The organism is Paenibacillus glycanilyticus (genome assembly GCF_051200795.1).
Lineage (GTDB): Bacteria > Bacillota > Bacilli > Paenibacillales > Paenibacillaceae > Pristimantibacillus > Pristimantibacillus glycanilyticus.
The window spans coordinates 6,510,680-6,567,615 of sequence record NZ_CP195155.1; the positions used below are offsets into that span (position 1 = coordinate 6,510,680).

The following is a 56,936-nucleotide window of genomic DNA, read 5'->3' on the forward strand; positions in this document are numbered from 1 at the left end:
TTTTTTTGTCTTGGCGACGGACGGCCGCCATTGTATGAGCTTCACCAGCTGCTCCTGCATGTAAGCCGGAGAGTAAGGCAGACCGTTTTCAATCCAGTAGAAAATCAGTCCCAGCAGCGCATGATTCGAGTAGACGGATAGCAGCTCGGCATTTATTCCTTCCAGAGTCGGGTGCTCCAGCTCATCCCTTGAGATCTGCTGAATCGCAATGAACATCTTCTCTCTCAAATGGGAATGCGCGTTGCTCTTCAAAAGCAGGGTGTAAAGCTCGGCATGCTGCTGAATATGCTCGAAAATTTTCACCGAATGGGCCGGCAGCTCATGAATGCGGAAATATTCCTCGTTCTCATAGGGATCGCGGAACGATTGCAGCAGCTCCCCGATCAGACCGTGAATGATGTCGTCCAGCAAGGCCTCCTTGCTCTCGTAATGCGAGTAGAAGGTCCCGCGGTTGTAATTGGCGAGCTCCACAATCTCCGTTATGGAAATGTCGTCGAAATCCTTTTGCTTCATAAGCGTAAGCAGCGCCTGCTTTAACGCCTCCCTGCTGCGGATCACCCGGCGGTCGACAGCTTTGCTATGATGAACAGGCATGCCATCCCTTCCTTTTTCCAAAAAGTTTTTTTCAACAAACGGCAGCCGTTTGTTCGTTAACGCACATTTCGCGAGGTTTTACTGATTGAGGCTTGCTCCACAGCTTTATTATACTAAAAACAAACAGTTGTACTTATAACCAACAGCTGTTGAAAAACATTTTCTAAGCCTTCGCAGGAAGGACAAGCATACAAGCCAATTGAAACCGGGAGGAATTAACAATGAGACTATCGGGTAAAGTTGCAGTTATTACGGGCGCCGCTTCGGGTATGGGCAAGGCGATTGCCGAGCTGTATGCCGCGGAAGGAGCAAAGGTGGTCGTATCCGACCTTCGCGTGGACACCGCCCAAACCGTCGTTGACGGAATCGGGGAAAAAGGCGGTACGGCGGTTGCCGTGGCAGCCAACGTCGCGAAGGAAGAAGACGTGCAGCAGCTCATCGACACGGCGGTAGAGAAATTCGGCACGGTAGATATTCTCGTCAACAACGCCGGCATTATGGACAACTTTGTTCCTGCCGCCGATCTGACGGACGAGCTGTGGGAACGCATCTTTGCGATCAACACAACCGGCCCAATGCGGACCATCCGCAAGGTGCTTCCACTCTTCCTGGAGAAAAAAGCAGGCGTTATCGTAAATATCGCTTCCGCCGGCGGTCTGTTTGGTTCCCGCGCAGGCGCAGCATACACAGCTTCGAAGCATGCCGTGGTTGGTCTGACGAAAAACGTTGGCTTCCAATACGCCACGCAGGGCATCCGCTGCAATGCCATCGCTCCCGGCGGCGTAAATACGAATATCGGCACCTCGATCAATGCTCCAAGTCCGTTCGGCATGGAACGCGCTATGGCTGGCATTCAGGTAAATCCGCGGGCGGGCGAACCGGAAGAGATCGCCAAGGTTGCCTTGTTCCTGGCATCGGATGATTCCAGCTTCGTGAACGGTACCGTTGTAACGGCCGACGCCGGCTGGACGGCTTATTAAAAATAATAGTCATCAAACAAGCGTCAGCCGCAGTGGGCTGGCGCTTGTTTGATTACACTTCAATATAATCGAGAAACTTCCGGGCGAGCCGCTGCTGGCTGCCTTTCTTGGAATAGATGCCGCCAAACGTACCGCTCGCATCCAGGCGGTAGCCGGCCAGCGGAACGGCCACAATCCTCCCGCTTTCCACATACGGATCATCCCTCAGCATAAGGCTGGACATCAGACTGATGCCAAGGCCCTCCGCAACGCTGCGCTTTATGACCTCGGGGTTCGTTGTCGTGAAAATAACGTTAATCCCGCCGCATACCTGCTTAATATCCTCCGTTACTCCGTCCCAGAAGCTGCTTGCCGACATAATAAACGCATGATTGGCCAAGTCTTTCAGCATAAGCTCCTTATTTAGCGCCAGCACCGAATCCCGGGGCACAATCGCCTGCAGCTCGCCTTTGTATTGAAAGGAATGGAAGGCAATCGGTTCCGGCAGTCCGTTGCTCGTATATTGGCTAAGCGAGATTAATCCCAGGTGGGCTTTATCGTGGACGATTCGGTCAATAACAATCCGGCTCTCCAGCTCGACAACCATCACCTTGATTTGGGGATAATCCTTCTTAAACCTCGCCAGCGCCTTAGGCAAAAAGGTCATGCTTAGGCTTGGGATCGTCGCGATGATTAGCTCGCCTTTATAAACAGAGGTAATGGCTTGCACCTCGTCCTTGATCTCGTCGACCTTCATCAGAATTTCGAGCACTTTCCTGATGATGGTTATGCCGTCCTCGGTTGGCACGGTACCGCTTCGGGAACGCTTGAAGAGCGGAATGCCGATTTCCTTCTCCAGGAGCGAGATGGATTGGCTGATCGCGGATTGGGATACATGAAGATTTTGCGCGGCCAGCGACATGGAATTCGTCTCGAATACTTCCTTCACATATTCCAATTGTTCGATATTCATGGACTTTTCTCCGCCCTTTATATTAGCGTTGCTTATATTACCATCAACAATAGATGGTATCTCATCTGAATTCATTATATTATAATCGACCTCACGTCAATAAGTGGAGTGTGAGGTTTTTTATGAATGCGAAGCAAGACGGCAGCCGGTTCTGGCTTGTTATACTCGCGATCTTTTTCGGCAACTTCTCTTCGATCTTGAATTCGGGAACGGTAACGGTTGCCCTGCCCTTCATGATGAAGGATCTTCATTCGGACCTGAACGATACGCAGTGGGTAACAACCGGCTTTATGCTCGCTATGGGGTCCATCGCCCCTATTGTTGGTTATCTGGGAGATAAAATCAGCTATAAGCGACTTTATATGTTCTCGTTAGTCGGCTTTTTAATTTGCTCTATCCTGTGCGGCTGCTCCTGGAACATCAGCTCCCTGATCGTCTTCCGGATTATGCAAGGCTTATTCTGTGGGGCGATTCTGCCGGCAACGTTAACGATCGTCTATCAGGCGGTTCCGGCGGAAAAGCAAGCGCTTGGCGTCAGTCTTTGGAGCGTAGCCAGCATGTTCGCTCCGGCTATCGGCCCAACCCTTGGCGGCTTGCTGACGGAGTATTACGGCTGGAAGGCCATCTTCTTCATGAACATCCCGCTTGCGCTATTGGCAATCGCGCTGGCTTCCCGTTACCTGCCGATGCAGCAGGCCAACAAAGGCAGCTCCCTGGATCTAGCCGGGCTGCTCACCGCCGTAACGGGCAGCACATCCCTGATGATGTATTTCACGCAAGGGAATAAAATCGGCTGGTTTTCCGGCTGGGGAATCCTATGGATGACGCTTGGCGTAGTCAGCATTGCCTTGTTCATCTGGCGGGAGCTGACGGCGAAGACGCCTCTCCTTAATCTCCGGGTTTTCCGGCACACGACCTTCGCCTTTGGCATAGTCGTCAACTGCATTTTGACCATTGGCTTGTACGCGGGGGCCTTCCTGCTGCCAATCTATATGGAAAATGCCCTTGGCTCCTCGTCCTTGACGGTAGGGCTTATGATGCTGCCAGGCGCTTTGCTCATGATAGGGGCATCTCTATTGTCGGGGCGGCTGCACGGGAAAATACGTCCGGAATATCCGCTGCTTGGCGGCGCCTTTCTGCTCATCATCGCGACATGGGCGTTCAGCCGTCTATCCCTGACAACGTCCTACGCGTTTATCATCGGCTGGATGATCTGTCGTTATGTCGGGCTAGGCTTCTCGTCCCCGAATATCATGACGCTCTCGATGAGCGCCATTCCGAAGGAGTCTACCGGTCATGCTTCCGCGATTACGAACTGGCTTCGCCAGGTCATTGCTTCCTTCGCGATCGGCATATTCAGCTCGGTTTATTCGGTCCGGACGCAGACTCATTACGCGGACCTTAACGCTAGCGCAAGCGGCACGGTGAAAACGTCCCTGCAAGCGACTGCCTCCGTGCTCGCCATGAACGATACGTTTATCGTGGCTTGCGTCGTTACGGTTGTTGCGATTCCGTTTATTGTTGTTCTGAGCTCCCGCTCCCGCATCAGCGGCAAAAAGGCAGCTGCGACCGTTTCCAAATGATATCCGAAAGCCCCTCTATATCGGTATAGAGGGGCTTTCGCCGTCTGAAAATGATATAATTTACCTTATACAAGCCCGCGTGGAGCAGGAGGTAAAGCCGTTGTTTCGGATTATGATCATTGAAGACGACGAGAAGATTCGGCGGATTGTCGCCGATGCGTTACGCAAATGGCAGTATGAAGTGATCGAGCTGACGTCCTTCGACAACGTGCTTGGGGAGTTCGAGGCCGCACAGCCCCATTTGGTGCTGCTTGACGTCAATTTGCCCGTGTTTGACGGGTTTTACTGGTGCCAGCAAATCCGCATGGCTTCGAAGGTGCCGATTATTTTTATTTCATCCCGCAATCAGAATATGGACGTCATTATGGCGATTAATATGGGCGGGGACGACTTCGTGCAGAAGCCGTTTGACCTTGGAGTGCTGGTGGCAAAGGTGAGCGCGCTGCTCCGCCGCAATTATACGTATCAGGACGACAACCTGCAGTTGTCGCACCGGCAGCTTTTTTTCCATCTGTCGAATTCCTCCGTGCAGTATGGGGACCAGACTGCCGAGCTGTCGCGCAACGAGTTTATTATTCTGCAGACGATGATGCGCAGCATCGGCAAGATCGTCTCGCGCGATGATCTGATGCAGGTGCTGTGGAACGACGAGCAGTTTATCGACGATAATACCTTGACGGTCAACGTTAACCGGCTGCGCCGCAAGATTACGATGCTTGGGCTGGAGGATTTTATCGCGACCCGCAAAGGAATGGGGTATATCATCGAATGAGCTTCTGGCGATTCCTGAAATACGAACGGCCTTATTTTCTATTATACGGCATCGCTTTTCTGCTGACGGTTGCGGTATTCGCCACGGATCCGCAGTCGTCCTGGCATTGGCCGACCTTCTTCTACGCGCTAACGCTGGTTGTGCTCTGGCTTGCTGCTTTTACCGCCTATCGCTATACGCGGAATCTTCAGGCGATCCGCCGGATGCAAAGCGAGGACGCCGAGCCTTTGTCGCTCGAGGCGGAGGCTTACCGGGATACGCTGGAGGAATCGGGCAACGCCCATATCCGGTCCTTGAACGAGGTGCAGGCGAAGCAAAAGGAATATTACGACTTCATCATATCCTGGTTCCATGAGATCAAGACGCCGATCTCCGTTCTTCGCTTGATGCAGCAGACCGAGGTGGACCCGCAAAGCCTGAACGAGGAGCTGTCAAGGATCGAGCATTATGTCGATCAGGCCTTGTATTATGCGAAGCTCGACAGCTTCAATCAAGACTATGAGATGGTGAACTGCGACCTGGAGCCGCTCGTCAAGGATGTCATCAAAGCCCACTCCAAGTCTTTTATCTCGAAAAGAATCCGCGTTCGGCTCGAACTCCCGTCCACCGTCGTCCAAAGCGATTCCAAATGGCTGCTGTTCATTATTAACCAGATCATAACGAACAGCCTGCAATATACAAGGGATCACGGGGAGATCAGTGTAAAGGCGGCCTCTACCCAGGAGGAGAAGCTGCTCATTCTGCGGGATAACGGCATCGGCATTGATGCCATGGATATGCCCCGAATCTTCAATAGGGGATTTACGGGATTAAACGGCCGCACGTTTGCCAAGTCGACGGGTATGGGGTTATATCTGGCCCAGGAGCTGTCGAGAAAGCTGGGGCATTTCATCACCTGCGAATCCGCGCCGGGCAGCGGCTCGGTGTTCACGATTCATTTTCCGAAGCATCATGATCCTTATTTGAATACGCTTCAGCGGCAAGAGTAGAGAAAACAAAGGGCTGTCCCACACGTCATGAATTGACGATGGGACAGCCCTTTGCGCAGGCTAAGGATTCTGATTGATAATCCGGTAATACAGGTTGGCCGATGAGACGTAGAACACCAGATAAATGAAGAAGAATACCCCGATAATGCTCCACACGATGCCCGGCAGCTCCGGGAAATCCGTTACCGAGTCCAGAATGTAATACTTGATAATCGTCCAGCTGTACAGCATCCCAAGCACGATAGGCGGCAGGAATACAAACAGCAGCTGCTTGCGGATGACGCTCCGGAACTGGCGGTTGTGAATGCCCATTTTGCGCAGGATGGCATATTGAAGCCTCTCGTCGGTGGCTTCGCGCAGCTGCTTGAAGTAGATGACGCTCGCCAGCGCGAAGGTCGCGATCAGAGCAAGGAAGCCGGCGGCAAACAGCAGCAGGGACGAGCTCTCGATTTGCTTCGAATAGATATCGGCGAACGAGGAGTAGTACGCTGCTTTGTTGTGGTCGACAACCATGCCATGAACCTGCTTGGATAATTCCTCCGCGTTTTTGGCGTCCGATAGCCCGTAAATCTCAAAGCCTTTTTTCTCCGTTCCGCCGCTTAGCTGCCCGTAAGCCTCATCCGAAATAACAAATACCGGAGGCTTCTTGTCCATGGACAGGACCGGGTCCGTTGCCCAGCCTAGATAGGCATAGTCCTTTTTCTCCACGATCGTAAAGGTCTTCCCGCCAACGGCTTTTACCTTGAAGTCAGGCGTCTCTCCAGCGGAGTATCGCTTCGGGAAATCCGAGCCTTGGGAGAGGGCAACGGCCTCCATTCCCTTCAGCTCTACCTTTTGCTTATCGCCCCGCAGACCGATTAACTCATTGTAGTCCTTCTGGGAGATCAGCCATAGGCCTGGAACATAATACTCCGGGTTATCGAATGCGATGCCGCGCTCCGTCACCGGTTCCACAACCAAAGCTTCCGGCTTCAGATGATAGTGGATGTCATGATCGGAGCCCTTGATCATCTCATCAATCTTCTGATTGGTTGCCGAATCAAGAGATTCGTACGCGATCGAATTCGGCACATTCCTGCCAACCGCTTCGAACTGCACCTTGTAGTTGATCGTCACAAAACAGAGCAGCATTACTATAACCGCGCTGAACAAGGAGATAAACGTCAGGTTCAGCGTGTTGCCCCGGATTTGAAAACGGAGCGAGGACGTCCACAGCACGGTATTGCCTTCATGGTACTTGCCGCCGCGGCTGATGAGCTGAAGCAGCCAGCCGGCAAACTGGCGGAAGAACAGATACGTCCCTCCAACGATGCCTATGGCGGTAGCAATCAAGCTGAAAACCCCGTAATCCTGCCAGACGGCCGAATATTGACCGCTGCAGATCAGAAACAAGGCGATGCCGATCAACAGAACGGCCAGAACCGCCATCACGGGGGATACGCGAACCGGCTTCTCGGCCTTTTGCTTGGCATGGAACAGCTCCGTCAGCTGCACGCGGTTAACCAGAATGTAGCTTTGCGCGCTGACGATCAACGCAATCAATAGGATAACCCCGGCAGCCGTCGCCATGGCTCCAATCGGGAAAGACAGCGAGATGACCTGATCGTATTGCATGAGATTCATAAGCAGCATGCCGAACAGCTTCGACAGCAGCCCGCCGAGCAGAATGCCGACAACCAGCGAAATCGCGCCCATGACAAGCGTCTCGTAAAAGATCATCCGCACAAGCTGCCGCTCGTTCAGGCCGTACAGGAGATACATGCCGAACTCTTTTTTCCGCTGCCGCATGAAGAACGAATTGGCATACAGAATAAAGAAAATAATGAACAGGAAGATAACGACGGACGCAATGGCTACCCCGGTCCGGAACAGCTCCCGATTCTGCAGCGCATCGATAATGTCTTTGTTGTACATAAGAGAAGAGAACGTATATTGAATAATAACGCCGATAATCATGGACATCAGATAAATGGAATACAGGCGGAAGTTGCGTTTGACATTGCGGATCGTCAGATCGAACAGGCTCATCGCAGCTTGCCCCCTATGAGGCTTTGCGTCTCCAGAATGCGCTCATAGAAAGTCTTCTGGCTCTGCTCACCCGCGTAAATCTCGCTTACGACTGCCCCGTCCCTTAGGAAAATAACCCGCTTGCAGTAGCTCGCCGCATAGCTGTCATGCGTAACCATCAGAATGGTTGTGTTAAAAGCCGCGTTAAGCGATACAAGCTGCTCGAGCAGCTGGGTCGCCGAGCGCGAGTCGAGTGCGCCCGTCGGCTCATCGGCGAATACGATCGCCGGCTCCGTAATAATCGCCCGCGCCGAGGCTACGCGCTGCTTCTGCCCGCCGGAAATTTCGTTCGGATATTTATCGAGCAGCCCTTCAATGTGGAGCGCTTCAACGATCGGCTTAAGCCGCGCCTCCATGTCCGCTGCCTTATATTGGCGCAGCGACAGGGGCAGCAGGATATTCTCCTTCACCGTCAGCGTGTCGAGCAGATTATAATCCTGAAAAATAAATCCCATCCGCTCCTGCCGGAATTGGCGTAGCGACTTCTTCTTCATATCAAGCAGCGACTTCCCCTCAATCCATACCTCGCCGCCGCTAAGCTGGTCAATCGTGGAAAGCACGTTCATCAGCGTTGACTTGCCCGATCCCGAAGGCCCCATGATCGCCGTAAGCTCGCCTGGCTGGACCGTCAGATCAATGTTTTTCAATACGGGAGTAGCCCCGTAGCTCTTTGATAAGTTTTTCGTCTGGATAACCGTCTCCATCCCAAAGCCCCTCTCCTCTTTCTATCTTTAATATAAACAGATCGGAGAGAGGCATCCATCGAAGTAAGATCGTTCCAGGTGACGTTTTTGTCACGATGCCGGTTATATCTTCACGCCGCCGGCAGTTCCGGCAGCCCGTCAGACGTTGCTTTATTGAATTCCTTTTTTCTTCAGATCATCCAGATGGCGTTGATACATCACCTTCTCTACTTTCTCAGCACCAACCTGATCCATTTGCTTCAGGAAGCCGTTGTAGACGGAATCGAACTCTTCATCCGTTTTGGACAAGACGAGCTTCGGAATCGTTTTGTTCCACAGATCCTTGATCTTGGAGTTAATGGTTCCTTCCGGCGTGGAGCCGTCCGGCTCCAGGTTTTCCATGCCAAGCGAATAGTTGTCGAAGTTATATTTCTCAAGCAGCTTGCTTGCTTCGTATTGCTCCGGCTGGCTTTCCTTCAGATCGCGTGCCGCAGCATCATCCCACAGCTTGCCCGCTCTGAAGAGAAGCGTGGAATCATTGAAGCCGTACTGCGCGTTAAAGGCGGCGTTGTCTTTAATCGACAGGTCGAGAATGTCCTGCTTGTATTTCGGAAGGCCGTCCACCATATCGTAGGTTTCGCCTTCTTTGCCGTAACGCATATCCAATTGGCCTTCCTCCGACCAAGCATACTCCGCCCAGCGGATAATCCGTTCAGGGTCCTTCGCTTTCTTCGTAATAAAGAAGCCCTGCCAGCCCATCAGACGGGAAGCCGGATAACGCGGATCTTGGCCGTTCGCCTTCAATCCGCCCAGGATCGTATACTTCTGATCCGCGCCGACCGTGCTTTCAATCTTCGGATTGTACATCGCATACATGTTGTTCATGAACTGGGAAGCTACCGCATATTGCGCGCCGTACAGCTTCTCCTCATATTGCTCCTGCTTGTAGATCAAGAGCTGCGGGTCAAACAGACCGTTGCGGCTGAGCTGGCTCATGTAACGGAAAGCATCAATAAAGCCTTTGTTGCGCATCGGGTACTCCACGATTTGCCGGTCATCCTTGACGCGTTCTTCAAGCAGGTGAGGAGAGAAGGAATCAATCAGGTAATCCATGGAATTGCTGCCGCCAAACCCATTCTTGGCAACATCGAAGAACTCAACGCCAACCGGACTCACTTCCGGGAATTTCTCCTTCGCAAGCTTAAGCGCATTCATCAGATCGTCCGTGGTCTCGATCTTTGGACTTCCGATGGCCTTGTAAATATCGGAACGGATGAACCAAGGACGTACCGCAACGATTGGAACCCCGCTTTTCAGACGGTCGCTTGTTTCATACAGATTCGGCAGGTACCAAAGCTTGCCGTCAATGGAGTGATAGTTCACCATATCCGGATCCAGCTGGTCTTTGAAATCCGGCGCGTATTTCTCAATCAGCTCGTCAATCGAATAGACCATGTCATTCTGAATCAGCTTGCTTACGGCAGGGTTGTTCCAGTCTAGCATAATCGTATCGGGCAGATCCCCGGATGCGATCATCGTGTTCAGATAGTCATCGTCGCTGCCGGTTGCCAGCTTGCGGTCTACCGTTACGCCGGTTTTCTCCGTGGCAAGCTTCATCGCGTATTGATCTTTCCATAAGTAGCTGGAAGCCCAGTTGCCATAGAAATATTGCGTGAACGTAAACGGCGACGTGTCTTTCTTCCACGATGGTCCCGTCTGCGTATCGCTGCTGTTTGCCGAGTTTGTAGCCGCCGCGTTATTGGATGCCGCCGCATTGTTCGCCGCGTTGTCCGCATTATTGTTCGAGCCGCAGCCCGCAAGCACGGTTAATACAAGAGCTGCCGTAGCTAATGCCTGAATGCCTTTCCCCTTCATCTTAAATGACCTCCTCTAGTTTATAGACTGCCCTCTTCAACTCCATATACTTTAAACGGCCGAAGCCCTTAAAGCCAAAGCCATCATTACCCTTTTACCGAACCGATTATAACGCCCTGTACAAAATATTTCTGGACGAACGGATACGTAAATACGATCGGCAGCGTCGTAATCACCATCGTCGCCAGCTTCAGAGAAGCCGCGGACACCGCGCCAAACCCGAGCTGACTGGCAAGCTGGCTGACGTTGCTGTTCGAGCTGATGATCTGCATCAGAATCTGCTGAAGGGTCGGGAGCTTATCTCCTCCAAACAGCATCGCATCGTACCAGGAGTTCCAATGGGATACGGCATTGTACAGGGCGATAGTCGCCAGAACCGGCTTCGATACAGGCAGCACCAGCTGGAAAAAGATCCGCAGGTCGTTCGCGCCGTCGATCTTCGCCGATTCTTCGATTTCCTTCGGAAGGGCTCGGAAGAACGTCAGCATAATAATCGCGTTGAACACATTAAACAGATTCGGAATGATATAGACAAGGAAATCTTCCTTCAGGTGAAGATACTTCGCGACTACAAGATAGTAAGGAATAATGCCGCCGCTGAAATACATGGTCATAATGGCCATCATTAGGAAGAACCGGCGTCCGATCAATTCCGTTTTCGAGATGCCGTAGGCAAACGCCCCGGTGAATAGAACGGCCGTTGCCGTACCGAGAAGCGTGCGGGCGATCGTAATAATAAACGCATGCAGCATGTTCTCGTCCCGGAACACAATCCGGTAATTATCAACCGAAAAGACGCGCGGCCAGAACGTAATACCGCCGCGGGCTGCATCCGTCGGATCGTTAAATGACGTAATGACGATATTGTAGAACGGATATAGCGTGACGATACAAAGGCCTAGCATCAAGATGACGTTTAATGTATCGAAGCTTCTTCCGCTCCAGCTTTGCGATGCTTTTATCATTCATTGTCTCCTCCTAGAACAAGCTTTCTTTCGTAAGCTTGCGCGACGAATAGTTGGCAGCATACATCAGCACGAACGCCACAAGCGACTGGAACAGTCCGATTGCCGTGCCATACGAGAATCTTCCGGATACGAGTCCCATTTTGTACGAATAGACAGCGAGTACGTTGGCCGCATCCTGCGTCATCGAGTTCTGCATCAGGAACATCTGGTCGAAGTTCGAGTTCACAAGTCCGCCGATCGATAGGATGAGCAAAATAATAATGGTTGGCTTCAGAGACGGAAGCGTAATATGCCACACGCGCCGGAACCGGCTCGCGCCATCTACCACTGCAGCTTCATAGAGCTGCGGATCAATGCCGGCGATGGCCGCCAGATAAATGATCGAGTTCCAGCCGACATTTTTCCAAATCTCCGTGATGACGACCAGCGACAGGAACGAGTGAGCATCGCCCATCAGCATGACATCGCTTCCAATAATACCAAGCTTAACGAGCAGCTTGCTTACAACGCCGGTTTCCGGATCAAGGAGTGTATACATAAAGCCAACGACCAATACCCAGGATACGAAGTAAGGCAGATACGTCAGCGACTGCACAATCCGTTTGAACCGTTTGAACGCCAGCTCATTAAGGAGCAGGGAGAGAATAATCGGTGCCGGGAAACCGAATACCAGCTTCGCAATACTGATCTTGAACGTATTGGTCAGGGATTCACGGAACGTCGGATCCGCGAACAGCTCCTTGAAGTTGTCAAAACCAAGCCAAGGGCTGTGTATAAATCCTTTGAACGGCGTGTATTCCTGAAAGGCAATGATGACGCCATACATCGGAATATAGTTGAAAATAACCATCCACAGGACAGCCGGCAGAGTCAGAATAAGCAAATACCGCTGCAGCCAGAGCCTTTTCGATAAAGTTCGTTGTGAGTTCATAGTCGACTTCCTTTCTAAGCTTCGTTACCGACCTAACTCCATTATAGGAACTGCCTTTCCGGCCGGATATGCAAAAAACGAACGCGGGTATTAAAATTCAACGAAAGTTGAAAGCGCTGTCTTTCATGGTCGGTTACGCCCCCTCGAGCGTAAATGGCTGTACGAAAAAATGCCCCAGCTGCCATTCCGGCACTGGGGCATTCCTATTTATCGCTGCGTCATTTCCTGATAATCGCCTGGGGTCATGCCGTAAGCTTGCTTGAATAACGTCCCGAAATAAGAGGTATTCGGAATTCCAACCCGCTCCGCAATAACGGATACACGCTGCTTGGTCGTTCGGAGCAGCTCTTCGGCCCTCGCAAGCCGGTATTCCTGGATATAGGCAAGCGGAGTCTTGCCCGTCTTCTTCTTGAACAGCATCCCCAGATGATTCGGGGATACAAATACTTCAGCCGCCAAATAAGGCAAATTCAGATCCGTCAGCCCATACCGCTCCTCGATCAGCATCAGAACCCGGTTCACGATGTAATCATCCTTATGCTCCCGCTTCTCGTTTAATTGCTCCGCGAACCTCCCGATAACGGTGATGATGTACCGCTTCATCTCCTCCCGGCTCTGGCAGGCAAGCAGGTCCTCCAGGTCCTGGGCGCTTCCCGCAGAGGCGCCCTGTCCTCTTGGTACGCCGAGCATTCTGAGGCTGCCGATCAAGTCGGCAAAAAGGTTCCCGATATAAGCCCGTCCGGCACCCGGATAGGCGGCGGCAAGCGCGAACAGCCGCTCAACCGCAGCTTCCGCTTCATCGCTTCGGCCGCTGCCCAGTGAGCTGCGGACTTGCTTGCTAAGCTCTTTATATTGCCGGGTGAACTCATCGGCGTGCAAAGCAAACTGCTGCTTTGCAGCCTCCTCCTCCCCAACCTCGCATACGCTATCCCGCCCCGCCCATACCGCATACCTCAAGGCCTGACTTGCCTGACGATAGGAGACCTCTGCCTGGGCCAATAGCCGGGCAGCTGTCCCTTGGCCTATCATCCAGCCACTCTCATCCGCGATTAGGGACAGCTGCTTCAAGAGTCGCTCCGCCAGCTCCCGCTGCTGCTCTTTTTCTTCCATCCGGAATATGAGGGCATACTCCAAGCCATGCGGCTCGCCTGCCGCATATGCGATAACCGGCCGGCCCAGCGCTTCTTCAGCCCAATCCTCCAGCCTGTCTGTACCGGCAGGCTCGCCTGCTGCCGGCGCCCTTATAGCCCAGACCGCATAACCGGCAGGAAGAGGCAGGGAGCTAACCGCATCACTCGAAAGAGCATCACGAAGATCGTCTTCGCCTTCCCGGCTTCCGGCGAGCAATCTGCCCAACGCCTGCTGGAGGGCGACACGACGGCCAGCCTCGGCCCCATGCTGCCGCCGTTCTTCGTCCAGTCTCGAACGGCGTGTATCTTCACAGTGCCGAACGACCTTTTGCATCGTTTTCTGAATCTCTTCTTCCTCCACGGGCTTCAGAAGATAATCTACAGCGCTAAACCGCAAGGCATCGCGGACAAATTGAAAATCATCGTAGCCGGTCAGAACAACGATATGGGTATCCGGAAGCTTCTCCCGGACTTGCTTCGCCATTTCGATTCCGTTCATGCCGGGCATTTGAATATCGGTAATGATGATATCCGGCTCCAGCTCAATCGCTTTCTCCAGTCCTTCAATACCGTCGCAGGCCGTATCGATGCTGCCGATTCCAAGTGCAGGCCAATCCAGAAACTCAACCAGGCCCTCCCGTTCCCACCGTTCATCCTCTACGATAAGCATTTTAAACATCCGTTCTCCTCCTCGCTGCAAAAGAAATCGTGATAACCGTGCCGATTCCTGTCCTGCTGAACAGCTCCAGCTGGTGGTGTTCCCCATAATAAGCCTGCAGCCGTTTCCTGATATTCGCAATCGCGTACCCGCTTCCTTCAGAGCTTACCGGGTTTCCTTCCACCACATCCCTCTTCCGGTCAGCCGGCATCCCGACGCCGTCATCGATAATTCGGAGCACGACCTGCCCGTCCTCCAGATAAGCTTTAATAATAATGGTGCCGTGAGACCGTTTCGGCTCTATGCCATGAACGAGCGCATTTTCGATAAGCGGCTGCAAAATATTTTTGACCGTTATATATTCCCTCACCCGTTCATCTACTTCGAAGACAGCGTCAAATCGGTCCTCGAACCGGAACTTCTGGATAGCCAGATACGCCTTCACCATATCCAGTTCGTTTGCGATCAGCGTCTCCGAGCTGCCCTTATTAAGCACCAGCCGGTAGAACTTCGCAAGCGAATCGGAGATGCGGGCAACCTCCGGCGCCTTTGCCTTTCGGGATACCCAGGAGATCGTAGCGAGCGTATTGTACAAAAAATGCGGGTTAATCTGCGATTCCAGCGCCTTGAGCTCCGCTTCCTTCTCAAGCAGCTCCGACTTGTATACCTTCTCCACCAGATCATGAATCCGTCCCGTCATATGGTTGAAGCTAAGCGCCATCTGCGAGAATTCATCATTCCACACGACAGGCACGGATACATCCAGCGAGCCCTCCCGTACCTGCTTCATTGCTTTGAGCAGCGGCTTCATCCGGGACAAGAGCTTAACCGTTACGAAGTACACAAGCAGGCTGAGCAAGAGCAGTGCAGCGGTCAGGATGACCAGCATTGTGCGGATGGAATGACTGACCTTCTCTACCACATGGCTTACCGGGAACACACCAACGACCCGCAGGTTCGGACCGGTAACCGGAATGGAAATAACAATCGACCGTGTCCCCTGCACCGTTGCAAGCTTATTGATCCGGCCGTTATCCAGCAGCCCGGCAAGTCCCACCGTATCGGCATTCTGCCCGTAAGTGCCGGGAATGTTGTTCGAGACAATCCGGTTTCCGCTGTCTACGATGAATACGCTTCCCAAATGGCCTGAAATGGAATCCTTCACCGCCTTAAACAGCTCGTCTTGCGTAATTTCTATCTCCACCAGGCCGGAAATACCGTAATCGCGATTGGAGAAAATTTTTCGATTATAGGAAAGCACATCGGCTTTGGCCGTTATGCCGGGCTTCATGAGCAAGAGCCTTTCCTTATGCAGACTATGCCACTCCGATTGGATGCCGGCATTATGCAAAATCGATTGATACATGGAATCGCCTTTAATCCGGTTCATGGCGTAAAAGCCGTCATATCCTCCATACAGCTCCGGAATCGTGGGATTGCTCATATAGACATGTATCGAATGAATATTGGCGTTCTGCCTCATGATGTTATCGATAATCGGCATGATGTTGTCGCGGTAATCCTGCAGCTGAAAGCTCTCGTTAATAAAATCACTATCCAGAAAAGTCTGCACTCTCGCGTCAAAAGCGATAATCTGGGAAATGTTCTCCGTCAGCTTCACTTTCTCTTCCACGCTGGCTTTTGTCTGCAGCAGATTCTGCTCCATCACCGTCTGTGCCTGTGCAATTGCCGATTGGAAGGCCTGACGGTACAGCATGTATCCCGTAACGGAGAGCGAGACCAGCAGGATCGATACATAGATGGTCACAAATTTTGAAGTTACGCTCCAGTTCTGAAAAAACCGCATAAACCCTCTTCCTTTCCGCATCGGCAAAAAGAATATGCCGCCCTGTAAACGGGCGGCAAAGTGCTATTTCGATTCCCTATTCAGCACTTCACGAAGCGCATCCGCCCACAGCTGATACCCTTGTTCTGTCAGGTGACAAGTATCGAATGCGATCTCCCGCGGCAGATTTCCGTCTTCGGCAAGCATGGAAGGTCCGATATCAAGGAACGTTAATCCGAGCTCGGCGGCCAGCTCCGCATACAGCTCGTTCATCCGGCCGATCAGCTTGCGGCGCGGATCCTCCGGCGATTCTTCACGCGGGAATACCGCCATCAGAACGATACGCGCGGAAGGAGCATGCTTCCGGACACGTTCTACGATAGCCCGAACGCCGTCACGGGCTTCCTCAGCTGTGCTCGCCCGGGCATTGTCTGTCTCGCTCGTATTGTTTGTTCCGATATTGATAACGACCCACTTCGGAGAAAGGCCTTCGAACTGCCCGTTGTCCAAGCGCCATAATACATTTTGCGTACGGTCCCAGCCAAAGCCAAGATTAAGCACGCGCCGGCCTCCGAACACGGACTCCCATGCTTGCCCTGTTCCATGCCGGCTTGTTGATACCGGCAGCCCTCCCCAGAAATGCGTAATCGAATCCCCGATCAGAACAATCTCCGGATCGATTTCATTCCTGATCTGCAGTACCTGCTCATGCCGTTCCCACCAATCGTAGCTGTCCTCTTCCAGCTTGGTCGCCGGAATGACGGCCGTATTTACCGTATGCGTTTTCATTAACTTGTTGCCTTCTGCTGCCGTCTTATTCACTTGAATCACCCTGTCCCTATGATTTGACTCTATTATAGCGGAGAGAGGCCGACTTTCAACATGAAAAAAGGCAGCTGATCATCCTTTGATCAACTGCCTCTGCACTGCTTTATTATTCAGCGACCATCTTAACAACAGTGTCCAGCGGCTCCCATTTTTCCTTCGGTATTTGAACGGATATCCCATTCTCGTTCTGTACGAATGGAATAACGCTGCCGTCAAGTAACTCGCAGCGTATGATCTTTTGCTCAAGCGGAGGTAAAATCATGTTTTCAAAAGCAAGCATATCTTGCACGTGCAAATAATAATGATTTCCCTTGCAGGTCATGCCGTAGACATGATCGACCGGCTGAAGCGGTCCCGCTGAGGTTCCGTATATAGCCTCGCCGTTTTTCTTCATGAACGCTCCAATATGCTTTAAATGCTCGACTTGATTCTCCGGAATTCTCCCGTCCGGATGAGGCGCAATGTTTAGCAGAACGTTTCCTCCGCGAACAAAACAGTCAATCATAATCTTGATGATTTGATCGAGCGGCATAACCCTCTCTTGCTTGTCATAGGACCAGTGGTAAGGTATCGAAAAGCATTTCTCCCAGGCAATCGGAAGTATATTCCCTGTAACATCGTGCGGTCCTTCGTCGCATTGAAAATCTCCTAACCATCCTGATCTCGGATTGATTACGCATTTCGGCTGATTGCGTCTAACCATCTCGTTTAGACGGATAGGCTCCCAAAACCAAGCCGCGTCCGCATCCGTCCCGGTATGAGCAAGCCAGCCGCCGTCATACCAGAGAATATCAATCTTTCCGTAACGGGTGGTTAACTCTTCGATTTGGTCATAACCTTGCTTTTTCATCAGCGATGCATTTTCGGTTAGCTCTTTGGGGTTAAAGTAACCGGGAAACCGCCAATCCATCGGCGAATAATACAACCCTACCTTTAAACCTGCTTCTCGAAAAGCATCGGTATATTCCTTTACGAAGTCGCGTTTCGCTGCCGTACGTATGCTATTGAATCCTCCATAGCTCCCCGGGCTGTCCCATAATGCAAATCCGTCATGATGGCGGGTGACCATAACCGAATATTGCATCCCCGCCTCCTTAGCCAAACTGGCCATCCGTTCCGGATTCCATTGCTGCGGATTAAACTGATCGGCAAGCTTCGCATATTCGTCCGCGGGGATACTTTCATTGAACATAGCCCACTCGCCGCGCCCGGGAATCGAGTAAAGGCCCCAATGAAAAAACAATCCGAGCTTGGCATCCTTCCACCATTGCATATCCTCATCGCTCAGGTTCAGCCAAGGCGCTTCGACGCCATCCAGGCTTTTTAGCTGAATGCTGCTTTTCAGCATAGAGGCAAGCTCCGCATCTTTTAATTGCTTGATAGACATTCGCACTGTCCTCCTAATAGTAGGTTCACATCTATATAACGATATCATTTCCTTATTGAAATTATATAGAATTGATCTTACGATAGAAATAACATTTATCCAGAATCCATATAACAATCCAACGTTTTGAGGTGCAGCTTTATGATGTATCGACAATACTTTCTGCCTTCTTTCGAAGAGCTGAATTTTTTCTGCTTTCCAGACAGCGTCGGGAAATATACACATCCTGAAGATCATAATGTCTATCGGGAAACAGGACTGAAATATTTCTCGCTGCATTTCATCGTTAGCGGCAAGGGGTTTATCGAAATAAACGATACGGTCACCGCATTGAAATCGGGCGAAGCGTTTCTTCATATGCCGTTTCAGAAGATGCGTTATTATACCTCTAAGGACGAGCCCTGGGTAATCTATTGGCTCCAATTCAGCGGAAGCCAATTGGCGGATTTTTTATTGCAAAGCGGTTTCTACGAATCGACGATTTGGTCTATAAATGATATCGCATCGTTAGAGCAAGCCTTTGTTGGTTTAATGGATGAGATTGAAACGAACAATATCTCACGACTAGCCAATATTTCAACATTAACCTATTCCATCCTAACTCAATTTACCAGCAACGCCACTCCATTCTCTAGCCACAGAGGAAAAGCCAAAATTGACCGGATTTTCGAGCTTCTCCCCGAAATGCAACAAAACGCCCACCTTCCTTTTACAATGGAAGAATGGGCGTTTAAAGCGGATCTAACTCCGAATTATTTTGGAAGCTTGTTTAAAAAAGTGACTAAAATGACTCCTCTTGCCTATATCACAAAATGCAGGATTCAAACGAGCAAACGATTGATGCTGAGCGACATTCATATGCCAATCTATGAAATAGCTACAGCGTCGGGTTACCCCAGTGCAAGTTACTTTAATAAGATATTTTTGGAGATAGAAGGCATGACACCTGGCCAGTTTAGAAGCAACCATTACAAATCTTGTTAGCTCTTATTTTATCCTGTACATGTAAAAAGGCTGAACAGCTGCTTATCGCAGTTGTTCAGCCTTTTTAATTGACGTTATATTACGCTTTGTTCGAGGAACCGAACTCGCGGATTTTACCGATAACGGTTTGTTTGATCGCTTCGCGGCCTGGAGCCAGGAATTTACGCGGATCGTATACGTCGGAGTCTTTAGTCAAGATCTCGCGAGCAACTTTAGTGAACGCGATTTGGTTCTCTGTGTTCACGTTGATTTTTGCTGTACCACGAGCAATCGCTTTTTGGATATGCTCTGTAGGGATACCAGTACCGCCATGCAATACGAGCGGAAGCTTGATTGTTTGGCAGATTTCTTCCATTTCAGCAAAGCCCAGTTTAGGCTCGCCTTTGTAAGGGCCGTGAACGGAACCAAGAGCTGGTGCCAGGCAGTCGATGCCAGTACGTTCAACAAGCTCTTTGCACTCTTTAGGGTCAGCGTAGATAACGCCTTCAGCGACTACGTCGTCTTCTTGGCCGCCAACTGTACCCAGCTCGGCTTCAACGGAAATGCCGCGCTCGTGAGCGTAAGCAACAACTTCGCTAGTGATGCGAACGTTGTCTTCGAACGGATCGTGCGAAGCGTCGATCATAACGGAAGTGAAGCCAGCGTCGATCGCTGCTTTACATTTGTCAACGGAGGAACCGTGGTCCAGGTGGATAGCAACAGGAACCGTAATTTTCATTTCTTCGATCAGGGCTTTAACGATGTTTGTTACCACTTTGAAGCCGCCCATATAACGAGCTGCGCCTTCAGATACGCCCAGGATTACCGGGGATTGCTCTGTTTGAGCAGCGTCAAGGATCGCTTGCGTCCATTCCAGGTTATTGATGTTGAATTGACCAACAGCGTAACCGCCTTGCAAAGCTTTGTTCAGCATGTCTTTCATTGATTCCAATGCCATTGTTAAATCCTCCTCAGATAAATGACTAGACCTTTCAATCATACCCAATTCAACTGCTGTTATGCGGTTCCAACCGGCAGATCTATCGGCCCGAACGGAATGGGCGTATGTACTCGTTCACGTTCTCTTTAAGTCAATATGTTATCACAAAATTCGGCATAAGACTACCTATTGGAGGACAAGCTCCTTTGTCGCAAGGCGAACCAGAGCATCTTCAAAATTGTAAGCGCTATAATTGAAGCGATTATAATAACCGCGCTCCAGAAGACGGCCGCCAGCCAAGGAGCGTCTTGAAAAGGTCCGCGGTAGACGACAAAAACCGAGTCGCGGTACCCGAAATCATCCGTTTTTCCGGCCGATTCGAAAAGCGATTGAACCAGCTTTCGGTTTATGCCGGCAACTATAATTAAGATAACAACGCCAAGCAGGCCGCCCTGCCATAAGATTGATTTTATGCGCATTTAACAGCCTCCCCCCTCTGGATGCGCCTCATGGATTGCGGTCCTTCCTGGCCGCCAGCTCGAACTCGTTCATGACCTCTACCAGGTCGGAAGACGGCTTAACCTCGTCCAGCTTCGAGTAATAGTCGAGAACAAACTCCCGGAAACGCTGCGCCGCAACCGATAAATAATGCTTTTTGGACCACACCAAGCCGGTCGTGAGCTGGAAGCCGGGATGATCCTTGATCCGGATCGGCTTCTGGATGAGATGCTCTCTCTTCTTCCAATGAATCTCCGGTATAAAGCACACCCCAAGACCTCTTCTCAACAGCAGAATAATGGCATCGGCCTCATCTACCTCAATCATCGTATTAGGGGTAAAACCCGCCTTGCGGCAAAGCTCGTCCGTATAGCTGCGGAACCAGTAGCCCTGGCGCATGCTGATCATCGGCTCGTCCTTCAGCTCAATCAGCTCGATGCTTTCCCGGCCGGCCAAACGGTGATTTTCGTGTACGAATACATACACTTCCTCCGTCCGGAGCGGCGTCCATTCCATATCCGGCGCGTCAACGGGCGTTGTGGTGATGCATAGATCAATCTCCCCTTCTTCCAGCAGCCTCCTCATGGTGGCGATAGGCTCCATCACCTGCCGGATTTGCACGTTCGGGTACTCGCCCAGAAAAGCAGCCAGCAGCTCCGGCAGCACGCTCGTAAGCGACGCGCCAAGCGTAATGCTGCCCCGGTTCAGCCCGGCCATGTCGCGGACCTCCCGCTTCCCTTCCTCCAGCTCCTGAAAGATGCGCTCCACCCGCTGCAGGAATACTTTTCCGAACGGATTCAGCCGGATATTGCGCCCCTGACGGTCGAATAATGGCACGCCTATATTCGCCTCAAGCCTCGCAATCGTCTTGCTCAAAGAAGGCTGGGCAATCTGCAGCTCCTCTGCCGCCTTCGTGATATGCTCCAGTCTTGCGACGGTTTGAAAATATTGCAGCTGAAGCAGTTCCATGTCTCTCACCGCCCTTAATTCATGCACTTAAAGCTATCATATCATAGTTTATTATGTATTATACATCACCTATTCAGCTCCCTATAATAGAAATCGAAGTTCACAAATTATTCACGGGAGATGACTCATAGATGAAAGCAGCAGTAATGGAAGCGTTTAATCAACCGCTTGTAATCAAGCAGGTAGCCGATCCCGAGCTTACCCCTAACGGCGTTGTGCTGAAGCTGCAGGCAACGGGCGTTTGCCGCAGCGACTGGCATGGCTGGGCCGGCCACATGAAGGCCGTTCTGAACGATGACAAGGAGCATATTCTCGGCCACGAAATGAGCGGTATCGTCGAAGAGGTTGGCGCCAACATCAAAAATTTCAAAAAAGGCGACCGCGTGCTTGTTCCGTTCAGCCAAGGCGACGGCGTATGCCCGTACTGCCTGTCCGGCCATCACAACGTGTGCGACAACATGAAGATGATCGGCTTCCATTTCAACGGCGGCTTTGCGGAATACATCCATATTCCGAATGCGGACCAGAACCTGATCCATCTGCCGGACGGTGTTGATTTCCTGAGCGCCAGCGCCATGGGCTGCCGCTTTATGACGGCTTATCACGGCGTAGTCGCGCAAGGCGACATCCGTCCCGGTCAATGGGTTGCGGTATACGGCACGGGCGGCGTTGGCCTGTCGGCGATCCAGATCGCGGCGGCATCGGGCGCTAACGTCATCGCCATCGATATTTCCGATGAAAAGCTGGCTTTCGCCAAGTCCGTAGGAGCTGCTTATACGATCAACAGCAAGGAAGTAAACGCGCCTCAAGCCGTTCAAGAGCTGACCAAGGGCGGCGCGGATATCGCGATTGACGCGCTTGGCATCCAGGAAACCGTCTTGAACTCGATCCTGTCGCTCAAAAAACGCGGACGCCACGTCCAAATCGGTCTAAGCTCCAATCCGAACGGCGGCATGACTCCGGTTCCGGTCAACCTGATCTCCATGAAGGAGCTTCAGCTAATGGGCTCCGTCAGCATGCCGATGCCGGAATTCCCTTCGATGCTCCGTATGGTCGAAAGCGGACTTCTTGCTCCCGCAAAGCTGGTGACGAAGCAAATCACCCTGGACGAGATCAACACGGCATTTGACGATATGACGAGCTACGCCGGCGTAGGCGTTACGGTTATTACGAAATATTAAGAACGGAGGTATCCCAACCATGTCCGACAAATATAGCAAAATGTACATCAACGGCGTATGGCGCGAAGGCTCCGGCGAGCAGGTGTACGAGGATAAGAACCCGTTCAATAACGAGGTTATCGTAAAGTTCCGGCTTGCGAACCAGGATGATATCGACGAAGCTTACACCGCTGCCAAAACGGCGCAGAAAGAATGGGCAAAGTCCACGGCCGAAGAACGGAAGGCGGTCCTGATGCGTGCCGTTAAGCTATTGCAGGAACGCAAAGACGAGATCGTCAGCGTTATGGTCAAGGAGACCGGGAGCTCGTACGTCAAAGCTGCGTCCGAATTCATGGCCGGTTTAGGCTCGGTGCTTGCCGCGGTCGAATACGTCGATTCCATGTTCCAGCCGCAAATTTTCCCGGCTCAAATTCCGGGCAAGGAAAACCATGTATACCGGGAGCCTGCGGGCGTTATTGGCGCAATCGTCGCCTTCAATTTCCCGCTCTATATGGGACTTCGGGTTGCCGCTCCCGCTATCGCAGCCGGCGACGCGGTTGTGATCAAGCCGGATACGCAGACGTTTATTTCCGGCGGACCGATTATCGCGGATATTTTCGAACAAGCCGGCCTTCCGAAAGGGGTCGTAAACGTAATCGCCTACGACATCGCGGAAGTCGGAGACTATATGATCGAGCATCCGGTGCCGCGTATCATTTCTTTCACGGGCTCCACCGGCGCCGGACGCCATATCGCGCAGCTATGCGGCAAGCATTTGAAGCGCACCTCGCTGGAGCTTGGCGGCAACAACGCGTTTGTGGTGCTCGAAGACGCGGATCTCGATCAGGCGATCGACGCCGCGGTCTTCAGCAAATTCATGAACTCCGGCCAAGTATGCATCTGCACGAACCGCTTCTTCGTTCACCGCAAGCATTATGAAACGTTTGTCGGGCGGTTCGCCGAAAGGGCGAAGCAGGTGCCTTACGGCGATACGTCCGATCCGAAGGTCATTATCGGTCCGCTCATCAACGAACGCCAAGTGGAAAAGGTGCTCGGCATCGCCGAGGATGCGAAGAAAGACGGCGCGCGCCTCGTGCTCGAAGGAGAACGAATCGGCGGCGTTGTAACGCCATTCGTCTTCGCGGACGTTGATCCGAAATCGCGCCTGGCCCAAACGGAAATCTTCGGGCCAATCGCTTCGATCATTCCGTTTGAATCGGATGACGAAGTGCTGGCGCTCGTCAACGATACCGAATACGGCTTGTCCGGCGCCGTATTCACAACGGATCTGGACAAGGGCGTTGCCTTTGCCCGCGCTTTCGAAAGCGGCATGACCCATGTCAACGACACGACGATCAACATGGACATGAAAGCTCCGTTTGGCGGGGAGAAAGCCTCCGGCATCGGCCACTACCATGGCGAGATCGGCTTCGAAGAATTCACGACGACCAAATGGGTATCGGTCCAGAAGGACCGCCGCTCGTTCCCGTTCTGATTCCATAAGTAAAGCCCGAGGGAATCTGCTGTTAAACAGCAGCGCCTTCGGGCTTTTTTTACAATTTAACCGGCATCTGCTGCTCGTCCCGCTGCTTCTTCGTCAAGGCGAAATACAGGCTCGTCAGAAGGACAAAGATCACAACGTAAAAGGCAAGCCGCCCGGCCTGCGACCACATATGAGCGAAATCGCCGCTCGAGATCACGTCCCTGTAGCCGCGGATGCTGTAGGTCATCGGCAGCCAAGGATTCATCGCCTGCGCCCAGCCAGGCAGCAGCTCATACGGGAAGGTGCCCGCGCTTGAGACAAGCTGGAAGATCATGAGCAGCAGCACAATGAACCGGCCGGGATTATCGAGCCAGGTCACAAAGGTTTGAACAACAAACATAAAAGTAAATCCGGTTAATACGGTGTACAGATAAAATAGCGGCACGCTCTGCACCTTTAATCCCAGCACGTATAGAATAACCGTGCTTAATATAAGGGATTGCGCAAGACTCATCACGCCGAAGGTAAGCAGCTTGCTGAGGAACAAAGGAAACCCGTCCGCTTCTTCATCCGCCGATCGCCTAGCCGAGAACATCGTCGTGAAAACAAGCGAGCCCGCAAACAAGGCCATGGACAGAAAATACGGGGCGATCCCGTTCGCGTACAGCCTCACCTTGCGGTCGTCATTCGCCACAATCGTAACCGGCTCGGCAATCATCTGGATCGTCTTCTCATCCGCCTTGAGGCTGGCCGTTTGCTCGGCGGCGCTCGCCAGATTGTCCGCCAGCTGCTTCGAGCCGGTGGCCACCTTATCGGCTCCGGTTGCCAGCTCGCCCGCGCCGGATGCCAGCTGCGAAGCCCCGCTTGCAAGCGAAGCGCCGCCGGCCTTAAACTGCGAGATGCCGGACTTCAGCTTCTCCGACCCCTGCGCCAGCTGCGCCGCGCCTTGTCCGAGCTGCTTGCCGCCCGATACAAAGGCCGGGAATTTGGCCGCCATTTGCGCTAAGCCGTCACGCAGCTGGTCCTGCGCCGTCGCCAGCTGAGAGGCGCTTTGCAGCAGCTTGCTCTGACCGGCGCTAAGCTGCTTGCTGCCGGCAAGCAGCTTCTGCTGCCCGGCATTCAAGGTGCGGCTGCCCGTAAGAAGCTCCTGCTGGCCCTTGCTCAGCTCCTTTGCGCCAGCAGCTACCGCCTGGCTTGCCGCCAGCAGCTTCTGCACCGCCGGATCGGCAGCCAAATCGGCGTTGCTGTCCGCCAGCTGCTTGAGGCCCGCAGCTAACTGGGCGCTGCCATCGGCCAACGTATTGCTCGCGGCAGCCGATGCGGTCAGCCCCGACTCCAGCTGCTTGCTGCCCGCCGCGGACTGCTGCAGGCCGGCGTACAGATCATCCGCTCCGCTCTTGGCGGACTGGATCCCGTCCTTCAGCTGCCCCGATCCATCCGCCAGCTTATCGGCTCCCTGCTTCAGCTGCGTGGAAGCCGCGCCTAGCTGCGAGGCCCCGGATGATAAAGTCTCCGCACTGCTGCTTAGCTTTGACAGCCCCGCGTTCAGCTCCGATGCCCCGTTCTCCAACTGGCCAATACTGGCGTTGAGCTTGGCCGCCCCGCCTGACAGCTCCTGCAGCTTGCTGCTTAGCGTCCCCGCGCCATTCTTTAATTGCACCGCACCGTCACGCAGATCAAAAGCCCCTGCCGCCAGCTTGGAAAGGCCGCTTGAAAGCTCCGAGAATTGAGAGAGCATACTTCTCGAATACGCCTCGGTCAGATTTTGCGACAGCCTGTTTCGCAGCTCCTTTGTCGCATTTTCGCTAATCTGCCCGGATATAAAGTTATAAAAGCTGTTCGATTCGAAGATAATATCCGCCTTCTGCGGCGTGTTGCTCGTTAAAGAGGACGCATGCTCGGAGAAATTGTCAGGAATCGTAATCGTCGCGTAATACCGGTTGCTGACCATCCCCTCGCGTGCGGCCTGCTCGCTGACGAACCTCCAGTCGAAGGTCTCATTCTCCTTCAGCTCCTTCACGAAATCCTCGCCGACATTCATCGCTTTCCCTTGATATTCCGCGCCTTTATCCAGATTGACAACGGCAACCGGCAAATCCTGAAGCTTCCCGTAAGGATCCCAATTCCCCTTGATCAGGAACCCGCCGTACAGCATCGGCACGATAGATACGCCAAGAAACGTAATGATAAGCATCCTGTTTTTTAGAAAATAACCCAAGTCCTTCTTAAACACTCCAAACGAATTAGCCAATTCGGATCCATCCTTTATCTGTCATTCTTCGTGCACCTATTGTTTCCTATGCCTTCCACTTCCATTCGACAGCTATTGCATTTACAATCTCGTACACTTTAATAGAGGACTACATTTTGAAGGGATGCGATGCTGATGAGTCGATGGAAAATCGTTGTGCCGCTGCTAATCGGTTGTCTCTTTACCTTTGCAATAACCGGCTATGCCGCCTCCCAGGCGGCGTACGAAGAAGCCGAGCAGTCATGGGCCGCCCCGGCATTAAAAGAATGGCTCGATTTCGGATGGCTGCAGGGCTATCCGGACGGAACGATTAAACCGGAGATGCCGGTAACCCGGGCGGAGATGGTATCGATGATCAACAGAGCTTTCGAATTGAGCGATACGGCTCCCTTCTTTTATCAAGACGTCAAGACGTCCGACTGGTTTTATACCGAAATAGGCAAAGCCGTTCAGGCAGGCTACATACCCGAGGGAGGCAACGGCCGGATAAGACCGGAGCAGATCATTACTAGGGAGGAAGCGGCGCTTATGCTTGCGACCCTTGTTCAGCTGGAGCTTCCGAGAGAACAGGATACCCCGTTCAAGGACAATGATCGGATTCAGGAAGCAAGCCGCGGAGCCGTTGCGAACTTAGCGGAAAAAGGAATTGTGCAGGGCTACCCGGACGACACCTTCCGGCCTGACGAGCCTGTCACCCGTGAAAGCGCTGTCAGCATGATCGACAGATTGCTGAAGTCCGGCATCGTGAACCGGACTTACTCGGCGCCGGGTACCTATGGCCTTGAATCCGCCGTCGAGACGGTGTACGGAGACGTTACGATAGCAGCTCCTGATGTTACTTTGCGAGATTTGCATATTAAAGGGGATTTGATTATCAAGAGCGGTAGCGAAGGTTACCGCCTTATCGATGTCACGGTGGATGGCGACACTATTAGCTGACATCAGCCTTGCCTATAGCATTGTTTTCCGGTTATTTGGTACTATTAGTCTAAAAAACAGATAAAGGAAAAATACTCGATGTCTTTAACCTCATTAGAATCTATTGCTTTCCGCGAAATCCGGGAACGGATTATGCGGGCTGAATATATGCCGGGTTCCATGCTATCGGAGAACGAGCTTGCCGCGCAGCTTGGCATGAGCAGAACGCCGGTCCGCGCCGCTATCTCCCTGCTTGAACGGGAAGGGCTTGTAGGCTCCTTCAGGGGGCGGGGGGTTATGGTAAAGGAAGTATCCGTCCATGAATTCAGCGAGATGTACGAGGTTCTTGTCTCCATGCAGCTGTTCGTGCTGGACACGGCCGCCAAGCGGCAGTTAAAATTCGATATTGCAGCCATGGAACAAGTACTCGAGCAGCAGCAATCCGCCTTGGAGCAAAAGGATTATTACGGCTACTACAACAGCACTTTGCAGTTTACCGAAACCATTCTGAAAACGATCCATAACGAAAGCATGCTGCAAATCATGGAGCTGTACCGCGGCCGTTACGTGTTCACCACCGTATCCTATCGCATCAAATACCCGCAATATCAGCCAAGCCATTCCATTCAAACGAACCGCAGTATTCTGGAAGCGATCAAAAGCGGCGATATCGCCGCGGCTAAAGCCGCCGTCGCCTCGCAATACTCGGATACCCATGAGCAATTCATTCTCCATGGCTTAATGAAATAAATAGTTGATTCAAAAAAAAGCCATGAACTCCGATGTCGGAATTCATGGCTTTTGGTTTATCGAGCTTTCCTCTTCCTCCGATGGTAGATCAACCACCCCATCCAACCGAGCCCCAGCGCGAGCAGTACGCCAAGCAGCACGATATAAGACAGATGGAACAGGGATTCATTCATTGGGGTAACCTCCTTAAACGCCAGCTCTTACCCAAATAGGATGAATCTAACGGGCCAAATTATACGGCTGCCTTGTTTGTCATTTCTTCACCGCTGCCTTGAATGCTTTCACCAGATCATCCGCGCTCTCCGAGATGACGAAGAGGACATAGTTGCCCTGCACGACAATTTTGTAGTTTTTCGCATTCTCGTACTGATCCTGCAAATACGATTCGAACTGCTTCTGAACCGCTTCGGCGCGGCTGACCATGCCCTTCTTCACGGCATCGATATCCTTATCCTTCTTCACCTTAAACACGGCAATCTCGTTTGTCTTTACGTTCATAAGCGGCATGCGGCCGGAGTAATCGGCAAGCGTCGAGGTATCGATGCCATACATGTTCTTCACGTCATCGGCGGTCATCGCGATCAGGGCAGGCTGCTCGACCGCCTTCAGCATCGCATCGATGATTTCACTTGCCGCAGCATCCGCTGACGGGCTCGGGCTTGGCTTGACGGTTGGCTTCGGTGTTGGCTTCTGCGTCGGCTTTGGCGTAGCGGACGGCTTCGCGCTTGGCGAAGGCGTTGCCGCCGGTTTTTTTGCCGGCTCGGATGGCTTCGCGCTTGGAATTGGCTCCTTTGACGGCGCCGGCGTCTGGCTTGGTTCGGCAGAGGCGCTAGGCGAAGGATCCGGGCTTACGGACGGGCTTTCTTCCGCGGGAGCCGTAGCCGTAGGAGTTGGCGAAGCTGCCGTATTATTGCTGCTGTTATTGTTATTGCCGCCGCAGGCGCTGAGCACGCCGCCCATAATCATAGTCGTGAGAAGCAGAATGATAGCGCGTTTTTTCATGTAAGAACTCTCCCTTGTTATATCGATTATTTATTAAGCTTAAGAATCTCGTTGTTCTCCGAGAAGGTTGCCGTATTAAATAGCATCAGCGTGTGGCTGATGCCGTTCGCTTTCCTGTATTCGCTAATGCTGCCGTTGTAATAGCGCATGTCAATGACATGAATTTCTTTGACATGCTGCGTCAGGAAAGGCAGGACGCTGTGGGCATACGAATCCTTGACCACAAGCAGCTTGTCCAGATCCTCTTCGCCCTCCGGAATATCGCTTGTCAGCGTCATAAGCGCATGAACGCCGCCGAGGAAATACGAGTATTTATCTTTTTTGGCGAGGAAGCTCTCGTCGTACAAGCAGTCCGTGGTTGTATCGGTATCCGCTACGTATACCGACGTGGGCACCGGTTTCTTCGGCAGAAAGACCTGCAGCAGGTCCGGCTTCGCCAGGCTGAATTGTCCGCGCGTATGGTAGCTCCCGAGGAAGGAATCGCTTACGGGCTTGACCGTATAATTCGACATCGGATGCGGGGTCCATCCCATCTGCTTCGCATAAGCCTCATAAGCGTAATAAGCGCCCAGCGTCGTCCAGTGATGGTCGGTCCGGTAATAGATCGGGGCGGAGATATGCGGCTTCAGAACGTCGAACCCGTTGATATACGTCAGATTGGCAGAGCCCCGCAGCTCTTCCCCTACCGCTGCGTTCACCTGATCCTGCCGGTCATGCGGCGCTTTCCAAGGAAGCTTATCCGGATAAAGACCAATGGAGGTCGGCGCAAGCAGGAACGTCAATTCAGAGTCCGGACTAGAAGCGGCAAAACCCTTCACGGCATCCGCATATTGAGCGAGCAAGGCCGGAGTCGGCTTCGCAAACTTCTCGAACAGATAACCGTCCTTCCCTTTGTAAATCCCGTTGTTCTCCTGCTGAAGCCGCAGCTGCTCGGAGAGCGACTTCACCCACACCCACTGCCCGCGAAGCGGAAAATGGTCCGTGACGAACGATTCCGCTTCCTCCGCGAACTGCTTGGAGATCAGATGTTCCCAGGTCAGTTTGGGCTCCGCCTGCAAATAGCGGTTCTCGAGCTCGGAGAACTTCCTTGCCGGCGAGAAGAGAAAGATCAGTGCGAGAACAAAGAGCGTCGCGATAAACCAGATGGCGAGCAGACGGTCGGTTTGTTTTTTCATCATGGATGTCCCCCTTGCTGTCAGAAACGGAAGTACAGGAACGGATTAAAGGTCGCGTCGACGAGATAAGAGACGGAAAGAAAGAACAGGACAAGCAGTGAGGCAGAGCCGGCCAACGAGCGGATGGCCGATAAGCCGCCGTTCTCCCGCGCTGGCTCCGTCCGCTTCCTCCAGGCGATTGAGGCCAGCACAAGCACCGCGAGCAACCCCAGGTTCGTATACAGGAAATACATCGTCCCGTCATTCCAGACCGGCTGTCCGTTAAGGCCAAACATCGCTTTCAGATAACCGCCAACCTTCGGCAGCTCGTCAAAGGCGAAGAGCACCCACCCGATCAGGATAAGCAGGCTGGCGTAGACATGCCGGATCCAGCGCGGCGCGCGGGCGAGCAGGCGTAGACCGGCCCATTTTTCAAAAATAAGAATAACGCCGAAATACAAGCCCCACAGCATGAAGTTCCATGCCGCCCCATGCCAGATCCCGGTCAAAAGCCAGACAATCAGAATGTTGCGGAGCTGCTTCGGCAGACCCTTCCGATTGCCGCCAAGCGGAATATAGACGTTATCCCGGAACCAGGTGCTCAGCGATATATGCCATCTGCGCCAGAAGTCCGTAATGCTCTGCGCCGTATAAGGCTTATTGAAGTTCTCGTTGAACCGGAACCCGAACATAAGTCCCAGCCCGATTGCCATATCCGAATAGCCGCTGAAATCGAAATAGATCTGGAACGCGAAAGCGATAATGCCCAGCCATGCCGTGAGCACCGGCAGCGTGCCCGCATCGGCGTCCGAAACCGCATGCCAGAGCAGGCCGATGTTATTGGCCAGAAGCACTTTTTTGGCCAGGCCGATAATAAAGCGCCTGACTCCCTCCGCAAACATCTCCATCGTCACGCGGCGTCCCTTCAGCTGCTCCGCCAGCGTGTTGTACTGCACGATTGGCCCCGCAACAAGCTGCGGGAACAAGGCGACAAACGTACCGAAGTCTATCCAGTTCCGCTGGGCTTTCGCCGTTCCCCGGTACACGTCGATAATGTAGGACATCGATTGGAACGTATAGAACGAGATGCCGATCGGCAGCGCCAGTTCCGTGAGCGGAATATCCGTGCCCAGCAGGGCGTTCACGTTGCGGATCGCAAAGTCGGCGTACTTGAAATACGACAGCAGCGCCAGGTTCACGATAACCGAGGCGACGACAATCGCTTTGCGCCGCTTCGATCCCCATTCCGGCCGGCTTAGCAGGAGACCAAAGCTGTAGTCGGTCACCGTCGAGATCAGCATAATGACGATATAGACCGGCTCGCCCCAGGCATAGAAGGCTAGGCTGGCCAAGAACAGAATCAGATTCTTTCCTCGTCGCGGCGACAGCCAGTAGAGCAGGAATACCGCCGGCAAAAAAATAAACAGGAATAACAGGCTGCTAAATACCATAGCCGGTTAATTCACTGTCCACAATCCGCCCCAGGCGGCAGGTTTCAATGGAGCTTTCCATAATTTCACGTCCAGCACTCTCCTCGATGTAGGTAATGATATCGCATACATAACAGTGCTACTGACGCGAATTCGGACAAGAAGGTTACAATTTGCCGCAAAATAACAGCAAAAAAAAGAGCATCCTCTTAAGGAGGATGCTCTTCGCAAGGCCATCATTCTATTGTCTAAGCGTCTTAAGCGCACCGCTCCAGGCAAGAACCTGGTCCAGCATGCCGTTTACGTTCGTCAGATGAAGATCGGCCGGTTTGAATACGGAACCGTTCTCAAAATCCGTGAACAGCGACAGCGCCGGGTGAACGCGTACGTCAGCGATCGACAGCTCGCCAAGAATGCCACGAAGATGCTCTGCCGCGCGAGCGCCGCCCACCGATCCGTAGCTCACGATGCCGGCTGCTTTGTTGTTCCAAGCTTCACGCGCGAAATCGAGAGCGTTTTTCAAGGAACCCGTGATGCTGTGATTGTATTCCGCCACGATAAACACAAAACCGTCGAGGCCCGCCAGCTTCGCATTCCAAGCGCCTGCTTGCTCCGAAGCATCCACTTCGCCAAACAGCGGCAGCTTGTAGTCGGCAACGTCTACGATCTCGTAGTTGGCATCGCCGCGTTTATCGGCAACACCCTTCACCCATTCGCCTACTTGCGGACATACGCGCCCCTGGCGCGTGCTTCCCAAAATAATCCCGATATTCAGCTTTGACATGATAGACCTTCTTTCTAAGAGTTAGTTGAACGATTTGAATCTTGCACTATCGTTTCCATATCATTCCTTCTCTATGCAGGGGTCTAAATCCTTTCCAAAGACTGCCTTAAATTCTCGTAAAGTTTTGCGGCTGCCGGAGATAAAGGCGCGGTACGGCTGACCAGCCCCATCAGCATGTCTATGGATACATCCTGAAGCTCCCTTATTTGCGTACCCTCGGGCAATGGCTCCAGGGCGGTTAGCGGAACAAAGGCAATGCCAAAGCCGCTTGCCACATAATGCCTTAGCGCCGTCATGCTGCCGATCTCCATCGTCTCGATCGACAAAGGCCCGTTATCCTGCAGAACCCTCTCGAGCTTCTTCCGGTAGGGGCAGTTCTCCGCCGTAATAAGCAGCCGGTGCCCTTCCAGATCGCTAAGCCTGATGCGCTTCAAGTCGGCCAGCCGATGGTTTGCCGGAAGCAGCAAGACAAACTTTTCTTGAAACAAAGGGTGAAAATACAATTCCTCGCCGGATTCCGGCGTAGAACAGAACGCAAAATCCAATTCGCCTTGTTTTAGCCCGTTCACCAGCAGAGGCGTGCTGGCGATCTCCAGAGCTACGTCAACCTTCGGATGCCCGTTCATAAAAGCCATAAGCAGCTGAGGCAGCCTAGTGCTGGCCGTTGGCTCCGTTACGCCAAGCCTCACCTTTCCGGCTTCGCCGTTTTGCAGCTCGACCAGATTGCTCTGCAGCCGTTCCATCCGGTGGACAATATCCAGGCTCTGCTCATAGAAGAGCCTTCCCGCTTCCGTAAGACTGACCTTCTTCCCCCGCTCAAACAACCGGACGCCAAGATCCGCTTCCAGCCTTTGAATCTGCATCGTCACCGTGGACTGGGCATAGCTCAGCTCCTCCGCCGCTTGATGGAAGCTGCCATGCCGGACAATGGCATGCAGCGTCTTTAAAGTCTTCAAATCCATTCGTCTCCCCAGCCCCCGGATTTATTCAAAATTTTTGAACGATTCCTTCATTTAATTCAATTATACAAATCAAACAGCGACTTATACAATGACATTAAACGAAGATCAAGGAGGCCGTAAGATGGAATTGAAGCATCAAACAGCGCTTGTAACCGGAGGAGGAACGGGAATCGGACGGGCAACCAGTCTGGCATTGGCCAGCAAGGGGGCGGCTGTTGCCGTTAACTATTCGCGCTCCGTGCGGGAAGCAGAAGAAACCGTACAGCTTATTCAGAGCTTAGGCGGGAAGGCGATCGCCATTCGGGCCGATGTATCGAAGGACGAGGAGGTCAAACGCATGACTGAGACTATCGTCCAACGCTTCGGCACCTTGGATTTGCTAGTGAACAATGCCAGCATCACCCGCCATATTCCGCTCCCCGACCTGGACGCCGCAACCGGCGAAGTGTGGGACGAATTGTTTGACGTCAACGTAAAAGGCATGTTCTATTGCGCAAGGGCAGCTGCCCCCCATATGAAAAAGCAAGGACGAGGCGCGGTCGTTAACATCGGCAGTATCGCCGGTACAACCGGCTTAGGCTCGTCCTTGCCTTATGCCGTATCCAAAGCCGCCGTCCACGGCCTAACCAAATCCCTCGCGCGGGCTTTGTCTCCTCATATCAGAGTCAATTGCGTGGTTCCTGGTGCCGTCGCAACAAGATGGTGGGCCGGCCGGGAGGAACAAATGTCGCAGCTCGCACCGAATCTGCTTCTGCGGCAGATCTCGACTCCGGAGGATATCGCGCAGCTGATCTGCGCTTCGCTGGAGCAGGAAGCCATGACTGGCCAGATAATTACCGTCGACAGCGGCCAAACGTTGTAACCCTATTTCACGATCTCCTTGTACTTCCCCGTGCTTGTAATTTTTACGGTAACCAACACGCGGCCAAGGGAATGCTCATTCAGGAAGAAAGAGCCTCCCTTGGTCAGCTGGTGGAACAGACGCGAGTGCTTCCGGTACAGCGTCTCTTCCAGTTGGAACGGATCGCAATGCTTAGCTAGAGCAGCGCGATACGTTTCTCTAATCTCTGCTTCTATCGCCTCCTCAGCCTTCTTTTCCATCACCCCGATTGTTGCATTGTCGGAATCTCTGACCGTTCCTTTTGCCGTAACCTTGAGATCGAACTTGACGTCCCCATTGCTCTGTACTTTCGGAATGACTCTCATACCGGGATGCTCGAACTGAATAGCTCCTTTATGACCGTCCTCCAAAGGCACTTGAAGGGTTGTCTTGCTGATCTTCTCCGTAGCCCATCTCAGCCCCTTGAGCTCGTCTAAGGACATCCAGTTCACCACCCTGCCCTTATCGAAGAAATACGCTCCATTCATCTCAAACATCCCGCGTCCGGCCTTTTCCTCCAGCCATGTGTGCCTGTTAATCGAAATGGAAGGGATATAAAGCGAGTTGCCGGGCTCATTCATATTGGCAATCAGCCGGTTGCCGTAAGAGGCAATGACGTATGGGCTCTGGGTGCGATTCTGCACGCCTGTGAACATGATGGTATCCAGAGGGGACAAATTAAAGAGCGACTTTTGCGTCAAAATGTCCTCCATCTTCTCCTTCGTGCCGAATACAAGCACGTTATACCGGATCTCATAATGCCGGTTTAACGTTGCATAGGTTTCCTTTCCTCCTCTCTTCATCAGATTCTCGCTCAGAACAACAGCCTTCAGATGTCCCCAGAATAAAGGAAACTGCGAGGTTTCGTTCGTATCGGCAAGCGACAGGGCAAGCGTCCCCCCATGCCCCATTCCGATCCATATTGGCACCTTCTGGCCCAGCGACGTATTCTCGGATCTCGCGATATTGGAGAAGTTAAGCACCTGCACGTAAGTCCTGTACTCGCCGTTTTCGAAATCCACCCCAAGAGCGGTGACATATGCCAAGTTTTGAATATCCCTTGAGTTTGCGCAGCCTGGCAGAAGACCGGCAATGAGCAGGCAAACGACTAATTTTACGGTAAGCAGCCGCACCTTATTCCCTCCTTTACCGCTCGTCATCCTGATTTTGCAGGATGGACGGACGCCGTTTCATTAAGAACCAAGGAAGCCTGAGGAACGAAGCCGCAACATCCTTGATTTTAAGCGGCGATAGGGGCGCCAGGTAACTCATGCCGAAGGAACGCTGGCTTCCCATAAGCGCAATAAAGATGACGATCCCGAGGATGACTCCGTACATGCCAAGGAAGGAGGACAGCAGAAAGAAGAACAGCCGGATAATGCTTACGACCGTACTTAACGACTGATTGACCAGCGTTACTCCCGAGACTGCGGTAATCGCGCCAATCACAACGACCGACGGCGACACCAGTCCCGCGCGGATTGCCGCATCGCCAATGATAAGACCACCGATCGACGTTAAGGTCTGTCCGATGGAAGTTGGCAGCCGGACGCCGGCCTCGCGGAAGATTTCCAACAGCATCAGCAGAATAAACATTTCGATCTGGGCGGAGAAGGGAAGTCCAAGCCGGGAGACCGATATGGTCGCCATAATCCGGAATGGCAGCTGGTCCTGATGAAAGGCCATGAACGCTACCCAAATCCCTGGCAGAAATACGGTAAGGAATAGACTGATGATCCGAATTAACCGGGCAAAGGAAACGTAGGTGTAGTTGAAATGGATATCCTCCGGCGATTTAAGCAGCAGGCTTAATCCCGCAGGCCCTACGATCACAAGCGGATTGCCGTCCATAACAATAAGAAACCTCCCGGAAAGCAGGGAGTTGACGCAATAATCCGGTCTCCCCGTATAATCCAGCAGCGGGAGAAGCTTGTATTTCGAGCCGGTTAGCATCTCCTCCAGCTGGTTAATGCTGTAGAGACCGTCCGTATCGATGGATTGCAGGCTTTTATGTACCGCATTTAATATTTTCGGATTAATAATATCCTCGAAATAGAGCAAGGAAAGCCGGGTCTTCGTCCGTTTGCCGATCGTATATTCCTTCACGTGCAGGGAATGGCTGCGAAGCCGTTTGCGAATGAGCGCTACGTTGACGGACATATCCTCGATAAAGCCATCCTTGGGACCTTTAATGGAGATTTCCGTGCTCGATTCACTTGGCATCCGCTGCGGACGGTCGCTGATCCCCATATTGAAATAACGCTTTTCCTGAACAAAATAAAGAAATAGCCCTCCCTCGAAGACAATCTCGTCAATTTCATCCGCCGTCGGAATTCCTTTATAGCTGAATAGAGACAACCGGGAAATCATCTGATGCATGTCTTCCGCAGAGGCTATGCCGGTTGCTTCGTAATATTCGGTAAGGACCGGAAGGACAAACTCGTGAATTTGCCCCGTATCGCATAGAGCATTCGCGTATACGAGGACAACGGAAGGCTTGTTGCCTGATCCGAACCGGCACGGCTTGACGAATACATCCGCGGATCCCTGATATAGCTGCTTCAATCGTTCTTCGTTCCAGCTTGTGCTGCCTGCGGCTGCTGTCATTGAGACTCATCCTTCCGGTATGGTTTGGCGAACAGCGTGATGGCCATCCATGCGAGAGTAACAACCAGCAGAATAGCAAGGGAAGAAGGCAGGAACACCTTGTACATCCACTGGTAATAGGTATAATCATTCGTGGGGATGATGCCAATAAAGATGTAGCTGGCCATAATAGCGGCCGTGGTCCATTTGCGGACGCGCCCCGTCATTTTCAAGACATCGGTAATGAGGTAAACCGCAATGCAAATACGGATGCAGGCTCCCGACATCCATTGAAAGATCGAGAAGAAATCGACATGCTCGATATATTGCCCCACCTTCACGAGACGCCACTGCTCGTAAGGGGAGGTCAACTGATTGGCTGCTTCCCTGGGACCGAATTCGGTAATGGCGCCAACGATTGGTCCCAGCATGATTCCTACTATAAAAAGGCTGTAGCCGAATACCTGCCACGTCTTGATCTTTTCGCTAAGCCTATGCTGCAGCAGGAGCAGGAATATGACCTCGATAAAACCGCTTGACGCATACAAAATGCCGTCCGCAACAGGTCCCCATCCGTGTTCCAGCATCGGGGTCAGCAGCCGGTAGTCCTTCTCCGAGTGGTTAAAGACGCTGACGAATACCCCCAATACGCAGACAAAGGGGAACAGGACGCCGGCAGTTACCGCAATCGAACGCAGACCCCATACCGTAATGAAGAAGCAGATAATAATCAAGGTAAGAGCAAGCGCAAGCGCCGGGGATGCCGGCAGATAGTTGGTCGTATTCCATTTCACGGTATGGAGGACGGTTGTTGCGCCGATCACATACAAAATGACGCAGACCGGAATAATCAGAATCCACGACACAATGGGATGCGTCTTATCCGAAATCCACTTCTGCCACTTCTGCTGGCCGGACTTCTTCATCATCCATGCCAGCAGCAGACACCACACGACAAACGCGGCTCCCGTCACGATAACCGTAATCCAGGCATCACGCCCGGATGCATCCAGAAGCATTGGATTGATAATGACATGATCGATAAGACCGTTGGTTAAAGCGAATATCATAAGCAATTGGGCGATATTGATTTTGCTGGCTTTTCCACTCATAAGCTAATCATTCCGTTCCTGATATCCCTTTCGTACAGGGAAAAAGATAGGTTATTCATTCCCAACTGTGATGCCAAATTATTCATAAAGGAATGAAGAAAGGCTCTCCGAAGATGGAGAGCCTTTCTTTAATGCCCCTCTATGGGGCGCTGTTCGATTAGCGGCTTTAGCCGGTTCTCCCATATCCACGTCGGATTGTATTGCCGGCGGATCATGGTCTTGGCCTGAATAACCGGGTTATTCCCTATCAGACTGGCGATCCGACCCGCATGCTCGCGCAAATACGCCTCCTCCGAGGGAAGGTAGGTCTCTCTCGTATCCATGCCGAAACCCTTTGCATTCCATCTCATAAAATACGCCTGGAGACGGCTGCCCAGCTCTTCCAATGCCGGTACCGCCTGATTCAGGACAAGCAGATTGCCCCGGCTGGCCGCCTCCAGCACAATAAGTCCAAACGATTCCGAATAGGAGGTGCATAGGAACAGATTGCTCAAGGTAAACAAATCCATGACCCCCGAATGCGGGAAGCCGTCCGGCCAGCCCAGGTCCGAGGTGAATACAAGTTCCTCCCCTCCAAGACCGTATTTCTCTCCTTCGCTTCTGATTATCCGTTTGTAAGCAGCCGGCTCGATATCGAGGGACGGAAAATCGCAAAAGATCATCTTCACCCGTTTACCCGACACCGATCCTATTGCCCCCAGCAGCGCAGCGGCTTTCTCCATCTGCTTGCCTGTCGTGAGCCGGCCTGGATAAATCGCCAGAATATCCGGGGACAGCAGATCGGTCCGCGATCCAAGCCGCTGCACCTCTTCCCCCATCTCGCCGAACAGATTCAGGCTGTTCGGGATCGCCCTGCATCGCTCAAGCGGAACCTTGTACTGCTCTGCCAGCGCGGGTAATCCCGATTCCGCCGGGTACAGGTAGGTGGTATTCGGCATCGGCAGAAATCTTGCCGAGAGGGGCCAGTCCATCCGCTGCGGCCTGACGGCCGGATAAGAATGCGTCATGGCCAGGAACCGAAGCCGGGGCAGCCGGGCCTGCACCTGGCGGACCGCAATATTATGAACGAGGTGCCAGCCCTGGTACAGGATGTCGTGAAGAAACACAACCTCCGCATCGGATAAGGCCTCGCATAGGCTGTCGGCGATGACTTCGGCCTCCTCGAAAAAGCTGGAATGAACCCTTCCCGCAGGCTGCGTATAATCCACCCAATGAATCTGCTTGCCATGCAGCCGGTTCGTTATTTTCACCCACTCGATCCGTTCGTCGCTATAGATGCCGTACCGCTCGGAATCCGGGCAGTCTTGACTGACGAGCACCTTGACGTCGGCTCCGCCGCCAAGCAGCATATGCAGATGCTCCTCCACAACGCTGACTAAGGAATAGGTCTTCGATAACCCGTTGAACATGGTCAGAATCGCTACTTTCAACGCCCGCCCCCCCTTTTTTTCGCGTAAATACTGTCTTGTATGCCTGAATGAAAGGGATTATGCATAGGTATCTAAGGTGTGCATACCGAGGGCTGATAACGTACTTAGGAGGCGATAACGAAAATGGCCTGTGTCAATCTGGGGATAGCCAATGGCTTCAATTTGTTTTTGTTTGGCGATCATACGCAATCCTTCGTTGATTCGGAGGGGAGAGTAGCCGTTGGCGGCAATGCGACATACAACAGCTATGGGATAGGCGATAAGCTGCCCGTATCTACAACCAGAGCGGATCTCATCGTTCGGGGAAATATTGATATTACGGGGGGGAACCAACTTCGCGGGGAATACCGTCATATTCCCTACCGGCACGGTCATTAAATATACGATGACCAATAATAACGGTGTACCCGGCCAACCCCTGGTAGGTACGCCCATTGATTTTGACGGGGCCGAACAATCGCTCGCGCAGCTATCCCTCAACCTTGCCGCGTTGCCGGTCAACGGAACCATCGTTAATAACTTTGGAACCATATTCCTCGTTGGGACGGATCCGGCTCTTAACATCTTTATGTTTAACGGAAACAACGTGGACGGCAACGGGCTGAGGCTGGATACTGCGAGCGGCATTAACATTATCGCTCCTGCAGGCTCAACCATTCTTGTTAACATTGGAGATGATTCCGTCGGATTCGGAAGCTATCAAATCTTCCGCAACGGCGTTACGCCTGACCCTAGCGAAGGACAATTCATTCTCTGGAACTTCTATCAGGCTACTACCGCTTTTAATCAGAACTTGTCGATTCTCGGCTCGGTGCTGGCCCCCTATGCGAACTGGGAAGCCATTGGCTTCGGCAATATTAACGGCACGATGGTCGCCCAATCGCTCACGAATGTAGGCGGCACGCTGGAAGCGCATAATATACCGTTTATGGGCTGCCTCCCGGGTACGGTCGGGCCGACAACGTCCACGACATCGACTACGACTACGACGACTTCTACCACGTCTACCTCAACAACTTCAACGACATCGACAACAAGCACAACATCAACGTCGAGCACGTCTTCTACATCAAGCACGTCCAGTACGACAACGGCTGTTCCTACCACTTCAACGACGACAACGACAACAACGCCCGTTCCTACTACTTCAACAACGACGACGACAACAACGCCCGTTCCTACCACTTCAACAACGACGACAACGCCGGCGGTTGTAACGGGCCCGATTATTACGGCGACCAAGACGCCAAATGTCTCAACCGCGCAGATTGGGGACACGATTACTTATACGATTACCGTTACCAATGTAGGTACTGCGCCAGGAGAAGCTTTGCTTGTCGAGATCTTTCCTCCGGGCGTTCAGTTTATTCCATCCAGCCTCTTTATTGACGGCGGTCGCTTCAGCGGGGTAGATATTACCCAGCAGGTGGCCATCGGTATCGTTAACGTGGGCCAAGTGGTGACGATCCAATTCCAGGCGTTTGTTACGGGCTATCCGCCCAACGGACAAATTACGAATACCGGCTTTATCGTCACGGTTCCGCCAGGCACCGTGCCGGCAGCCTGCACGCCAGGGGATATTTCCTTTAATGGCATGCCGGGTATAACTCCAATTCCGGGGCTCATGCTCCCGGTTCTCCCGGTCTTTAAGCCCGGCGTAACGCCAGCGCCGGGTCAGGTCCCGAATTTGGGGCCGATAACCGGGCCGGACGGCAGCGTGCTGCTGAACCAGCAGGTATCGGTTCCGGGCATTACCCTTACACCGCTTATTGGCTTGACCATACCGGTTATTACGGGAACGGTCCAGCCCATCATCTCGACAAGCTTTGTTTCCGTCCCTTGGACTTCCGTCCCGAATGCGCCTAACTTGCTCATCTCTAAAGCCTTCCTCGATATATCCTTATTCGTGGGGCAGCGTATCACCTATACGATATTCGTCATTAATAACGGCAATGCCGTATCCGGCCGAACGACTCTAACGGATTTCCTTCCGTCCAATGCGGCCTTTATACCGGGAACGATCCGGGTGAACAACGTGCTTCGTTTGGACGATAATCCGAGTGAAGGCATTAATCTGGGGCCGGTAGCTCCTAACCAAAGCATCTTTGTCCGGTTTGATGTGCTCGTAAGAGGAAGCGGCGCATTAACGAATACGGCCGTTGTAAAAGCCGATTTCCTGTTGCCGAATAACCAGATTCTATCGCAAACCTTCTCCTCCAATACTATATCGAATCCCGTCTCGATGATTCGGGCATCGGATTTTGCCTCTTTCCTTAAAACCGCCGACGCGCAAATCGTCAAGGTCGGGGAAAGCTATCATTATAATATTACGCTCACGAATCTGTCTTCGGATATTACGGCAACCCATGTTATTTTCTATGACCCGCTGGACAATCAGCTTTCCTACGTTTCGGGAAGTCTGACCGTTGACGGCATTCCGCAGCCCGATCCGCTAGCCGGCATTCCGCTTGGCACAATCGCGCCGGGAGTCACGCGGAGACTTACCTTCCAGGTAAACGTTCTGGCCGAGCCGATGGGCGGCATCATTATCAATCAAGCAGCCGTATTTTTCGAGTTCCGATTCGGCTCATCCTGCTTCCGTGCGGGTCTGCTTACGAACACGGTAAGGATTATCGTGGAGGAAGAAGAGGAATAACGCGTAGGCCAAAAAAAGCCCAAGACCCCCGCTTGAGAGGGGTCTTGGGCTTTCTTCTGTTTATTAAGCAAATTCCCAGCAGCTAAGACTCAGATTGCCGTATTGGTAGCTGCGGTGAAGCAGCTTCGCCTGGCGGGTGCCGTCCCCTGCGCCCATGGCCAGCAGAAGCGGAATAAAATGCTCGCTTGTCGGTACCGCTTGCGCCGCATAAGGAGCAAGCGTGCGGTATTGGAACAAGGCGTCCAGATCCCAGGACTCCACATGCTCCTGCAGCCATTGATCAAAGCCTGCCGCCCAATCGTCTACGCCGTCCGAACGCCAGTTCAAGGCCCGCAGATTATGAACGGTTCCCCCGCTTCCGATGATGAGAACATCCTGCTCCCGAAGCTGGGCAAGCGATTTGCCGATCCGGTACTGCTGCTCGTTCGTCAGGTAACGGTTCACCGATAAAGCAATAACCGGAATATCCGCATTCGGATACAAGAGCTTCAGCACCGCCCATGCCCCGTGATCCAAGCCGCGCTCATCGTCCGTTACCGCCTGTATGCCCTGCGATTCAAACAAGGATACGATGCGGTCCGCCAGGGACCGGTCCCCTTTTGCCGGATAAGTCATCCGGTACAGCTCATCCTGAAATCCGCCGAAATCGTAAATCGTGCTGTACGTCTTAGATGCGCTGACGGCTTGCACGTTCTCCTCCCAATGGGCCGAGAAAAGAACAATAGCCTTCGGCTTTGGATGATTAGCCGCGAAGGTTTTCAATAAATCCGTATAGCTGTTATCCTCCAATACGATGGATGGCGCGCCATGCGCGAAGAAATAAGATGGAAGCATAACTCTTCACTCCTTTTATTTGGATGATCCTCTTGCGTCTTCCTTGATCCATTGCAGGAAATCCCGCTGATTCTCTTCCGTCACGCCATGCTCGGACTTATACGTTTTGAACGTAAGCTTAGGCGCAAGCTCCCGGAAATAGGCTTCATTCTCGTATCCGATGCTGACCGGAAATACCGAATCGTATTCGCCGTGCGAAATAAAGAAGGCTACCTGCTCCACGCTCTGCAGCGCGTATTCGTCCTTCACGAAACCGGGCACGTAACCGTTCAAGGCTACGACTCCTCTCAGCCCATTCCCCATCGTAAGCGCCAGCGTCATCGCCAGAATCGCCCCTTGGCTGAAGCCAAGCAGATAACGGCGCTGCGGATCTATCGGATATTGAGTCGTTGCTTCCTTAATAAAGGCTTCCAGCTGCACGGCTGCTTGATCGAATAAGTCACGGACCGGATTGCCGAGGCTTTTGAGCTCATAATATTGATAACCTGCTCCGAGTCGAAGATTGCCCCGGATGCCGATAATAATGAAGTCATCCGAAAGGGATTCAACAAGCCCGTGCATATTCCGCTCATTCGAGCCTTTGCCGTGAAGGGTAAAAATCGCGGGATACGTTCTGCCCGGCTCCAAACTGGACGGCAGATGAACATCAAACTCATAGACCGAATTCATCGGTAAACCCCTCCATTTTGCATCAGATATATTAGTAATGTGAATATTTATTTTATATAAGAAATATAACGCTGCAAGGTCTAGCCTGTCAATCGGAAAATTGTTAATATAAATATAAGTTACGTATGACTAATATTTTGGAGGAGTGAGCTTCATGGATATCGGCTCCACCATTCGGGCTATCCGCAAACGGAAGAACATCACGATTGCTCAGATATGCGATGAAACCGGTTTGTCTCAAGGCTTTATGAGCCAGGTCGAAACGAATAAAACATCCCCTTCGATCGCAACGCTGGAGAGCATTTCGAACGCGCTTAAGGTTCCGCTGGCGTATTTGCTGCTGGACAAAAAGGAAAAGCTGCAACTCGTCCGCAAGGAGGAGCGCCGGATAACGACAAGCGGACCGGACAACCTGAAGGTCTCTCACCTCAGCTCGACTAAGAACGTCCATATGATGATCGTTGAGCTGCCGCCCGGTGCGTCAACCGGAGAGAACCATGCCCACGAAGGCGAAGAAGTCCATGTCGTGATCCAGGGAACGATCTATATCGAGCAAGGCGAGGATGCCGCCGAATTAAACGCCGGGGACTCCTTCAGCTGGAATGCCTGCACCCCGCATACGGTGAAAAATATCGGGGCGGATACCGCAATCGTCATGATATCCGTCTACACCGAATCCGATCCTTCGAAGGCATTTCAGTAATCGAACGAAAGGGCGCCCAACGGGCGCCCTTTCTTCCTTCATATCAAAATAAATTATACACATTTGTTCCCGCTTAACGCCCTTTTCTCGGCCTAGCCCCCTGTGATAAAGTGGAAATTGGGCCAAATAAAGATCCTCGGAGGGGAAATGATGGACGCATACCGTCCGGCGAGCCTAAACAAACTAATATACATACCTTTTCGTTGAAAAGCGAAGGAAAGGAAGGCACTTATCCATGAATGCTTCTCAAGCTGGTGGATCCAGCTCTGCCCCCGACTTAACGAATATTAAGCGCGGGCCCATTATCGCTACGATTATTATTGGCGCTTTTATCGCCATTCTGAATGAAACGCTGCTAGGCAACGCGCTTCCCGAATTAATGAAAGCCTTTGAAGTTGGCCCTTCAACCATTCAATGGCTAACGACGGCCTATATGCTTGTTGTAGGCGTACTCGTTCCGGTAACGGCATTGCTTCAACAATGGTTTACAACCAGGCAGATGTTTATAGGCGCTATGACCTTGTTTTTCGCAGGCACGGTTATTTCGGCCGTTGCGCCCGAATTCGGCGTTCTGCTTGTAGGACGGATTGTTCAAGCCATCGGGACCGGCTTGATGCTTCCCGTATTGATGAACACCATTATGGTCATCTTCCCGCCAGAAAAACGCGGGGGCGCCATGGGTCTGATCGGGCTTGTCATTATGGCGGCACCGGCCATCGGCCCAACCTTGTCCGGCGTTATCATGGACTCGCTCAACTGGCGCTGGCTGTTTATTCTCGTTATTCCTCTTGCGGCTTTGTCCATTATCTTCTCCTTTATGTTCCTGAAGAACGTATCGGATATCACGAAGCCTAAGGTGGATATCCTCTCGATCCTGCTCTCCACGATCGGCTTCGGCGGACTGGTGTACGGCTTCAGCTCGACGGGCGAGAAAGGCTGGTCGGATCCGGTGGTTATCTGGACGATCGCCGTTGGCGCGGTAGCGCTCATTATCTTTATTTTGCGCCAGTTGCGACTGGAGGCTCCGATTCTGGACCTGAGGGCTTTCAAATCGCCGATGTTCTCCATCGTAACGATTCTGCTCTTCGTTCTTATGATGACATTGTTCTCGACGATGACGCTGCTGCCGATGTTCCTGCAAGGAGCATTGCTCATGACGGCATTCACTTCCGGTCTCATTATGCTTCCGGGCAGTATCGTGAACGGCATCATGGCTCCGATTTCCGGCGTATTGTTCGATAAATTCGGCCCCCGCGTTCTTGTTACGCCTGGCCTTATCCTTGTGGCCATCTCGCTGTGGATGTTTACCGGCATTGATGCCGCGGCAAGCAACGGTCATATCATCATGATTCACATTATTATGATGGTTGGTATTTCCCTTGTGATGATGCCTGCGCAAACCTCCGGTCTGAACCAGCTGCCGCGTCACCTGTATCCGCATGGCACGGCGATCCTGAACACTCTGCAGCAAGTATCGGGTGCAATCGGTACGGCGCTGTTCATCAGTATTATGAGTAATGGCACCAAAGACTATTTGAAGACCTCCTCCGATCCAGGCTCGCCTGCTGAGCAAGCTCACGGCATGGTCGCAGGCATTCATGACGCCTTTTGGATTGGCCTTATTGTCGCCATCGCTGCGATCGTTATCGGCTTGTTCGTGAAACGCACCAAGCCGCCGGAAGGCGATCAGCCAGCGGAAGGCGAGAAGCAAGTAAGCATGAGCCATTAATCAACAAAAGCAAAGCGCCCTCCAGAAGATTCTGAAGGGCGCTTGCTGTTTGAGGCTTATTTCAGGAAGCCTTCTTTGAAGATCGAAAGCAGGCTTTCCAGGGTAGTCGGGTCACTGTAGGTCGAAGCTTCCGTGTCGATTTCGATAACGTGGTTATTTTTAACCGCAGGGATGTTCTTCCACGTATCTGTTTTCATAAAGGCATTGTCATTGGCCGTGCTTCGGCTGAGAACGATATAATCGCCGGCATAATCAGACAGCGTTTCTTGCGACAGGGTGAAATAACCAGGTCCTTGAGCGTCCTTCGTTACTTTCTCCGGCATTTTCAGATCCATGGCTTGGTACAATACTTCCGTACCGCGCGCCCAATGGTCGCCGAATACGTAGAAGCTCTTTGCGTCCGTCTCGATAACGGATACGGTTGCATTCTCGCCGATCTTCGCTTTAATCTCGTCGCCGATTGCGGCAGCGCGGGATTTGAAGTCGTCAACCCAAGTTTGCGCTTCTTTTTCTTTGCCGAGTATCTTGCCGATTTCGATCTGCTGATTCAGATAATCCAGCTTACCCCAAGTGAAAGCAACTGTCGGAGCGATTTCGCTCAGCTTGGCAACGTTCTTGCTCTCCGTGCCAACCACGATCAGATCCGGATCCAGCTCAATGATTTTCTCCAGATCTTCATCGGATACGACTTCCACGCCTTTCAGCTTTTCGGTGAAGAGCGGGCTCATGTTGGTCCATTGGTCTACGCCTACGATGTTGGCGCCCATGGAAATCATATTCGGCGCGTAAGCCAGCGCTACGATGCGTTTCGGATTAGCAGGAATTTCAACCGGGCCGCTCTCGGAATGATAGGTTACCGTTCCGGATGCCGGTTGTTCCGCCGCCGCGGATTCTGTTGCCGCAGGTGTTTCCGCAGCTGCTGCGGAACCGTTATTCGCATTGTTCGCGTTATTGGTTTTGTTGCTTCCGCATGCACTAAGAACAACAACAAGTACAAGCAGCATGATTGCAGGAATAAACTTTTTCATGGTTGGGCTCCTTTTATTTTGAATGGCATTAACTACGATAATGATTCTCAATATCACAATGATTAACTATAAATGGTTATTTAAAGTCTGTCAATGAGCGCAAAATAATTTTAAGTTGCGAAAGCGGAGGTTGTTTTTACATGAGCACGGACAATTTGCGGTACCCCATCGGACCTTTTGAAGAAATATGCGACCCATCGGCCGAGCAACGCGGCAACTGGATGAAAGAGATTGGGCGGATGCCGTCGCGGCTCCGGAAAGCGGTGGAAGATCTCTCCGAGGAACAGCTGGCTGTTCCTTACCGCCCCGGCGGCTGGACGATCCGGCAGGTCGTTCACCACCTGGCGGATAACGATATGAACTCCTACATCCGGTTCAAGAAAGCAATGACGGAGGAGAATCCGGCCGCTTCCACGTACCGGCAAAATATGTGGGCAGAGCTTAACGATTACGAAGCGCCTATCGAGGCTTCGCTTGTTCTAATCGAAGCGCTGCGCAGCCGGTTTTCCGTGCTGCTGGAAGGGATGCAGGCTTTGGACTTCGCAAGAACCTTTACGAGCCCGACAAACGGACTCATGTCGCTGGACACGGCGATACAACGCTTCGAATGGCATGGCCGGCATCATCTTGCCCAAATCAACTCGTTAAAAAAGCGTATGGGCTGGTAGCCCATACGCTTTAAATGCCTCTTGCAGTTATTTTGCGACGCTATCCAGCACCTGCTTCACCAGCCGCTTCGGCGCCGCCAGCAGATAGGCTTCCTGAATAAGCACGTTCAGCTCGTCCCAATTCGGAACGGCTTCCATGTCCACGGATACCCAGCCATGATGGCCGATATACGGCGTCTTGACATAGCCGCCCTGCTCAAGCAGCAGGTACTGCTGCTCCTTCGTCGCCTTAATAGACAGACGCGGCAAGGCGCTGTTATGCCCTTCCCCCATCATAATGAAGGTTTTGCCCCTTACTTTCATCACGTCATGCCCAAACCCGTCAACGATCTGGTCTACCTCCGGCAATGCGGAGCAAATGCCCTGCACCCGCTCCAGCATTGCTTTCCCAAGCTCCGTCTTCATCCCTATCCCTCTCTTCTCCTGTACAGATCGATACTCTTATAGCCTTCTCCTAGAATAACCTTCATCTCGGCTTTCCGTTTGGTTCTGGTCTCCTCTTGCACCGCGCTATATACATAACGGGCCCAGTCCTTGCGGTACCCCGGGGTAAGCGACCGGAAGAACGCCAATATCTCCGGATGATCCTGAAGCTCCTGTTCTACCTGGAACACTAGAGCTTCATAGTCGGCTACGCTTTGACTCGGTTTCTTGGGGGCCGCCGAACCCTTCTTGCGCGCTTCGGACTTGAAGCCTACAACCGTAAAGACGTCATCCAATCCCACCATACGGGCAAATTTGACGTCGCTGGTTCCGATATAGCCATCCTCCTCGCTCGCACCCAGCCCTTCAAACAGACTGTCCCGGTGGATATAGGTCGGATATACTTTATTGCCCTTCTTCGGATAGGCGGCATACAAATAGCCGCCTTCCTCCAGGTAGTTATTCTCTATAATTTCACTCATCAGTTTCTGCAAAGAGGGCATATCCAGGACAAAGGCAAAGATCAGGTCGTAACGTCTGCCCGCCTGCAGCTCTGTTTCGTACCGCTCCAAGCCGGCCAGAGCATCGCTGCCCTCCGGCTGATGCAAAATCGCCGTATTTTTATACTTATGTAAATTCAACTTCTCCACGATCGTCTTGCTCATGGGTGACCTCCGATTCTTTTACATGCGCATAAGGCGCTTTGTCGCGTACGAGGCCGAGTTGAATGCCATGCTCCAGATAAGCCTTGGCTCCGCATAATACAATCGTGAAGCCTTCCGTCGAGCCAATCGCCCGCTGCGCGATTTCCTCTGTCTCTCCCTGGAAGCCGGAGTCGGTCACGGTCACGAAGGTTTCCGTTTCGGACAAGGCGTCAAACGTCCATTCGGCTCTGGTTCCCCAGTCGATAACAATGCGTTTATTCGTCTCAAGCTCCAGTACGCGGACAGGTGCCGACGCTCCGTACATCTCCCAGAACCACTCCACCTGACTTCCCGCTTCCAGCTTTCCGCTGCCTCTCGTAAACCAGAACTTCGTTGTAATAGCCGGATCGATAAAAGCCTCGTACACTTCGCTCACCGGACGCCTGATCATCATTTCCGCTTTAGCTGCTATTGTTGCTGTCACCGTCAAACCTCCCCATGTCGTTTACTACTTCCTTACTTCTATATTGGCCGGCAGTGAACCTGCTAAACCTGCTCTGTCTACTCCGGCTTGCTTAGCTTCTTATATACGGCCTTTATAAACCCGCCGAACACCTCGTGGCTGTAGGTAAAGCCTTGTTTCAGGTAATAACGAAGCGCATCCTCGTTCCCATTCGATACGTAAATGAACAGCAGATCCACGTCCGGAAAGCTTTCCAGCCATTCCATCGACGACTCGAACAGCTTCTTGCCAAGTCCCATGCTCCGGTAGCCGTCACGCAAATACAAATTGCTGAGGAAGCCAATCTTCTTGGGAAGCTCTACCCAATCCGGGTAAAAGCCCTTGCTGTCAGCCGAGTCCCGATTAGGAGCCCAGGCGGGGAGCTTGTCATCCCCGGGTTCAAGATCCTCTACCGTCGAGAACGCGTAGCCAACCGGCACGCCTTCATCCCTCGCGATAAGGACATGGGTACGAAGCGCACCGTCATAGCTTCTTCGCATCCTTGTATCAAAGTTCATCCGGTCGAACACTTCCGGGGCCATAACAGCCCGGGACTGCTGAAAAGCCATCAGCTCGTTGCACAGCTCCCGGCAAGGCTCAATGTTGCCGTCCTTTACAACTTCTATCGTTATATTCGTCATGTCTGCCTCCTGCGCGCCATCTCTTTCACTTGTATAACTAAAATACCGTGAACGGCCATCCCAATGCAATCGGCGATTAGACGCAAAAAAGAGCCTCTGCTAAAGAGACTCTTCCTCCATGTTTTATGCAAATAGCTTGCCCAGAGCATCCAGCATTTCGCCCGTGCCATGCTCGCGAATTTCCGGCGTGTCATGCCCATCGAAAAAGGCGCCTTGCTCGGTGAATACCAGCTTGGTTCCGCCGTCCACGGGGAACAATTCGATTGTGGTCGTCGAGACGGACATCCGCGTGTCGTTCATATCCAGCGTATACGTATAGACGATACGTTCGGCCGGCACAATCTCCTGATAAACCGCGTCAAAGGTAAAGACCGGTCCCTCCGGCGGCCCGCCGCTGCTGTACTCGCGCCCGCCTACCCGGAATTCGAACTGATCCGGCTTCGAGAACCACTTGCCCTTTACCTCCGGATCGGCAAAAGCCTCGAATACCCGCTCCGCGCCAGTCTTGTAAGTACGTTCAACAACAAAGGTTGCATGTTTAACAAATCTTTCGCTCATTGTGAATGATCCTCCTTAAATGAATTGCGAAGCAATTCATACTTCGTAAGCGTAAACCTAATGAATTGCGAAGCAATTCATACTTCGTAAGCGTAAACTTAATGAATTGCGAAGCAATTCATGCTTCGTAAGCATAAACTTAATGAATTGCGAAGCAATTCATGCTTCGTAAGCATAAACTTAATGAATTGCGAAGCAATTCATGCTTCGTAAGCATAGTCCCTTCGATTACGGCTCGTCTTCCCCCTGCTCAAGCAGGCTGCCCAGCCTGTCCAGGTGCTGCTCCCAGCTGGCTCGCCGCTCAAGCACGGGCTTCTCGAATTCCATCTTCATCGCCTGCAGAAGACCCGTAAAGTCATCCACGGTCAAGCCCTTCTTGCCGATGAGCAGCTTGGAGGCATGCTCCAGCTGTTCAAGCAGCTTCTGCTGCCGCCTTATCTGCTCTTTGATCCGCTGCTTCTGCAGCGTCACCATCTCCAGCGGACTGATCTGCTTGGCGGATAAGGTCTCCTTAATTTCCTCCAGCGATAAGCCCAGCTCCTTGAGCGTCAGAATCTGATGCAGGCGGGACAGATCGGATTCGTCGTACAGCCGGTGACCGGAATCGGTCTGTCCAGAAGGCGAGAATAATCCGATCTGATCGTAGAAGCGCAAGGTTCTGACCGTTAACCCCGTCATTCTGGCGAGGTCTCCAACTTTCCAAAGATTGTTCATGCTCAGTCCTTTCGTGGACGCTAGCTTCATACCGGTAGCTCTATTGTAAAACATAACGTTACGTAAGGTGCAACCCCCAAGCCGATTTTACATTAGAAATATATTTGGTTCGGATAATGAGGAAATAGACAAGCTGAATAACAACGAATGATCCAAGCACCGTCAGCGACGGCTTCATCATATTGTACTCGAACATATTTTGCATCGCCGCAAGGGCAACCGCTCCATGAATGACGGCCACCAAGATCGGGGCAAAGAACAGGATCATCAGCTGCTTCGTCAGAATCGCTGACAGCTCGCGGTCCGTAAGCCCAATCTTGTGGATCGCCTGGAACTTCCGTTTATCTTCGCCAAGGTCGGTATACAGGCGGAAATACAAGAAGCTGCCCGCTCCCACGAAAAATACGATGCCGATAAAAAATCCGACGAACAGGACAACGCCAAAAATCTGGTCCTGCTGGTACAGCGCGTAATCCACGCCCATAAACCAGTTATCGGTTTTGCCAAGCTTGCCGTCAATCTCTTCTCCCGCCTTTTTCAGCGCTTCATGCGAGCCCGATACGTCAAAGGCGTATTGGTAAATGACGCTCTCCGACTTTTTCATCTGCTCAAACCGTTCGTCGGGCACCACGTAATAGTCGGGTCCTGCCTGAATAGCCGGCGTATCAATCGTCTGCACGGGCTTTAGCGTAAGCCCCGTTTCCTTCAGCGTAACCGGCGTCAACTCCGGCTGCGGTGCTCCCATCATCGTGCCGTTGTAGTGGACAATAGCCGCTTCATCGCCTTGTACATCCGCCTTCGTCCCTTTGGCTGCCGTTACGAGCGCGTTAAAGGCGGATTGCGGCACGACGGAAATTCGCTTGCCGTCCTTTGTCTCCACATTTTTAATGGTGAGCGCATAGGATTGATGGGACAGCCCCGCATCCTTCAGCGTCTGTTCAATCATCGCAACGTCCTGCTCGGAAGGCTTGTCGTACGAGGTGTACTTCATGGCGAACGGATTATCACTGCGAATCACATCTGTATACATCGATTTGAAGCCGAACAACGAGCCAATCGCGGAGAATGCCACCGTCGACAAAATCGCCACCATAAAGAACGTTCTTGCGTTATCCTTCATCCGGTAAGCAAGATCCGATAACAGGACGATGTTTGTTTTCCGCCAGAAAATCGAACGGCTCTTGCGGCCTTTATGAACGGTATACACGCTCAGCTGCGTGAACAGGAAATACGTACCGATAATAACGACAACCGTCACCGGTATCATTGCGTAAAAGACGACCATCCCCTTGGCCACCAGCGCTGCGGCATAACCGCCAACAATCAAGAGCAGCGCAATCCAGGACAGCAGCGCGGATGCCTTCGGCTCCGGCTTCGGCTTGTTCGAACCCTTAAGCAGATCAATAAGCGAGTTGTTCCGAAGCACGGTCACCGTAAATAACGAGATAAGCAGGAACAACGCCATAAAAGCCGCTCCGGTCAGCACAATCGCCTTCGTTGGAAAATAAAACGGCAGCGCCGCATCTAGGCTAAGCAGCTGCTTGGCTGACATAAGGATGAGTTGGGCGAAGCCAAAACCGATTACAATACCCGCCACCGTCGCGCCAAAGCCGATCACGATATTTTCCATAAACACAAGGCTGCGCAGCTGCATACTCGTCATCCCGTGCATGATGAGGATGCCGAACTCCTTTTTGCGCGTCTTCAGGAATGATCCCATCGAGTAGAGCACGAAGAAAAACGAGAATACGTAAATGACCGATTCCGCGAAATGCATAGCAGTAGACACGTTAATGTGAATCGCGCCATCGGCAAGTCCCGGATGAAAAGCAAATATCGAATAGACGAAAAACACCATAACCGAAAACGCGCTGCTTAGAAAATACCCCGCGTAAATCCTCCGGTTGCGGATTACGTTATTGAAAGCGAACCGTCGCAAGCTCATAAATAAGCCCTCCCTGTTGATTTGATCTCATCGTAACAAAGGAGGGAATCAGGCTGCTATCGATTAACCTTACGTTTCCTTACATTATTGAAAGGTTCAGCTTGTACTTCCGGAAGGCGCCGAAATAAAAAATGGTTGCTGCCCTTGAAGGGCAGCAACCATTGGAGCCGATTATTTTGTTTTGAAGCTGAGGAAGCCGTCGTCCACCGGAATGGTTTGACCGTTAATCGCGCTTGCTCCTTCGGAGAACAAGAACGTTACCACGCTTGCCACTTTCTCGGGCTGAATCAGCTGACCGCGCATATGCAGAGCGCCAAGCGCCGATTTCATCGCCTCGTCGTTGCCGAGAATCGGCGTGTTGATAAAGCCCGGGGCAACGCCTACAACGCGGATGCCGTATTCGGCGAGCTCGAGCGCGCCGGATTTGGACATCATCACAACAGCGGCTTTAGCAGCGTTATAGTTGAAGCTGCCCATTGCGGCCGCTGTGCCGTAGATCGATGCGGTGTTCACGATTGTACCGGTTGCGCCCAGCTCAACCATTTTTTTCGCGCCGTAATACATGCCGTAGTAAACGCTATGCTGGTCGACGTCAATTACGCGGTGATACGATTCCGGATCCATCTCGAGGAAAGGCTTCACAAGGCCAATGCCTGCATTGTTGAAAATCCCGTTCAATGTGCCGAATTTCTCTACCGCGAAATCAACGAGTGCTTTCACTTCTTCGCCTTTCGATACGTCAACCTTAAAGGCCGCCGCTTTGCCGCCAGCCGATTCTAGCTCTGCGACAACCGCATTCGCGCCATCCAGGTTATAGTCCGCAATGACAAGCGATGCGCCTTTAGCCGACAGCTGCAAAGCCGCTTGCTTGCCGATCCCGCTTGCTCCGCCAGTGATAATAATAACTTTGCCGTCCAGTTCTGCCATGATAAATATCCCCTTTGCTATGAATTAGTTGTATGAATGGTAACAGCCGCGATTAGATCAAAATCGATCCGCCGTCGATCACGAATTCTTGTCCAACAATATGCGTGGAGAGGTCGGATACGAGATACATCATCAGATTGGCGATCTCTTCCGCTTCGGCATAACGGCCGTCCGGCGTTGTATTCGCCATTTGCTGCCTTGCCGCTTCAGCCGCTTCGTGATTGCCCTTGCCAAAGCCGCTCTCGATCGAACGCATCATTTGCGTATTCACAACACCCGGACATACCGCGTTCACGCGTACGCCGTAAGGAGCCGCCTCAACGCCGGCCGTCTTGGTCATGCCAAGCACCGCATGCTTGCTCGCGCCGTAGGCCACCATGTTAGGCGTTGCCAAGAGCCCTGCTCCGGATGCGGTATTAACGATTGCGCCGCTCTTCTGAGCGACCATTTGCGGAAGCACATGCTTGAGTCCAAGGAATACGCCGCGGACGTTAATCGCCATCAAGCGGTCAAACGCTTCGGTTGGATACTCGACCAAAGGAACAATTTTGCCTTCCCAGCCGGCGTTGTTGAGGAAAATATCGATTTTTCCGAACTTCTCGACTGTTTGAGCCACATAACCTTGAATATCTTCTTCCTTGGTTACGTCTGCTTTTATAAATACGGCTTCTCCGCCGTTTGCTTGGACTTGCTTAACCGTCTCGTTCCCGGCTTCCTCCGACAGGTCAACGACAACAACCTTTGCGCCGTTCCCGGCAAGAGCAAGCGATGCTGCGCGGCCAATACCTCCGCCTGCACCCGTCACGATCGCCACTTTATCCGTAAAATCAAATTTTTGCATAACCGATCACTCCTTGAAAGAAATGCATTACGATTCTTGCAGCAACTCTTGCTTCCCTTGCTAAAGCTGCTTACAAATCTATCTTAACAGATTGTTTTGTCGATTGTCGACAATTTAACCTAAAAAGCTCTTCCATTAACTCCAATTCCCTTTTTTTATTTAATTCCTGCCTGCAGGAATTCGTAAATCGACGTCTGCGCTTGTTCGTATTCCGATGCCAGAATGGACGCGGCAAACCGCTGAAACGGAGCGTGGAATTCCTTGATCTTTTGCTCGCTCCATTTCACTTCTACGAAGATGTTCAGAATCAGGCTCGCTTTCTCGTAAAACTTCGACAACGCAACGTTGCCCGCCACAGTCACCACATGCCGCAGCACCCGCTCCGCCTTCATTCCGTATTCCCGCACATTGCCCTGCTCGCAGGCAGTATCCGCATCCGCGGCGTATTGCTTCAGCATTTCCTTGTATTCAGGCGCCCATTTCTGCTGCCCGTACATAACGGCAACGCGAAGAAGCTCCGCCATTAACGTATTGTAGTCTTCAATCTCGGCTTGGGTAAAAGGCTTCACGATCGTCCCGCGCCGCGGAAGGCGCTCCACGATTCCTTCAACCTGCAGCAAATACAACGCTTCCCGGACAGGCGCCCGGCTTGTATTAAGCTCCTTGGCGATTTCCTCTTCGACGATTTTATCTCCGGCATTCAGCTCTTTGCCGATAATTTTTTTCAAGATATGTCTATAGATTTGCTGCGGCAAGGACTCCCCGAACTGCGAATCCGATACTTCGTAAAAATTGAACATAATGGATATCTCCCCGTCTGTCTAATAAAGCTCCTCTCCTAGTTATCCCAAATTAAGCGGGCAAAATCAATATGCCGTTCGCTCCGTCCTGCTGCTCCGCAGCAGATCATCCAGTCGGCCGCATATTTTCACCCAGTCGAAATGCTCAGCCGCGTCCCTCTGCGTACCCGCCGATGCCTCCCGCAGCCGGTCCTTCGCATGGCATATTTCGATCATCCGCTGGGCGAGGCCGGCGCTGTACCCGACCGCATGCAGCGAGCCGTACGCCAGATGCAAATTTACCTGCTTGTTCCAATCATCCAAGTGGATGCTTCGGTCCTCCTGCTTCGTGGCGGCGTCCCGGCAGCATGCAATATCCGAAGCGAGCAAATAACAGCCGTGTATTTTGGCTTCCGCAAGCACATGAGCGTAAGCTTCAACATTTGAAGGCAGGGCGAAAATTTTGGATTTCCGGTACCATTGATGCAAAGTCTCCTTATCCTGTACAAAACCCGTCAGAATCATCCGGTCCGCAAGCCACGGATAATTCGCCATATACGAATAGAGATACGGCTGGAAGGAATCCTCGACCTTGCCTACCAGCACAAGCTTCCAGCTCGCCGGAATATAAGGCTCCGCCAGCCGGAAGGCTTCAAGCAGCACATGCGTGGCCTTCTCCGGTATGCCAAGCCGTCCGACGGTCAGGATATAATCCGACTTCTCCTCGAACGCCACGGGCAGCTTCGGCTCCTTGCCGAAGAAGTAATAGCCGTTAGGGATGTGATGCACCGGCACCGACCATTTATCCGAAATGTAAGGAGCAAGCGTCTCGCTGCTGATTACGTCGCAATGACTCAGAAAACGTCGGAAATCATCCGTCATTGGCGTTTTGTTCAACCAAATGATATTGGCGTCCAGCTTCAAATAAATCGTGCCGTAAGGGTTTAATTCCTTATATTTCGCCGCCGCTTCGTAGTAAAACGGATAAAAACCAAAAAGGTATAAAACGTCGATTTTTGTCGCATTACACCCTATATACCGAGCTAGGTCATCGCGGCAATCACGCAAGTTCGCCCCGAAAATCGTATCCATTGCCCGGTCCAGATGGTAAGAAAACGACGGCTCGATGTATTCGAGCTCTATCTCCTCCTCGAAGCTGGACAATGACGGCCATAAAGGCTTCCCGCCGTTTGGAAGGTAGGTGACATAGACCGCCTTAT

General features: G+C 52.3%; 53 protein-coding genes (2 of these 53 running past the window's edge). 15 read left to right on the forward strand and 38 right to left on the reverse strand.

Annotation, left to right across the window (positions count from 1 at the left end):
- Positions 1-594, reverse strand: partial view of a TetR/AcrR family transcriptional regulator gene (locus tag ACR9FF_RS29385; protein ID WP_435167610.1) — the 5' portion only. The gene continues 15 nt to the left of window position 1, outside the view; only the first 594 of its 609 coding nucleotides appear in the window; the start codon lies at positions 592-594; the stop codon falls past the left edge of the window.
- A 221-nt stretch (positions 595-815) separates the two neighbouring features.
- On the opposite strand from ACR9FF_RS29385, the gene ACR9FF_RS29390 reads away from it, so the two are divergent.
- Positions 816-1,574, forward strand: a complete 759-nt coding sequence (locus ACR9FF_RS29390) for an SDR family oxidoreductase (RefSeq protein ID WP_435167613.1) — start codon at positions 816-818, stop codon at positions 1,572-1,574.
- Between the two features lie 52 nt (positions 1,575-1,626).
- Here ACR9FF_RS29390 and ACR9FF_RS29395 read toward each other — a convergent pair whose 3' ends face one another.
- Positions 1,627-2,526 carry a LysR family transcriptional regulator gene (locus ACR9FF_RS29395; RefSeq protein WP_435167616.1) on the reverse strand — a complete coding sequence of 300 codons (900 nt, stop codon included), beginning with the start codon at positions 2,524-2,526 and terminating at the stop codon, positions 1,627-1,629.
- A 122-nt stretch (positions 2,527-2,648) separates the two neighbouring features.
- Here ACR9FF_RS29395 and ACR9FF_RS29400 point away from each other — a divergent pair, with 122 nt between their 5' ends.
- From ACR9FF_RS29400 to ACR9FF_RS29410, 3 genes are all read left to right on the forward strand, one after another.
- Positions 2,649-4,109 (forward strand): MDR family MFS transporter, encoded by a 1,461-nt coding sequence (locus tag ACR9FF_RS29400; RefSeq protein ID WP_435167619.1) that lies wholly within the window; start codon positions 2,649-2,651, stop codon positions 4,107-4,109.
- A gap of 100 nt (positions 4,110-4,209) precedes the next feature.
- The gene (locus ACR9FF_RS29405; protein WP_435167622.1) at positions 4,210-4,881 is read left to right on the forward strand and encodes a response regulator transcription factor; all 672 of its coding nucleotides are present in this window, start codon (positions 4,210-4,212) and stop codon (positions 4,879-4,881) included.
- Positions 4,878-5,870 carry a sensor histidine kinase gene (locus ACR9FF_RS29410; RefSeq protein ID WP_435167625.1) on the forward strand — a complete coding sequence of 331 codons (993 nt, stop codon included), beginning with the start codon at positions 4,878-4,880 and terminating at the stop codon, positions 5,868-5,870. Before ACR9FF_RS29405 ends, ACR9FF_RS29410 begins: the two co-directional genes overlap by 4 nt.
- 60 nt (positions 5,871-5,930) lie before the next feature.
- On the opposite strand, the gene ACR9FF_RS29415 is transcribed toward ACR9FF_RS29410, so the two are convergent.
- From ACR9FF_RS29415 to ACR9FF_RS29455, 9 genes are all read right to left on the reverse strand, one after another.
- Positions 5,931-7,898, reverse strand: a complete 1,968-nt coding sequence (locus tag ACR9FF_RS29415) for an FtsX-like permease family protein (protein WP_435167628.1) — start codon at positions 7,896-7,898, stop codon at positions 5,931-5,933.
- The gene (locus ACR9FF_RS29420; RefSeq protein WP_435167631.1) at positions 7,895-8,641 is read right to left on the reverse strand and encodes an ABC transporter ATP-binding protein; all 747 of its coding nucleotides are present in this window, start codon (positions 8,639-8,641) and stop codon (positions 7,895-7,897) included. Before ACR9FF_RS29420 ends, ACR9FF_RS29415 begins: the two co-directional genes overlap by 4 nt.
- A gap of 150 nt (positions 8,642-8,791) precedes the next feature.
- A complete protein-coding gene (locus ACR9FF_RS29425; RefSeq protein WP_435167634.1) occupies positions 8,792-10,495 on the reverse strand; it encodes a hypothetical protein in 1,704 nt (567 codons plus the stop codon).
- Positions 10,496-10,581: 86 nt separating this feature from the next.
- On the reverse strand, positions 10,582-11,460 hold the full coding sequence (locus ACR9FF_RS29430) for a carbohydrate ABC transporter permease (RefSeq protein ID WP_435167637.1): 879 nt from the start codon (positions 11,458-11,460) through the stop codon (positions 10,582-10,584).
- A 13-nt stretch (positions 11,461-11,473) separates the two neighbouring features.
- A complete protein-coding gene (locus ACR9FF_RS29435) occupies positions 11,474-12,394 on the reverse strand; it encodes an ABC transporter permease (protein WP_435167640.1) in 921 nt (306 codons plus the stop codon).
- 207 nt (positions 12,395-12,601) lie between these two features.
- Positions 12,602-14,203 (reverse strand): response regulator, encoded by a 1,602-nt coding sequence (locus ACR9FF_RS29440; RefSeq protein ID WP_435167643.1) that lies wholly within the window; start codon positions 14,201-14,203, stop codon positions 12,602-12,604.
- On the reverse strand, positions 14,196-15,989 hold the full coding sequence (locus tag ACR9FF_RS29445) for a sensor histidine kinase (RefSeq protein ID WP_435167646.1): 1,794 nt from the start codon (positions 15,987-15,989) through the stop codon (positions 14,196-14,198). The genes ACR9FF_RS29440 and ACR9FF_RS29445 overlap by 8 nt, the downstream gene beginning before the upstream one ends.
- Positions 15,990-16,052: 63 nt before the next feature.
- Entirely contained in the window at positions 16,053-16,757 is a 705-nt protein-coding gene (locus tag ACR9FF_RS29450) for a GDSL-type esterase/lipase family protein (RefSeq protein ID WP_435167649.1), read from the reverse strand.
- A gap of 145 nt (positions 16,758-16,902) precedes the next feature.
- Entirely contained in the window at positions 16,903-18,183 is a 1,281-nt protein-coding gene (locus ACR9FF_RS29455; RefSeq protein ID WP_435167652.1) for an alpha-L-fucosidase, read from the reverse strand.
- Positions 18,184-18,324: 141 nt separating this feature from the next.
- On the opposite strand from ACR9FF_RS29455, the gene ACR9FF_RS29460 reads away from it, so the two are divergent.
- Positions 18,325-19,167 carry an AraC family transcriptional regulator gene (locus tag ACR9FF_RS29460; RefSeq protein ID WP_435167655.1) on the forward strand — a complete coding sequence of 281 codons (843 nt, stop codon included), beginning with the start codon at positions 18,325-18,327 and terminating at the stop codon, positions 19,165-19,167.
- 79 nt (positions 19,168-19,246) lie between these two features.
- Here the strand turns inward: ACR9FF_RS29460 and ACR9FF_RS29465 are convergent, their stop codons facing one another.
- From ACR9FF_RS29465 to ACR9FF_RS29475, 3 genes are all read right to left on the reverse strand, one after another.
- Positions 19,247-20,104 carry a class II fructose-bisphosphate aldolase gene (locus tag ACR9FF_RS29465; RefSeq protein WP_127496496.1) on the reverse strand — a complete coding sequence of 286 codons (858 nt, stop codon included), beginning with the start codon at positions 20,102-20,104 and terminating at the stop codon, positions 19,247-19,249.
- Positions 20,105-20,268: 164 nt separating this feature from the next.
- Positions 20,269-20,565 (reverse strand): hypothetical protein, encoded by a 297-nt coding sequence (locus ACR9FF_RS29470; RefSeq protein WP_435167658.1) that lies wholly within the window; start codon positions 20,563-20,565, stop codon positions 20,269-20,271.
- Positions 20,566-20,593: 28 nt separating this feature from the next.
- Positions 20,594-21,553 (reverse strand): LysR family transcriptional regulator, encoded by a 960-nt coding sequence (locus ACR9FF_RS29475; protein ID WP_435167661.1) that lies wholly within the window; start codon positions 21,551-21,553, stop codon positions 20,594-20,596.
- A 131-nt stretch (positions 21,554-21,684) separates the two neighbouring features.
- Between ACR9FF_RS29475 and ACR9FF_RS29480 the strand changes: the two genes are divergently transcribed.
- Positions 21,685-22,734: a zinc-dependent alcohol dehydrogenase family protein gene (locus tag ACR9FF_RS29480; protein ID WP_435167664.1), complete on the forward strand. Its 1,050-nt coding sequence runs from the start codon at positions 21,685-21,687 to the stop codon at positions 22,732-22,734.
- 19 nt (positions 22,735-22,753) lie between these two features.
- Positions 22,754-24,208 (forward strand): aldehyde dehydrogenase family protein, encoded by a 1,455-nt coding sequence (locus ACR9FF_RS29485; protein ID WP_435167667.1) that lies wholly within the window; start codon positions 22,754-22,756, stop codon positions 24,206-24,208.
- Positions 24,209-24,266: 58 nt separating this feature from the next.
- Here ACR9FF_RS29485 and ACR9FF_RS29490 read toward each other — a convergent pair whose 3' ends face one another.
- Positions 24,267-26,447: a YhgE/Pip family protein gene (locus ACR9FF_RS29490; RefSeq protein WP_435167670.1), complete on the reverse strand. Its 2,181-nt coding sequence runs from the start codon at positions 26,445-26,447 to the stop codon at positions 24,267-24,269.
- Positions 26,448-26,582: 135 nt separating this feature from the next.
- Between ACR9FF_RS29490 and ACR9FF_RS29495 the strand changes: the two genes are divergently transcribed.
- Positions 26,583-27,386 carry an S-layer homology domain-containing protein gene (locus ACR9FF_RS29495; protein ID WP_435167673.1) on the forward strand — a complete coding sequence of 268 codons (804 nt, stop codon included), beginning with the start codon at positions 26,583-26,585 and terminating at the stop codon, positions 27,384-27,386.
- Between the two features lie 78 nt (positions 27,387-27,464).
- The gene (locus ACR9FF_RS29500) at positions 27,465-28,115 is read left to right on the forward strand and encodes a GntR family transcriptional regulator (protein ID WP_435167676.1); all 651 of its coding nucleotides are present in this window, start codon (positions 27,465-27,467) and stop codon (positions 28,113-28,115) included.
- Positions 28,116-28,367: 252 nt separating this feature from the next.
- Here the strand turns inward: ACR9FF_RS29500 and ACR9FF_RS29505 are convergent, their stop codons facing one another.
- The 5 genes from ACR9FF_RS29505 to ACR9FF_RS29525 form a co-directional block, all read right to left on the reverse strand.
- Complete coding sequence (locus tag ACR9FF_RS29505) at positions 28,368-29,117, reverse strand: DUF4358 domain-containing protein (protein ID WP_435167679.1); 750 nt, start codon at positions 29,115-29,117, stop codon at positions 28,368-28,370.
- Positions 29,118-29,143: 26 nt separating this feature from the next.
- Positions 29,144-30,295 (reverse strand): DHHW family protein, encoded by a 1,152-nt coding sequence (locus ACR9FF_RS29510; RefSeq protein WP_435167682.1) that lies wholly within the window; start codon positions 30,293-30,295, stop codon positions 29,144-29,146.
- A gap of 17 nt (positions 30,296-30,312) precedes the next feature.
- Positions 30,313-31,722, reverse strand: a complete 1,410-nt coding sequence (locus ACR9FF_RS29515; RefSeq protein WP_435167685.1) for an MBOAT family O-acyltransferase — start codon at positions 31,720-31,722, stop codon at positions 30,313-30,315.
- 220 nt (positions 31,723-31,942) lie between these two features.
- Positions 31,943-32,485, reverse strand: coding sequence for an NADPH-dependent FMN reductase (locus ACR9FF_RS29520; RefSeq protein WP_127494942.1), 543 nt, complete (start codon positions 32,483-32,485; stop codon positions 31,943-31,945).
- 83 nt (positions 32,486-32,568) lie between these two features.
- On the reverse strand, positions 32,569-33,447 hold the full coding sequence (locus tag ACR9FF_RS29525; protein ID WP_435167689.1) for a LysR family transcriptional regulator: 879 nt from the start codon (positions 33,445-33,447) through the stop codon (positions 32,569-32,571).
- A gap of 121 nt (positions 33,448-33,568) precedes the next feature.
- Here ACR9FF_RS29525 and ACR9FF_RS29530 point away from each other — a divergent pair, with 121 nt between their 5' ends.
- Positions 33,569-34,309: an SDR family NAD(P)-dependent oxidoreductase gene (locus ACR9FF_RS29530; RefSeq protein WP_435167692.1), complete on the forward strand. Its 741-nt coding sequence runs from the start codon at positions 33,569-33,571 to the stop codon at positions 34,307-34,309.
- Positions 34,310-34,311: 2 nt separating this feature from the next.
- Here ACR9FF_RS29530 and ACR9FF_RS29535 read toward each other — a convergent pair whose 3' ends face one another.
- From ACR9FF_RS29535 to ACR9FF_RS29550, 4 genes are all read right to left on the reverse strand, one after another.
- Positions 34,312-35,460, reverse strand: a complete 1,149-nt coding sequence (locus tag ACR9FF_RS29535; RefSeq protein WP_435167695.1) for a Ger(x)C family spore germination protein — start codon at positions 35,458-35,460, stop codon at positions 34,312-34,314.
- Positions 35,461-35,473: 13 nt separating this feature from the next.
- Positions 35,474-36,934, reverse strand: coding sequence for a spore germination protein (locus ACR9FF_RS29540; protein ID WP_435167698.1), 1,461 nt, complete (start codon positions 36,932-36,934; stop codon positions 35,474-35,476).
- Positions 36,931-38,025 (reverse strand): endospore germination permease, encoded by a 1,095-nt coding sequence (locus ACR9FF_RS29545; RefSeq protein ID WP_435167701.1) that lies wholly within the window; start codon positions 38,023-38,025, stop codon positions 36,931-36,933. The genes ACR9FF_RS29540 and ACR9FF_RS29545 overlap by 4 nt, the downstream gene beginning before the upstream one ends.
- Positions 38,026-38,153: 128 nt before the next feature.
- On the reverse strand, positions 38,154-39,455 hold the full coding sequence (locus ACR9FF_RS29550; RefSeq protein WP_435167704.1) for a glycosyltransferase: 1,302 nt from the start codon (positions 39,453-39,455) through the stop codon (positions 38,154-38,156).
- A 123-nt stretch (positions 39,456-39,578) separates the two neighbouring features.
- Here ACR9FF_RS29550 and ACR9FF_RS29555 point away from each other — a divergent pair, with 123 nt between their 5' ends.
- Both ACR9FF_RS29555 and ACR9FF_RS29560 read left to right on the forward strand, forming a co-directional pair.
- On the forward strand, positions 39,579-39,833 hold the full coding sequence (locus ACR9FF_RS29555; protein ID WP_435167707.1) for a choice-of-anchor A family protein: 255 nt from the start codon (positions 39,579-39,581) through the stop codon (positions 39,831-39,833).
- Positions 39,766-42,111 (forward strand): choice-of-anchor A family protein, encoded by a 2,346-nt coding sequence (locus ACR9FF_RS29560; protein WP_435167710.1) that lies wholly within the window; start codon positions 39,766-39,768, stop codon positions 42,109-42,111. The genes ACR9FF_RS29555 and ACR9FF_RS29560 overlap by 68 nt, the downstream gene beginning before the upstream one ends.
- Positions 42,112-42,174: 63 nt before the next feature.
- On the opposite strand, the gene ACR9FF_RS29565 is transcribed toward ACR9FF_RS29560, so the two are convergent.
- Both ACR9FF_RS29565 and ACR9FF_RS29570 read right to left on the reverse strand, forming a co-directional pair.
- Positions 42,175-42,945: a DODA-type extradiol aromatic ring-opening family dioxygenase gene (locus tag ACR9FF_RS29565; RefSeq protein WP_435167713.1), complete on the reverse strand. Its 771-nt coding sequence runs from the start codon at positions 42,943-42,945 to the stop codon at positions 42,175-42,177.
- 15 nt (positions 42,946-42,960) lie between these two features.
- Positions 42,961-43,614, reverse strand: coding sequence for an alpha/beta hydrolase (locus ACR9FF_RS29570; protein ID WP_435167716.1), 654 nt, complete (start codon positions 43,612-43,614; stop codon positions 42,961-42,963).
- 154 nt (positions 43,615-43,768) lie between these two features.
- On the opposite strand from ACR9FF_RS29570, the gene ACR9FF_RS29575 reads away from it, so the two are divergent.
- Entirely contained in the window at positions 43,769-44,317 is a 549-nt protein-coding gene (locus ACR9FF_RS29575) for a helix-turn-helix domain-containing protein (protein ID WP_435167719.1), read from the forward strand.
- Between the two features lie 235 nt (positions 44,318-44,552).
- Positions 44,553-46,046, forward strand: coding sequence for a DHA2 family efflux MFS transporter permease subunit (locus ACR9FF_RS29580; protein ID WP_248756534.1), 1,494 nt, complete (start codon positions 44,553-44,555; stop codon positions 46,044-46,046).
- 56 nt (positions 46,047-46,102) lie between these two features.
- Here the strand turns inward: ACR9FF_RS29580 and ACR9FF_RS29585 are convergent, their stop codons facing one another.
- The gene (locus tag ACR9FF_RS29585; protein ID WP_435167723.1) at positions 46,103-47,074 is read right to left on the reverse strand and encodes an iron-hydroxamate ABC transporter substrate-binding protein; all 972 of its coding nucleotides are present in this window, start codon (positions 47,072-47,074) and stop codon (positions 46,103-46,105) included.
- Positions 47,075-47,214: 140 nt separating this feature from the next.
- Here ACR9FF_RS29585 and ACR9FF_RS29590 point away from each other — a divergent pair, with 140 nt between their 5' ends.
- Entirely contained in the window at positions 47,215-47,742 is a 528-nt protein-coding gene (locus ACR9FF_RS29590) for a YfiT family bacillithiol transferase (RefSeq protein ID WP_435167726.1), read from the forward strand.
- Positions 47,743-47,769: 27 nt separating this feature from the next.
- Here the strand turns inward: ACR9FF_RS29590 and ACR9FF_RS29595 are convergent, their stop codons facing one another.
- From ACR9FF_RS29595 to ACR9FF_RS29645, 11 genes are all read right to left on the reverse strand, one after another.
- Positions 47,770-48,147, reverse strand: a complete 378-nt coding sequence (locus ACR9FF_RS29595) for an MmcQ/YjbR family DNA-binding protein (RefSeq protein WP_435167729.1) — start codon at positions 48,145-48,147, stop codon at positions 47,770-47,772.
- 2 nt (positions 48,148-48,149) lie between these two features.
- A complete protein-coding gene (locus tag ACR9FF_RS29600; RefSeq protein ID WP_435167732.1) occupies positions 48,150-48,830 on the reverse strand; it encodes a YdeI/OmpD-associated family protein in 681 nt (226 codons plus the stop codon).
- Positions 48,793-49,293, reverse strand: a complete 501-nt coding sequence (locus ACR9FF_RS29605) for an SRPBCC family protein (RefSeq protein WP_435167735.1) — start codon at positions 49,291-49,293, stop codon at positions 48,793-48,795. The genes ACR9FF_RS29600 and ACR9FF_RS29605 overlap by 38 nt, the downstream gene beginning before the upstream one ends.
- Before the next feature lie 77 nt (positions 49,294-49,370).
- Entirely contained in the window at positions 49,371-49,952 is a 582-nt protein-coding gene (locus tag ACR9FF_RS29610) for a GNAT family N-acetyltransferase (protein WP_127494926.1), read from the reverse strand.
- Positions 49,953-50,075: 123 nt separating this feature from the next.
- On the reverse strand, positions 50,076-50,510 hold the full coding sequence (locus ACR9FF_RS29615) for an SRPBCC family protein (protein WP_435167739.1): 435 nt from the start codon (positions 50,508-50,510) through the stop codon (positions 50,076-50,078).
- Between the two features lie 228 nt (positions 50,511-50,738).
- On the reverse strand, positions 50,739-51,224 hold the full coding sequence (locus tag ACR9FF_RS29620) for a MerR family transcriptional regulator (protein ID WP_127494924.1): 486 nt from the start codon (positions 51,222-51,224) through the stop codon (positions 50,739-50,741).
- 58 nt (positions 51,225-51,282) lie between these two features.
- Complete coding sequence (locus tag ACR9FF_RS29625) at positions 51,283-53,169, reverse strand: FtsX-like permease family protein (RefSeq protein ID WP_435167743.1); 1,887 nt, start codon at positions 53,167-53,169, stop codon at positions 51,283-51,285.
- A 171-nt stretch (positions 53,170-53,340) separates the two neighbouring features.
- Positions 53,341-54,096: an SDR family NAD(P)-dependent oxidoreductase gene (locus tag ACR9FF_RS29630; protein WP_435167746.1), complete on the reverse strand. Its 756-nt coding sequence runs from the start codon at positions 54,094-54,096 to the stop codon at positions 53,341-53,343.
- Positions 54,097-54,148: 52 nt separating this feature from the next.
- A complete protein-coding gene (locus ACR9FF_RS29635) occupies positions 54,149-54,937 on the reverse strand; it encodes an SDR family NAD(P)-dependent oxidoreductase (protein WP_435167749.1) in 789 nt (262 codons plus the stop codon).
- Positions 54,938-55,092: 155 nt separating this feature from the next.
- Complete coding sequence (locus ACR9FF_RS29640; protein ID WP_435167752.1) at positions 55,093-55,737, reverse strand: GntR family transcriptional regulator; 645 nt, start codon at positions 55,735-55,737, stop codon at positions 55,093-55,095.
- A 66-nt stretch (positions 55,738-55,803) separates the two neighbouring features.
- Positions 55,804-56,936 carry the 3' portion of a glycosyltransferase family 4 protein gene (locus tag ACR9FF_RS29645; protein ID WP_435167755.1) on the reverse strand. It continues 106 nt past the right edge of the window, so 1,133 of the gene's 1,239 nt are visible here — the last part of the coding sequence; its start codon lies beyond the right edge, outside the window; it ends in the stop codon at positions 55,804-55,806.

What these genes read in the sequence shown, in the direction of transcription:
- ACR9FF_RS29390 (WP_435167613.1), top strand. Translation starts at nt 816, where the DNA reads ATGAGACTATCGGGTAAAGTTGCAGTTATTACGGGCGCCGCTTCGGGT.
- ACR9FF_RS29395 (WP_435167616.1), bottom strand. Translation starts at nt 2,526, where the DNA reads ATGAATATCGAACAATTGGAATATGTGAAGGAAGTATTCGAGACGAAT.
- ACR9FF_RS29400 (WP_435167619.1), top strand. Translation starts at nt 2,649, where the DNA reads ATGAATGCGAAGCAAGACGGCAGCCGGTTCTGGCTTGTTATACTCGCG.
- ACR9FF_RS29410 (WP_435167625.1), top strand. Translation starts at nt 4,878, where the DNA reads ATGAGCTTCTGGCGATTCCTGAAATACGAACGGCCTTATTTTCTATTA.
- ACR9FF_RS29415 (WP_435167628.1), bottom strand. Translation starts at nt 7,898, where the DNA reads ATGAGCCTGTTCGATCTGACGATCCGCAATGTCAAACGCAACTTCCGC.
- ACR9FF_RS29420 (WP_435167631.1), bottom strand. Translation starts at nt 8,641, where the DNA reads ATGGAGACGGTTATCCAGACGAAAAACTTATCAAAGAGCTACGGGGCT.
- ACR9FF_RS29425 (WP_435167634.1), bottom strand. Translation starts at nt 10,495, where the DNA reads ATGAAGGGGAAAGGCATTCAGGCATTAGCTACGGCAGCTCTTGTATTA.
- ACR9FF_RS29430 (WP_435167637.1), bottom strand. Translation starts at nt 11,460, where the DNA reads ATGATAAAAGCATCGCAAAGCTGGAGCGGAAGAAGCTTCGATACATTA.
- ACR9FF_RS29435 (WP_435167640.1), bottom strand. Translation starts at nt 12,394, where the DNA reads ATGAACTCACAACGAACTTTATCGAAAAGGCTCTGGCTGCAGCGGTAT.
- ACR9FF_RS29440 (WP_435167643.1), bottom strand. Translation starts at nt 14,203, where the DNA reads ATGTTTAAAATGCTTATCGTAGAGGATGAACGGTGGGAACGGGAGGGC.
- ACR9FF_RS29445 (WP_435167646.1), bottom strand. Translation starts at nt 15,989, where the DNA reads ATGCGGTTTTTTCAGAACTGGAGCGTAACTTCAAAATTTGTGACCATC.
- ACR9FF_RS29450 (WP_435167649.1), bottom strand. Translation starts at nt 16,757, where the DNA reads ATGAAAACGCATACGGTAAATACGGCCGTCATTCCGGCGACCAAGCTG.
- ACR9FF_RS29455 (WP_435167652.1), bottom strand. Translation starts at nt 18,183, where the DNA reads ATGTCTATCAAGCAATTAAAAGATGCGGAGCTTGCCTCTATGCTGAAA.
- ACR9FF_RS29460 (WP_435167655.1), top strand. Translation starts at nt 18,325, where the DNA reads ATGATGTATCGACAATACTTTCTGCCTTCTTTCGAAGAGCTGAATTTT.
- ACR9FF_RS29465 (WP_127496496.1), bottom strand. Translation starts at nt 20,104, where the DNA reads ATGGCATTGGAATCAATGAAAGACATGCTGAACAAAGCTTTGCAAGGC.
- ACR9FF_RS29470 (WP_435167658.1), bottom strand. Translation starts at nt 20,565, where the DNA reads ATGCGCATAAAATCAATCTTATGGCAGGGCGGCCTGCTTGGCGTTGTT.
- ACR9FF_RS29475 (WP_435167661.1), bottom strand. Translation starts at nt 21,553, where the DNA reads ATGGAACTGCTTCAGCTGCAATATTTTCAAACCGTCGCAAGACTGGAG.
- ACR9FF_RS29480 (WP_435167664.1), top strand. Translation starts at nt 21,685, where the DNA reads ATGAAAGCAGCAGTAATGGAAGCGTTTAATCAACCGCTTGTAATCAAG.
- ACR9FF_RS29485 (WP_435167667.1), top strand. Translation starts at nt 22,754, where the DNA reads ATGTCCGACAAATATAGCAAAATGTACATCAACGGCGTATGGCGCGAA.
- ACR9FF_RS29495 (WP_435167673.1), top strand. Translation starts at nt 26,583, where the DNA reads ATGAGTCGATGGAAAATCGTTGTGCCGCTGCTAATCGGTTGTCTCTTT.
- ACR9FF_RS29500 (WP_435167676.1), top strand. Translation starts at nt 27,465, where the DNA reads ATGTCTTTAACCTCATTAGAATCTATTGCTTTCCGCGAAATCCGGGAA.
- ACR9FF_RS29505 (WP_435167679.1), bottom strand. Translation starts at nt 29,117, where the DNA reads ATGAAAAAACGCGCTATCATTCTGCTTCTCACGACTATGATTATGGGC.
- ACR9FF_RS29510 (WP_435167682.1), bottom strand. Translation starts at nt 30,295, where the DNA reads ATGATGAAAAAACAAACCGACCGTCTGCTCGCCATCTGGTTTATCGCG.
- ACR9FF_RS29515 (WP_435167685.1), bottom strand. Translation starts at nt 31,722, where the DNA reads ATGGTATTTAGCAGCCTGTTATTCCTGTTTATTTTTTTGCCGGCGGTA.
- ACR9FF_RS29520 (WP_127494942.1), bottom strand. Translation starts at nt 32,485, where the DNA reads ATGTCAAAGCTGAATATCGGGATTATTTTGGGAAGCACGCGCCAGGGG.
- ACR9FF_RS29525 (WP_435167689.1), bottom strand. Translation starts at nt 33,447, where the DNA reads ATGGATTTGAAGACTTTAAAGACGCTGCATGCCATTGTCCGGCATGGC.
- ACR9FF_RS29530 (WP_435167692.1), top strand. Translation starts at nt 33,569, where the DNA reads ATGGAATTGAAGCATCAAACAGCGCTTGTAACCGGAGGAGGAACGGGA.
- ACR9FF_RS29540 (WP_435167698.1), bottom strand. Translation starts at nt 36,934, where the DNA reads ATGACAGCAGCCGCAGGCAGCACAAGCTGGAACGAAGAACGATTGAAG.
- ACR9FF_RS29545 (WP_435167701.1), bottom strand. Translation starts at nt 38,025, where the DNA reads ATGAGTGGAAAAGCCAGCAAAATCAATATCGCCCAATTGCTTATGATA.
- ACR9FF_RS29555 (WP_435167707.1), top strand. Translation starts at nt 39,579, where the DNA reads ATGGCCTGTGTCAATCTGGGGATAGCCAATGGCTTCAATTTGTTTTTG.
- ACR9FF_RS29565 (WP_435167713.1), bottom strand. Translation starts at nt 42,945, where the DNA reads ATGCTTCCATCTTATTTCTTCGCGCATGGCGCGCCATCCATCGTATTG.
- ACR9FF_RS29570 (WP_435167716.1), bottom strand. Translation starts at nt 43,614, where the DNA reads ATGAATTCGGTCTATGAGTTTGATGTTCATCTGCCGTCCAGTTTGGAG.
- ACR9FF_RS29575 (WP_435167719.1), top strand. Translation starts at nt 43,769, where the DNA reads ATGGATATCGGCTCCACCATTCGGGCTATCCGCAAACGGAAGAACATC.
- ACR9FF_RS29580 (WP_248756534.1), top strand. Translation starts at nt 44,553, where the DNA reads ATGAATGCTTCTCAAGCTGGTGGATCCAGCTCTGCCCCCGACTTAACG.
- ACR9FF_RS29585 (WP_435167723.1), bottom strand. Translation starts at nt 47,074, where the DNA reads ATGAAAAAGTTTATTCCTGCAATCATGCTGCTTGTACTTGTTGTTGTT.
- ACR9FF_RS29590 (WP_435167726.1), top strand. Translation starts at nt 47,215, where the DNA reads ATGAGCACGGACAATTTGCGGTACCCCATCGGACCTTTTGAAGAAATA.
- ACR9FF_RS29595 (WP_435167729.1), bottom strand. Translation starts at nt 48,147, where the DNA reads ATGAAGACGGAGCTTGGGAAAGCAATGCTGGAGCGGGTGCAGGGCATT.
- ACR9FF_RS29600 (WP_435167732.1), bottom strand. Translation starts at nt 48,830, where the DNA reads ATGAGCAAGACGATCGTGGAGAAGTTGAATTTACATAAGTATAAAAAT.
- ACR9FF_RS29610 (WP_127494926.1), bottom strand. Translation starts at nt 49,952, where the DNA reads ATGACGAATATAACGATAGAAGTTGTAAAGGACGGCAACATTGAGCCT.
- ACR9FF_RS29615 (WP_435167739.1), bottom strand. Translation starts at nt 50,510, where the DNA reads ATGAGCGAAAGATTTGTTAAACATGCAACCTTTGTTGTTGAACGTACT.
- ACR9FF_RS29620 (WP_127494924.1), bottom strand. Translation starts at nt 51,224, where the DNA reads ATGAACAATCTTTGGAAAGTTGGAGACCTCGCCAGAATGACGGGGTTA.
- ACR9FF_RS29625 (WP_435167743.1), bottom strand. Translation starts at nt 53,169, where the DNA reads ATGAGCTTGCGACGGTTCGCTTTCAATAACGTAATCCGCAACCGGAGG.
- ACR9FF_RS29630 (WP_435167746.1), bottom strand. Translation starts at nt 54,096, where the DNA reads ATGGCAGAACTGGACGGCAAAGTTATTATTATCACTGGCGGAGCAAGC.
- ACR9FF_RS29635 (WP_435167749.1), bottom strand. Translation starts at nt 54,937, where the DNA reads ATGCAAAAATTTGATTTTACGGATAAAGTGGCGATCGTGACGGGTGCA.
- ACR9FF_RS29640 (WP_435167752.1), bottom strand. Translation starts at nt 55,737, where the DNA reads ATGTTCAATTTTTACGAAGTATCGGATTCGCAGTTCGGGGAGTCCTTG.